Raw genomic sequence first — 56529 nt, 5'->3', positions numbered from 1 at the left:
TGTCCTCATCAATTTGTGAACCTGTATTTAATACTTCTAATGCGTAACCGTTCGGTTTTTCATAAAGCTTTATATATACATGCTGATGATCGATTGTATAGTGAATTGCATTTGAAATAATATTAAAAATAGCAGTTTGAATAAATTTAGGATCAGCTAAAATTTGTACGTCTTGTTTAATATTAGATTGAACATTTAATTGCTTTACAGATATAAAATAATCTACTTTCTTCATAACGTCCTCAATGATGTTAGATAGTGAAATAACTTCTAAATTCGGTTTGAATTGAGGATTTTGCATTTTGGATAATTCTGACATCTTTTCCGTTAATACGTTAATATCCTGCATCATCTCGTAGGAACGTTTTAAGTACTTATCTCTATCTTTGTAAGCACCGATTCCGTGAATCATGCCATCTAGTTGGCCCATAACGGCTGCGATAGGTGTTTTTAATTCATGGGATACCATAGACATAAATTCTTTGCGAGATTGTTCTAATTGTTGTTCTTTCTTGAGCTCATTTCGTAAATCTGTATTTGTTTCATGTAGATTTTTCACAATGGTTGGGACTTGTGAAGCGGCTACTTGCAAATTAAAATCTGTTTGATCTGTATTTTTGTTAGGTGATTGTTGATCTGAAAAGTCCAGATTTATAATATCTTTTAAAGTATCACTCATATATTGAAAAGGTTTGGCAATTAGTTTGGCATAAACTAAAGAACCGAGCAGAGATAATGCAAGCATTGTTGCACCAATATTTGGAGCTAATTGTTGCATTATCTCTGCTAAACTAGGATTATCATGTGTTTCGTTTGTTTTCTTTGTTGTATTTTGTGTATGTAAGGAATCAGTGTTAGCGGCTATTTGTTCCGCTTTAGTATGTGATTCAGTTTTGTTACTTTCCTCCGAAAGATTTGCTACATTTTCTTTTGCTTTTGTAGTTTGGCTAGGTTGCAAAAGATGATTAATAGCCGTAGAGAGTGTTTTGAAATCTATAATAGATGACTGGAAATTTGAAATGCTACCCTCTGAAACAGCTTTATTCTGTTCTCTTTTATTTTGTTCGTTTTTCGTAACTGAATCCGCATGTTCCACAGTTTGAGTTTCAGGGTTTTTCGCATAACGCCCTTTATCATAGTTTAAAGCTAGAAAATAAATGATTTGATAAAGACAAATTGATAAAAGAACACAAAACAATAGGGTTTTGATGAAAATATTTTTGGTGATGTTATCCTTACTATGCTTCGATTTTGTAGCCAATGCCTTTCACCGTTTTAATATAAGTAATCCCTAATTTTTTCCTTAAATTTTTAATATGTGTATCTATAACTCTTACATCACCATAATGTTCATAGCCCCATACCTTATTTAACAAATCACTTCTTGATAATACTTTTCCTCGATTTTGTAACAACGTATATATAATCTCAAACTCTTTAGTTGTTAGTTCAATTTGATTACCATGAACATAAGCCGCATATGCTGTAGAATTTAACATCAATTCATGGAATTGTAGTATAGTTGCAGTTTCGGCTTCCTTCGTTGTTGTCCTTCTTAATACAGCTTCTACGCGTTTAATAAATACCGTGTAATGGAACGGTTTTGTAATATAGTCATCAATGCCCAACTCAAACCCTTTAATTTCACTCTCCTCATTATGTAAGCCTGTTAACATAATGATTGGTACATCAGACTGTCCTCGCATAATTTTACAAATACTATAACCATCTATATCCGGTAACATTACATCAAGGAGGACAAGGTCGTATGAATTTTTTTGGAAAAGAAGAATTCCCTCCGTTCCAGCACCAACCACATCAACGGTAAAATTTTGGGCAGTTAAAAATTCACGAATAAGTTCTTGTATATCTGGGTTGTCTTCAATCACCAGTATATGCGTCATAGTAACACCTCCTAAATAACGCTTTTTACTGCAATATTCGAATTCATCATTTTTCGGGTGACTCAAGTTGTATATACATATAATAAGCCCCCGCTATAAAATAATCATAAAAGTAGCAAGGGGAGTTGTTTATTGGAACTGAATATTTCAGTATCACAGTAGTTCTATTATAGTATGCAGTGTGAAATTTATAAAATATTATAACTGTATAATTTTAATATCTATGTTTATTAATGTTTTTATGCTATTTAGTGCAGTCTACTCTCATTATATATGCAAGTAGAGTTGTTTAGCTACTGTAAATGAATAAATAAAATAAGCCAAGATATAAAATTCTTGGCTACATGTAAATCTTGTTCATAGGTTATTTTACAGTGACAGTGGCACGTTCTTGAATACGTTCAAATAACCAATGTATATCATTGTTATACATGCGAATACAGCCAAGTGTTGTAGCTTTGCCAATCGCTTGATTGTTGTTAGTCCCATGAATCGCATACGTTGTTCCGTATGTTCCTGCCATATTTAATCCGAGCCAACGGTCACCAAGTGGATTACGTGGATCGCCGCCTTTAATATGTCCTGTATAATAAGGACGGTTTTTAATTTTATTTACCACTTGAAAAGTACCTTTAGGTGTAGGTGTTGCTGTTTTGCCAGTAGCGACAGTGAAGCTTTTTATAAACTTTCCATTTTGATAGAAATCCATTTTATTTAATTTCGTGTCAACGATAAGCTGTTCGTTAGTTGAAGCTGCTTCCGCAGACATATATGGAACAGTTAAAAAACCTAACGATAACATTATAGTTACTAGTAATTTTTTCATTGATATTCTCCTTTTACTATTTTAGTAGTATTACATGCAATGAATTTGTAATCCTCGTAATGCTTGATGTACGTTTTCATTTAGTGATTCAAAAAAAGCAGTGATTTTTGTATTATGTTTGTTGTTTTTATCAATGAGCAATCTTTCATTTAGTAAAAGCTCACCGTGTAGTCCGAAGCTCTGTACTTGAATACTCATTTCATCTTCTGTTTCAGAAATCATAGGTAAGAAATAGTGAAACGCTTTCGTTGGAATGATATAACTTTTTCCAATCATGCTTTCTTGATTAGAATTAGTCCATTTTTTCGTGACAATTTTAATATTCTTTTTAGAAACGACAAAAGATAGCGTTGTGGATTTTGTTAAACTTACGTCAAATTCATTTGTTTCACATATGTGTAAATTAAAAATCGTTTCATTTGGATGAGATTCAATATTGGTATTAATAAAATCGTGCATTTTATAAGCTTCCATTCTTATTCTCCCTTTTTTCATTTTCAGAAAGCGATTTATATTTATTCAATTTAATGTTTAGGTTATATAGTAGTAAAAGTTTTCAACAAATTCCGATATAATCTTACAATACGTATATGAAGCTAATATGAAGTTAGTATGAGTTTGTTATGGTTTTTTATAGAGAACAAAATGAGGCGATTTCCGAGTGCTAAAAACTGGATAAAATTTGTATATTAACGTCTCTCGCCATTGTAATAGGTAGGTGCCATCCCGTTTTAAAACAGTAATTTATATAATTAAATAAAGAACAGAAAACTTTAGCATGAGCCTTACAAAAATGTAATAAAAATGTAAGCTATTGTGATAGTTATTTCGACAATTTTTTTATACAATAATAGTAACAAGTTGTACGTGGATGAAAGGGGAGATGACATGGAATGGGTTCATGAATTATTTCAGCAATACGGGTATTATGTAGTACTTGTAGGTTTGCTGTTAGAATATATTGCACTTCCGTTTCCGGGAGAGCCCACATTAGCATATGCGGGATTTTTAGCACAGAAGGGTGACCTAAGTTTACCTATTTTAATTATCCTATCCTTTATTGGGACAAGTGTAGGAATGACAATCCAATACTTTTTAGGAAATAAGCTTGGTATGCCTTTTGTTCAAAAATACGGGAAGTACGTATTTTTAACACAAAAAAAAATTGATTTAACGAGAATGTGGTTCGATAAGTATGGCTATTTTCTAATCTTTATCGGTTTCTTCATTCCTGGTGTACGTCATTTTACAGGATACTTTGCAGGTATCATTAACTTACCGTTTCGCCGCTTTGCGATTACAATTTATTCAGGTGCTTTATTCTGGGTATCATTCTTCTTAATTGGTGGCTACTGGTTAGGTGGTAACTTACATGATATTTTCGGATTACTGGGAGATCATATCGGTAAAATCATTTTCGGAGCTATTGTCATTGTAGCAATTACGTTAGGCATTCGTTTCCGCAAACAACTAAAACGAGTATTTTTACAAAACGCAAGTTAATATGAAATCCATTCTATGTCAAAATTTAGGAAGGCAGTGCTTTTGAGCACTGCCTTTTTTATTGTATTTTCCAGTTTGCTTTTATTTTTCCCTCGATACCGTAACCGGTCACTACTATATAATATGTTCCCGTTTTACTAGGTGAAAGTTCGTACGTATCGTTGCTTAGTATGGACATAGGTTCATATTTATTAAATTCACTAGAAAAGCCAGTGCTATAACCTTGGTAGGTGTTATTTTTAGTAATAAGGAAGTTTACGTTAACCCCAATTGTGTAGTTCTTGAAGATTATTATATACGTTATGTCTAGCATAATATATATTCATTTTTGACATATATATACGTCAAAATGACAATGATAATTGACAAAGTGAAGGATATTATTTACAATTTTAATTAAATAAATGAAAAAGAGGTAAAACATGAAGCTTCAAAATCGAGTGAGGGAACTTAGAGCAAAGCATCGTGTATCACAAGGGGATTTAGGTAAAGCGATCGGCTCATCACGGCAAACCATTAGCTTAATTGAGCGTGGGGATTATGCACCGTCTATTGTGTTATCGCTAAAAATTGCACAAATTTTTGGAGTGCCAGTGGAGGAGATATTTATGTTGGTGGAGGGGGAAGATGGAGATGAAGAGTAGGAATAAGGGAAATGGGAAAATGACGGCTATATTGAAGTTGTTAGTAGGAGCAATTTTTGGTGGGTTTATAGGGTATGTAGTAGGGGATATTGCAACAGAGGGTACTAGCAAAATACCTCCTGTTATTAGCATTGCTATGATGAGTGTATTTGGCGTAGCGATTATATATTATATTTGGAAGCGTACAAGAGCGCTCGCACAAACGAAAGATGATGAAGAAAATGTTAAGGGACGAAGATTAGGGATAGCGCTTATTTATTTTCGAGTAATGGAAATTATTATTCCATCATGGTTTGTTTGCTCAGTTATCGCTTTTTATAGAACGTATACGAGTGAGGGGAACTTGCTCTTTGTTAGTGTAAGTATTGTGGTATCTACAGTGTGCTTTATTGCTATAACTTGGTTAGGATCTGTAATGAGGAAAAGGTATAACGCTCTATATCCAGAACAGAGTGTTACGTATTCTCAGTCAATGGAAATGTGGGCAAAGAATGCAGATGAAGGGCAAAAGCAAATTGTTCATGAAGCGGGATATAAGGCATATCAATATACAAATATGACACTTGCTTGTGCGTGGTTGGCGGCGATTGCGTATGCAATTTTAGATGGAAAAGACTTCTTTATGGTCATTATGATTTCGTTCGTTTGGGTATTACATGTTGGAACATATATGTACGAAATGCATAAAAAAATGATTTATTAAGGGGAGAAAAACGGTGTACGTTTTAAGAAGACCTGCTTTTTTAATGTTCGTTGCCTTCGTTTGCTCCACTTTATATGGGCTTATTCGAATAGAAAAAGTACAGCAAGTTATAGAAATATGGGCCTTTTTCGGGATTGCATTGCTAGTGTTAGCTATTCATGAATTAGGGCATGTAATATGTGGTTTGATAGTCGGTTTGAAATTTAAGTTTATGACAGTAGGGCCTATTACTGTTCAAAAAGAAAAGGGAAAAATACGAATTCGAGAAAATAAAATATGGATGTATGTTGGTGGCGTCGCAATGTTAGTACCGCCTTCCACATACACAACGAACCTTTCGAAAAAATGGGCATGGATGACTTTAAGCGGACCATTAACGAGTTTCGTATTTGGCATTGTATCAGGTTACATATATATGGTGAGTTATTACCACATGCTTTTATACTTTTCTGTTTTACACCTTGCAATCTTTGTCGTCACAGCAATTCCAATAAAGGGAACGCTACTAAGCGATGGCATGCAATTTCTCATTTTAATTAAAGATGATGAAAAGGCTAGAGAGCATTTATACACGATTCAAGTATCGAGTGAGTTATTTAGTTACAAAAGACCGGAAGATTGGGATGAGAGATTAATAGAACTTAGTGAGGGGAAATTAAAAGAGGATAAAAGTATAAGCGAGATAATGAGTGGACTTATGCTTGTCTTTTATGCCCGAGCTGATCAAGAGGGAATGGAAAAAGCGATAGTGCATTTAGAGAAAATTGTGCAGTTACCTGTGACAACAGAGAATAAATATTTTGTTGGTAGTTTTCATAGTTGGTATCTTTTATATAAAGTACTGTATCAGGAGGGAAATCTTTCCTTGCAAGAAGCGAAGGAACATGCAAAGGCAATTACAAAAATGGACTTAAATGGGTATTACCGCACACAAGGAATTGTTAAATATTTAGAGGGTGATTTAGAAGCTTCACGCACTTATATGAGGAAAGCTGATAAAGAATTGAAGAGCGCTGAGAAGAGTGAGATAGGATATTTACAATTAGAGAGAGAATGGTTTGAGCAGTTGAAGGAGAGGGTATCTTACGATGGGTGAGGTATCCTCTTTTCTGTATGTAATCTTTTGCCGTTCCATAAAAAGTTCGGGGCGAGTAAAATGAGATAAGAAGAGCAAAGCTTGGAGGAATTATATATGGAAATTTTAGCGATTATTTTGTTAGTCTTGCTCATTTATGTGATTTTTAAAGTGACGTATGTAGCATTGAAAATACTTGCGATCCTGTTAGTTATCTTTTTAATCGTGGAGTTCGGTAGTAAGTTGCTTGGGGGATAGGGTATGTTGCACGTTTTGATTGTCGAAGGATGTCGTTAAATCGATATCCTGTGTCGAAACGTCGATATAATGAAAAAATCGCCGATATAATTGGAGAAACGGTCGATATAATCGAGGAATCGCTGATATATTTCGATAAATACCAAGCGGGGTATGCAAGCGTGGAGAATAGCAAACAAAAAAGCTGGAAGAGTATCTTCCAGCTTAAGAATTGCTTTCAATTTGTTGACCATTTTCTTCTTCGTGGTCTTGTAGTAGGTTGAATACGTCTGCTAGGCAGAATGCGATAAACCAAGTCCATAGACCGTGGAAGAAAGCTGAGCTTAATTGAAGTGGTAATGTATAGTTTGTCATTGAGTAGGAAATACATCCACCAACGATTCCGATCATTGTTAATAACATTGTTTTTTGAGCATTTTCTTCTGGATTGAAGAGGAAGAAAATGTATCCGCCTAAAATTGAAGCGCTTACAAGGGTTTCGATTCCATTAAAAATGATATTCTCCCCAAGTTGAGTGTTTGTCCAGAAACAGATTGCACCGCCGACGATGGCAAATAGGACAGCTAGTGTGTATCGTATATATTGATTCATATATTCATCTCCTTATGTAATAAGATGATTTGGAAGTCAAAAAGGTAGGTATAGTATATTGAAGTGAATTTTAGTTGTACGTATCTTTTTATAAAAAGATCAGTGAAGAATAACTAAGATGAACGGCTTTTGGAAAACCGTTACGTGTATGGTGTCTGAAATATACCCGACTGCTCGTTTCTTTTTGCTTATAAAAATAAGAGAAACTTCCAAGTCTATATACTCTTTTTTGTAAGTCTGCTTTCATTATAACACATTTAGGGGCACAATTATAGAATTATCTGATTTTGTAATAAGTGTAAAAATTAAAAAGCGCAAGGAATTGTAGTTCCTTGCGCTTTTTTATATACGTTTGAAACGGCCGACAATTTCAACTGTTTCAGTAATGTTCATAAATGCTTTATTATCCACTTGGCGGATAATACGTTTCATTTCGCCCAACTCGTAGCGAGTTACGACAGTGTAAATCATTTTTTTCTTATGGTTTGTATAGCCGCCGACAGCATCTACCATTGTCACCCCACGTATGCCGTGATGTAATAGTGAGCTTTTTATTTCCTCACCTTTTTCTGTAATTGTCATTATCGTTAATTTAATATGTTTTGTATGCACGGCATCAATTACTTTGCTGACTACAAACCGACTAATTAACGTATAAAGTGTAATATCCCATCCGAAAATAAATCCTGCTGCAACAAGTAAGATTAAGTTGAATCCAAAGATGATTGCTCCAATTGAAACATCGCGATGTTTCGCTACAATCAATCCAACAACATCAAAACCACCTGTTGAAGAAGCAAATCGGAATATGATTCCTGAGGCAGCACCGCAGATGACACCACCGAATACAGAAGAAAGTAAAATATCGTCTGAGACTTGGTGTACTGGGATAATGTTCATCGCTAAAGATGATACAGCTACAAAGTATGCCGTTAAAAAGGTTGTCTTCTTTCCTAAGTAAAAGTGACTTAAAATAAGAAGCGGAATGTTTAGTAAAAAGATAAGTGCTCCGATATTGTAGTGCATTAAATAACCGATAATCATCCCTACACCAGCGAACCCACCGCTAATCATATTATGCGGGATAAAAAACATATTCATAGAAATTGCATACAAAATAGAAGCTATAAAAATAACAACTAACTGTATCATAAATTCTAAGTGAAATGTTTTAGCTGCTGGGAAGGATAAAAAGGCGGTGTCGGGAACGTAATCGGCGTCTCCTAGTTGACCCATAGTATGTTTCATCTCCATATTCATTTTTGATTACAAGAAGAGAATAAAGCTTTTTTCAAAAACTGGCAATAGTTTTATTATAATACAAAAATTTTATAAATTTCTAACAAATTAAACCTATTCAAAGATACGTGTGAATATACTAAAGAAAGCGAATACATTAGTTTTCTAGCATAATTTTTTGAGAAAATATGCAAAAAAACTTTTGAGAACAAAAGGAAATAGAGAATGTTTGTGGAATGTGCTAAAATGACTTTATTAAGGATGTGAAGCGATGGAATTTTTATTGCAGGATGCAATTCTATATATATCGTTTGTAACGACGGCGCTTTGTTTATTAGAAGTTTTCTTTCTTGCTAACGTTTCTCGCTTTGTGCGTCAGCAAGCATCGAACGGTAGACAGAGAGCGTTTAAACTAGTTGATACGTGTGAAGAGGGTACAAGAAATGTACCGCTATTTTCTATTTTTTATAAATATGGAATGATTCGTTCTGTCCGCAGACAAGAATCGAGTGGAGAGAGTGACGAGGTAGGTCCGTATACACCAATGTTTCGCTAATTAATTACGAAACATTGGAGGAATGAACATGTTAAAATCATACCGAGCTAGGCTCATTAGTTTATCATTATTACTTGTTTTTGTTTTATCTGGCTGCAGTAATGCAGGTACAATTGATTCACATAGTACGGGAATTTGGAACCATTATTTCGTATATCCAATCTCATTTATGATTCAATTTGTTGCTCATCATATACCTGGAGCTAGCTTCGGGATTGCAATCATTATCATTACGCTTGTTGTTCGTTCAGCGATGATTCCATTAGCTGTTTCGCAATATCGTAGCCAAGCGAAAATGAAAAAAATGCAACCTGAATTACAGAAGCTGAAACAGAAATACGGTGATGTGGGTAAAGATCTTGAAAAACAAAAGCAGTATCAAAAAGAAATGTCAGAACTAATGAAATCAGGCGGTTGGAATCCGTTAGCTGGGTGCTGGCCAATCTTTATACAAATGCCGATTTTCTCTGCTTTGTATTATGCGATTAGCCGAACTGAAGAGATTCGTACATCTTCATTTTTATGGGTGAACCTAGGACATGCAGATCCATATCATATATTACCGATTATCGCAGCGTTAACAACATTTATTCAAATGAAGGTGTTCCAATCAAATATAACGCCTGGAGAGCAAGTACAAATGCTGAAAATACAGCAAATTATGATGCCAGCAATGATTTTGTTTATGGGTATTGCGGCACCATCAGGACTTGTGCTGTACTGGATTACAGGTAATTTATTTACAATGACACAAACAATTGTATTAAGAAAAGTAATGGAACGTGAAGAAGTACAATTACAAAATGCTTAGAAAAACGCCGCTCGTGATGAGCGGTGTTTTTTTGTCCCGATTGGTTTGGGCTAATAATTAGTGGAGGATGGACAAATCCCCCCACTAGTTAAAGTTTCACTTTATTTAAATCGTTAAGGAAATTTTAAGAAACCAACATTACTATAGGCGTTGTATACGAAAGTGTACATGCTTTAGAAATATGAAGGAGGAAATTTCCTATGAAGAAAAAAACAGTTGGGTATGTAGCAATTGCAGGTGCTTTATCATTTGGAATTATAGGAGGAGCTTGCATACCAGCGTTTGCGGCAACTAATACTCCAGCAGCTGAGCAAGTTACAAAAGGAACTGCAAAGAAGAATTTAGATGAGGCGACAAAACAAAAAGTAAAAACGATTATGGACGATACAAAGAAACAGTTAGAGGAACTAGGTGTGAACTTACCAGAGAAGGGTAATCGCAAGGAAATGTTTGCGGGATTAGATGATCAGGCGAAAGAAAAAGCGAAGTCGATTTTAGAGCAAGGGAAGTCTGGAACATTAACTCGTGAGCAAGTGAAAGAGAAATTGAAAGAGTTAGGCGTGAACTTACCAGAGAAAGGTAAGCACAAGGAAATATTTGCAGGATTAGATGATCAGGCGAAAGAAAAAGTGAAGTCAATTTTAGAGCAAGAAAAGTCTGGAGCATTAACACGTGAGCAAGTGAAAGAGAAGTTGAAAGAGTTAGGCGTAAACTTACCAGAGAAAGGTAAGCACAAAGAAATGCTTGCAGATTTAGATGAAGCGACAAAAGAAAAAGTGAAGTCGATTTTAGAGCAAGGGAAGTCTGGAGCATTAACACGTGAGCAAGTGAAAGAGAAGTTGAAAGAGTTAGGCGTAAACCTCCCAGAGAAAGAGAAGCATGAAGACATCTTTACGGGATTAGATGAAGCGACAAAAGAAAAAGCGAAAGCAATTTTAGAGAATGAAAAGAAAAAATTAGAGGAATTGAATGTTGATTTGCCACATCATAAATTTTTTATGAAAAATGAAGATAAATAATTGAACTATGTCGTATCTTTCGTGTGGGCAACCGAAAGGTACATATGTGAGGAGGCTGTCTTTGGAACAGCTTCCTCTTATTGTGTAGGTTACTATTGTTGTCGTTTTTTGTTGGGAAGTCTATATAATTTCATTTACCCTCTCACGTTGTTCACGGGAGAGCAAATTAGAGAAATATGGTAACTTCTGTTATAATATAAGGAGAGAACTATTTCTTATGTTATATAAAAAAAATATATTGATTTTTTCTAACAATTCAATATAATGAACAATAACTACAAAATTCGACATCAAGAAGTGATGATGAGGATATGATCAATTTTTTACGATTCTCAGAGAGGGAGGCCTTTGGCTGTGAGCTTCCTAATACGGGAAAATCGATTACCACCTCTGAACTGCAGCAGTGAACGGATATCTAGTAATTGCTTGCCGGCAAAAACCGTTATTTAGACTTGAGAAATTGGTGAAGTGTGTCACTTTACTAATTGAAACAAGGGTGGAACCACGAATAAAACACTCGTCCCTTTTTTAGGGAGGAGTGTTTTTTTATTTCATTTTTGCATCACACTAGAATTGGAAGGAGGATACGCAGCATGCATCATGATGAGAAAAACAAAATTGGTTTAACAGTGGCACTATCTATCGTAGTAGGAACTATTATTGGGTCGGGTGTGTTTATGAAACCAGGGAGCGTATTAGATTACTCAGGGAGTTCTAATATGGCTATTTTTGCTTGGGTAATTGGCGGTCTGTTGACGTTAGCAAGTGGTTTAACAGTAGCCGAAATTGGAGCGCAAATTCCGAAAAATGGTGGGTTGTATACGTATTTAGAGGAGATTTACGGAAGTTTTTGGGGGTATTTATCTGGCTGGATGCAAACAATTGTTTATGGACCAGCTATTATTGGAACGTTAGGTTTGTATTTTAGTTCTTTAATGATCAATTTTTTCTATTTAGATAAAGTCTGGAATTTACCAATCGCAATTGGAACAGTTGTGTTCCTAGGCGTTATAAATAGTTTGGGAACAAAATATGGGGGCATCGTCCAAACGGTTACGACAGTTGGGAAGATGATTCCAATTATATTAATTGTTGTGCTAGGGTTTTGGAAAGGGAATAGTGATATCTTCAACGTAGTTGTACCGATATCAGAAAATCAAAGTATCGGGATGGCAATTTTAGCAACTTTATTTGCCTATGATGGTTGGATTTTACTTGCTTCTATTGGCGGAGAAATGAAGAACCCAACAAAGTTATTACCAAAGGCAATGACAATTGGGATTTTAATTGTAACAGCTGCTTACGTATTAATTAACTTAGCGTTACTAAATGTATTACCAGCAGCGAAAATTGTGGACCTTGGAGAAAACGCAACGGCGACAGCTGCGGGCATGTTACTTGGAGAATATGGCGGGAAAATTATTAGTATTGGTATTATCATTTCTATTTTCGGCTGTTTAAATGGAAAGATTTTAACGTTCCCACGTATTCCGATGTCGATGGCAGAGCGTGGACACCTTCCGTTTTCTAAGTTTATCGCAAAGGCACACGAGAAGTTTAAAACACCAGCGAATGCGATTACTGTTGAAATCATATTAGGAATTATTTTAATGCTTATTAGTGATCCGAATAAGCTATCTGAGATTTCCGTATTCATTATTTATATTTTCTATGTAATGACATTTATAGGTGTCTTCATTTTAAGAAAGCGTAACAAGGATAAAGAGCGTGCATATAGTGTACCGTTATTCCCGATTGTACCAATCGTTGCGATTTTAGGATCGTTATTTGTACTTGGAAGTGCGATTATTAACGATCCGGTAAGTTGCTTCTTATCAATTGGAATTGTATTTACTGGACTTCCGGTGTATTGGTACTTAAATAAGAAGAAAGAAACTGGAGTTTAATGATTGAAGGGCAGGCGTATAATACGCCTGCTTTTTTGCTGTAAAAAAATTGTACTTGCGTCCACTTTCTCTTTTGGTTACTATAATAGTAGTAACCAAAAGAGAAAGTGTGGGGAAAGACTTGAATTTTCGTGTGTATATTTTAGCTATTGCGGCTTTTGTAGTCGGAACGGTTGAGCTAATTATAGGAGGAACGCTTGATTTAGTTGCCAATGATTTAGGTGTGTCGATTAGTGCAGCTGGTCAGCTTATTACAATATTTTCAGTAGTATTCGCTCTATCAGGGCCAGTTTTATTAGCATTAACAGGCAAGTTTGAAAGAAAGAAATTGTATGTTGTGGCATTATCAATTTTCTTAATTGGAAATATCATTTCGGCATTTAGTGTGAATTACGGGATGTTAATGTTCTCGAGAGTAATTTGTGCAGCGAGTGGATCGCTTATTATTGCACTATCGGTAACACTTGCTTCTAGTGTAGTAGAGCCGCATTTTCGTGCGCGTGCAATTGGAATCATTTTCATGGGTATTAGTGGATCACTCGTACTTGGAGTACCGCTCGGTCTTGTGCTCGGAAATGCATATGGATGGCGTGCACCATTTGTATTAATTTCAATATTAACTGTTATGGCGATTGCTTGTATTTCATTATTCTTAACGAAAGTACCACCGACATCGGTATTATCAATAAGAGAACAAATCGCTACGTTAAAGGATAAAAAAATTGTAAGTGCACAGTTAACATCATTTTTATTTTTAACAGGTCATTTAACGCTATACGCATATTTAACGCCGTTTTTAAAAGATGTGATGCATGTTGAAGCAAATTGGATTAGTGTGTTTTACTTCATTTTCGGAATTGCAGCGGTACTTGGAGGTGGCCTTGGCGGCTGGCTTGCTGATAAATGGGGATCGAAGAAAAGTATTATTTCCATCATTATCGTATTTGCATGTGCTATCTTCCTATTGCCACTAATGACATTCTCATTTCCGCTCTTTATCATTATGATGGGCTTATGGAGTATGCTGAGCTGGGCGATTTCACCAGCGCAACAAAATTATTTAATTGAAATTGCACCGGAATCAGCTGGTATTCAGCAAGGATTAAATAACTCTGCACTTCACTTAGGAATTGCACTTGGTTCAACAGTGGGCGGAGTTGTTATTGAAAAATCATCTGTTATATATAACGCTTGGGTAGGCGGCGTTTTCATTATATTGGCACTGCTTTGTGCGATTTTCTCTATTACGAGAGGACGCTCGAATCAGCTTACGAAAGAAGAATMTATCGTTTGATAGGTTCTTTTTTTTGTGTAAAAAATTGCAGGGGTTAGTAGAGAAATGAAGAAGGAAGTATATAGCGAGGTGATAGTATATGGATTATTCAATTATTGGTTTTATATTCACAGTACTTCCGTTATTTGTGATTGTTTTTGTATTTAGATGGGTTCGTTTCCTCTATCAAAATTCAGAGAAACAAGTAGAGCAAAATGAGAAAATCATTGAGCTTTTGATGGGGATAAAAGAACAAAATGAAAAGGAGTCTAGGTGAAAAACTAGGCTCCTTTTTTATGATTCATTTAATACCTCAATTTCATCAACAAACTCTTAATTTCCTCATCTTCCATAAAGAGATCATGGTGCTTCTCTGTAATCTTCGCAAGTGCAACGTCATGATAGAAGAACTCCGTAAAGAACTTCACGAAAGGCTGTGACATTGTCTTCATCGCTTGCCATGATTCTTGCTCTACACCAGCAAATAAAATTTCGCGGTCGTCAACGATAAGTAGTAAATAACGCTCTAATGCGTTAGGTTCTTCAGTTGGGATTAGAAAATGCATGTTTTCTAACTCTGTTTTTACTTTTCCAACTATGAGGGACTCGATTTTGACGCCTTGTTTTGCTTTTTGTTCTAGTAAAGGAAGATATTCTAAAAGGGTATCGTTCCATGCTGAGATACGTATGGATTCTTTGGCATCTTCTATAAGTTGCCTACTTTGTACTTTAATAGAAGACTGCATTTTTAAACTCCAAACGCGGTCATCTGTAAATGACTTTTTAGAAATATTATTTTCAAGTTCTTGAATATTAGATTGGAATTCTGTCGTTAACTTTTCAATTGCTAGCTTGAGTGGTAATGCTGTATACAATTTTTTCTTTTCAGAAACAGAATCCATTACCATCCCTTTATCAATGAGTCGTGCTAACACTTCGTATATTTTTGCTTTTGGAACACCTGAATGTTTAACGATAGTTGTTGCATCTAATGGGTCATTGCTTGATACGACAACTTCATAAGCTTGGCTTTCATATTGTGAGAAACCGAATTTTTGTAGCATAGTTCCCTCCGAACGAATGAGATTATAGTTTAAGGATAATGAACTATTTGTGTTTACACAAGTGTTACGATACTAACTAAGTTGATTGAAATGAGAATAAATTTCAATTTTTTAAACTATATAGATTGAGCTTTTAGATTTATCTATTATACTTAATATAGTGATTAATGCAATTAAATTCATCGAGAAGGGGATGCTTGAGGGAAGATGTTGAGAAGTTTACGTTTAAAAATTGCGGTAGTATTTTCGGTGCTTATTTCTATGATGTTTGTAATATTAGGTACAGCTGTGTATCAATTGCAAAAAGAGAAAGAAACGCACTCCTTAGACCAGTATTCTGAAAATACGATGGATCTTGTGACAGAGCAGTTAACTGCATTTATGCAGCGAATTGAAGAAGATATGGGTCATTATGGAAGTCATGATGATATTCAAAACATGCTACAAGATGGGGTTACTCCAGAAGAGGAGAGTTTTATTTTAAAGGAATTTTCAAGGTTTAAAAAGAATCATCCTGATATTTTAGATGTCTACATAGGGACGAAAGATAAAAAAACGTTGAGTGCAAATCTTGCTGATGGGGGAAAAGTACCTGAAGGATATGATCCAACAAGTCGTCCGTGGTATAAAACATCCGAAGCAGATACAAAATCGATTATTTGGGGACAACCACAATATGAAATCGCGACAGGTAAGTTAAGTATTGGAGTTTCAAAAGCCATTGTCAGGCAAGATGGTTCTGTGTTAGGTGTTGTAGCAATGGATGTATCACTAGGGACGATTCAAAAGCTACTCCATAATATTCAATATAATAATGGCGGAGAAATGTTTATTATAAATGATAAAAATATTGCCATTGTGTACCCAGAGAAGGTAGGAAAAGATGTTTCGAAAGAACCACTTGTTAAAAGTTTAAATAAAGATGAAACGAAATTTGCAGCGGCGACATTAGGCGGAAAAGATGTAGTAGCCTATAGTCAATTGTTTGATAAGATGAAATGGAAAATCGGGATTGTATATCCGAAAGAGTCCATTGATAACTTACTAATAGAAACAAGAAATACGGTTATTTTAACGGCGTGTATAAGTTTATTAATTGGAATAGTTGCATCATATATATTCTCAAGAAGATTAGCAAGACCATTACAACTATTAACAAATCACGTTCAAAAAGTAGCGGAAGGTGATTTAACACTACAAATGAAGGTGACAAGTAAAGATGAGGTTGGTACGCTTACGACTCACTTTAATGATATGGTTGAGCAAATGAATGAAATGGTAAGTAAAATTAAAAATAGTGTATCGACAGTACAGCAATCGACTCACAATCTGCATTATTTAACGAATGAAACTGTAGCAGCTAGTAGAGAAGTTTCAGGTGCAATGGATGATGTGAGCGGAGGCGCGTCTACTCTTGCTAATAGTGTAGAGGAGGTTTCAGCGCAACTTGAAAATATGGCGCAGTCGATGGAAGAAATGAATAGTTCCGTTGGTGAAATAAAGGGAGTGACTGGCAAGGCGGAAGAAGCATCTAAGCAGGGACTCAATACGATGCGGAATTTAGTTCGTACAAGAGAACAATCATCTTCTATCGTTGTTCATACGGAAGAAGCATCAGGTAAGTTAGAGCAAAGGGTTGGATCGATTCAAAATGTGGTAGAACTTATAAAAGGTCTTTCGGATCAAACGAATTTACTGGCTTTAAATGCTTCAATTGAAGCAGCACGTGCAGGTGAGCAAGGTAAGGGCTTTGCTGTTGTTGCGGAAGAGGTTCGAAAATTAGCTGAACAATCAAAAGAGGCAACGAGTGAGATTGCAATAATGATTAGCGATGTGCAGTTAGAAGTAAAACGAGTTGTAGAAGTTGTAAGTAAATTGAAAGACATTGCGGATGTACAAAAAAAAGTTACGACAGAGGCAGAGGCTGAATTCCGCACAATTATGTCAGTTGTAAGCACAATTAGTACATCAGTTGGAAAAATTGTAGAAGAGGTAAATAACATAGGTCACGAGCAAGAAGACATTACAGAAGTTATGCAAACAATTGCTAGCACAAGTCAAGAGAGCGCGGCTGTTTCTGAAGAGGTAAATGCAGCAACTGAGTCACAAGTGAATCATTTAGAAAAAGTAGCTCATACGATGGAAAGTTTGACAGATAATATGCAGGACTTAGAGAGAGTGGTTGAGCAGTTTAAAGTAGAAGAGTAACGTATTAGTAAAATGATGAGGATTTCGGTAAAATAGATAATGGATATATAAGAAGCAGTTATAGGAGGAAGATTATTATGGCAATTGTTGATGTATCGATTATTCCAGTAGGAACAGGTAATCCAAGTGTTAGTGAATATGTAGCAGAAGTACAAAAGGTGCTAGAGAAAAATGCTGATCGCGTGAAGTATCAATTAACACCGATGAATACAGTAATTGAAGGAGATCTTCCTGTCATTTTAGAAGTCATTCAACAAATGCATGAAGTTCCATATACGAAAGGTGCACAGCGCGTTGCGACAACAATTCGTATCGATGATCGTCGTGATAAAGTAAGCACGATGGAGAAGAAATTAAACTCTGTTCGATCAAAATTATAAGAAGAAGCAGCGATTTTCGCTGCTTTTTTCATATAGGAGGAAAATAAGATGAGTGAAAAGTTTAATGAGCAGTTTGATGGCTTGCTAGAGAAATACACGGAACTATTACTTGGAGAGAGCAACGAAGAGCGTAAAGAGCAGGTACAGAAATGGGCACTTTATTCTTATATGGCTAAGACGATGCCAGCTTTAGTGAAACATTGGAATGAGACGTATCCAGATGCAAAAGAAGAGATGGTACAGTTAATTACGAATATTAAAAAGCTGAATGATGAGAAGCGAAATGAGAAGTAAGAAGGCTTGAGATAATGTTACCTCAAGTTTTTGCTATTAATATCCTCATATAATTTACAAGAAATATAAATGGTTTTGTGAGCATGTCGAATATTTTCGGCATGCTCATTTTTTCCCTAGTAAACCCGTTTTTTCTGAATGTCGAAAAATATTTTCTTCATATTTACAAACGAGAATATAGGGTTTTAAATGTTTTGATAGTATTTTATAAATTATCTAAATAATTATTTGTATCAAATAATTTTAAACAGTGATATAATTTCGAAGAGGGGTAAAAAACAGATAAATCATAGTCATAGGGGTGAATTACATGGAACAATTAATGCGAAATTCGTTTCTTTTCTTATCTAAAAATAAAGCGCTAACAAAACTGGCTAAAAAGTACGGTTTACGCTTTGGTGCAGGTCGCTTCGTCGCAGGGGAAACGATTGAATTAGCGACAGCTGCAATTAAAGCATTAAATAAGCAAGGTCTTTGTGTAACAATCGATTATTTAGGTGAATTCGTTGATAACGAAGCGGAAGCAAATGAAATGGCTAGCGAATCGATTGAAGCGATTCGTGCAATTGGAAGAGAAGGTCTTAATTCGCAGCTTTCTTTAAAGATGACTTCTATGGGATTAGATATCTCTGACGAAATCGTAATGAACAATATGCGCCGTATTTTAGAAGCTGGAAAAGAAAATGGTGTGTTTATTACAATTGATATGGAAGACTATACGCGCTGCGGGAAAACAATTGATATCTTTAAACAATTAAAATCTGAATACGATAATATTGGTACTGTTATTCAAGCTTACTTATATCGTACAGAAAAGGATATGGAAGATTTAAACGCTTATAATCCTAATTTACGTCTTGTAAAAGGGGCCTATAAAGAACCTGAAGAAGTAGCGTTCCCGGAAAAGAAAGATGTAGATGACAATTATAAAAAAATTATTAAAATGCACTTATTAAATGGAAATTACACTGCAATTGCTTCACATGACGAAGCGATTATTGAATATACAAAAAAACTTGCCGAAGAACACAACATTCCAAGGGATCAATTTGAATTCCAGATGTTATTTGGTATTCGTACAGAGCGTCAACTTGAGCTAGTAAAAGAAGGCTACAAAATGCGCGTTTACGTACCTTATGGAAACGACTGGTATGGCTATTTCATGCGCCGTCTAGCAGAACGTCCAGCAAACGTTGCGTTCGTATTAAAAGGTATGATCAAAAAATAACCAAGGAGAAAATACTCCTTGGTTATTTTAATTGCTGAAATGCGTAGTTCGCCATTTTCTTCGTATCAGGGTATAGCTGTGTACGAGTAGAAGATAACACGACGTTAATGACGCGTTTACCGTCTTTTTCATCAACTGTTACGACTGTGTATTTTCCGAGTGCTGATAAACCGCTTTTACTTCCAATGGCATATGAATCGTCATATAGTTCTTCTCGTCCATAGTTTGCAATTTTTGGAGAGCGCTCTGAAGTATGTAGAGTAGTACGTGTTGAGTTCATATAATCTAAAACAATTGGATACTTTAATGCTTCTTTCGTAATAATAGCAATGTCATAAGGTGATACTTTATTTCCAAGTGCATCAGCACCACTTGCGTTTTTGAAAGTCGCATGCTTTGTACCAAGTTCCTTCGCTCTAGCATTCATCATTTTCACAAACTCTTCTTTTGATCCCGCAATATGTTCAGCGATTGACTCAGCGATTGGGTCTGCACTAATAATAAGCATAAGTTTTAATGCCTCATCACGTTTTAACTTTTCACCCGCGCGAAGCTTAATCTTTTTACTTTGACTTTCCGTTTTAATCGCATTCGCTGTAACCGTAATTTCTTCATCTTCTTTTACATTCTCTAGTAAGAGTAAGGTAGTCATCATTTTCCCTATACTAGCGGGATAAGAGCGTTCATCTTCCCGTTTTCCATACAAAGTTTCACCTGTGTCTGCATCGATTGTAATCCCGTATTGCCCAGTAATGTTAGGCTGATCTGCTCTTACAACTTGTTGCCGTTGTGCATAAGAAAAGAAAATCATCCCTGTAAATAGTGTGGCAATCATTACAATCATAATTATTGTTCGTTTCATCATCGTTCCCTCTTTTGTTTTCCATATGTACAAATAAATTGGGCAGAAAAAGCAGCCATTAATCATTATGCCACGTTCTCTGCCCAAAAATATAGCGTTATTTTTCGCCCATATTATGCTTCTTATATTGTTGGTTATTGCTTTGACGCCCTTTTTCAACACCGTGATTATGCGGACCTGCATTTCCAGTTACACTTGCTGCGCTAATTCCAGCTTTTGAAGGGTTCTTCTTAAGTTTTGCCATATATATTCCTCCAGTTTCGTCAGATTATAAAAAAGGAAAAGTGCATTTTAATAAAGAAAATACACATGTATAGCATAGCCAAATGAAAGAAATATATTTATTTCAGAAAATTTTATCAATAAATATATTGCGAAAATTCAAACTGTATCATATATTTATTAGTAGAGGCTCACTCATTGATTGCGACTTATGTCGAAAAATTGAATGAGCATTCATTCAAGAATAGGGGGAGAAATGGATGTTCCAAATTAAAAAGGCTGCTGTTCTAGGTTCAGGCGTAATGGGTTCAGGGATTGCGGCACACTTAGCTAATATTGGTATTCCGACATTATTGCTTGATATTGTACCACCGGCGCTTACGAAGGAAGAAGAAGCGAAGGGACTTACATTAGAACATAAAAGTGTGAGAAATCGTTTTAGTAACACGGCTTTGCAAAAACTAGTAAAGCAAAAACCAGCTCCTCTGACAGTGAAAGGTAATCTAGCGCTGATTGAAGCAGGTAACTTTGAAGATGATCTTGAGCGTCTTGCTGACGTAGATTGGATTATTGAAGTAGTAGTTGAAAACTTAGATATAAAGAAGAAACTATTTGAAAAAGTAGATGCTGTTCGTAAATCAGGCTCAATTGTGAGCTCAAATACATCAGGCATTTCCGTTGAAAAAATGGCAGAAGGTCGTTCAGACGACTTCCAGAAACACTTCTTAGGAACACACTTTTTTAACCCACCACGATATTTAAAACTTCTAGAGGTAATACCGACGAAAGAAACTGATCCACAAGTATTAAGCTTCATGAAACTATTTGGCGAAGACGTTCTTGGAAAAGGCGTTGTTATCGCAAAAGACACACCAAACTTTATTGGAAACCGCATCGGTACGTATGGCTTGCTTGTAACGCTTCAAGAAATGATTAAGCGTGGCTATAGCATTGGAGAAGTTGACTCTGTAACAGGTCCATTAATTGGTCGTCCGAAGAGCGCAACGTTCCGCACATTAGATGTTGTTGGTTTAGATACATTTGTACACGTTGCAAATAACGTATATGAAAATGTACAAGAAGAAGAGCGCGATGTATTTAAAGTACCTGCTTTCATGCATGACATGCTTGATAAAAAATGGCTTGGAAGTAAAACGGGTCAAGGCTTCTTCTTAAAACAAGGAAAAGAAATTTTAGAATTAAATCCAGAAACGATGGAATATGGAGCGCGCAAAAAATTAAAAGCTGCATCCATCGAGTTAAGTAAGCAAGAAAAAGGATTAGCGAATAAATTGAAAGCGCTTGTATACGCGAAAGATCGCGCAGGAGAGCTGTTATGGAACATTATCACACCAACTCTTTTATACTCTGCAAAACTTCATAAAGAAATTGCTGACGATATCGTTGCAATTGACCAAGCGATGAAATGGGGCTTCGGCTGGGAGCAAGGTCCATTTGAAATTTGGGATGCAATTGGCGTTGAAAAGTCCGTTCAAAAGATGGAAGAAAACGGCGCAGTTGTTCCTGCTTGGGTGAAAGAAATGGTAGAGAAAGGTTTTGCTACTTTCTATAAACATGATAATGGTGATAGCTACTATTACGACAATGGTGAATATAAGCTAATCGAACGTAACAAAAAAGCAATTTCGCTTAAGCAATTAAAAGCGAAAAACGGTGTGTTAAAGAAAAATAGCGGAGCGAGCTTAATTGATTTAGGCGATGGTATCCTTTGCTTAGAATTCCATTCGAAGAGCAATGCAATCGGTATGGATATTACACAAATGATTAACTACGCTGTTGATGAAGTAGAGAAAAATTATAAAGGTCTTGTTATCGGAAACCAATCGAAGAACTTCTGCGTTGGTGCGAACCTTGCAATGATCTTAATGGAAGCACAAGATGACAACTACTTTGAAATTGAGTGGGTTGTGAAAAACTTCCAAGATGCAATGACGAAAATTAAGTATTCTTCTAAGCCAGTTGTAGCAGCGCCATATGGYATGACGCTTGGCGGCGGTACAGAAGTTTGTTTACCAGCAGCGAGCATTCAAGCTTCTAGCGAAACATATATGGGCTTAGTAGAAGTAGGTGTTGGCTTAATCCCTGGCGGAGGCGGTAACAAAGAGCTATACATTAAACACTTAAACAAAATGGCAAACGGTGTAGAATTCGACTTACAAAAAGTTGCGAATAAAGTATTCGAATCCGTAGCGATGGCGAAAGTTTCTACATCAGCGCAAGAAGCTGTCTCTAACAATTTCTTAGGCGATAAAGACGGTATTAGTGTGAATGGTGATCACTTACTATATGATGCGAAACAAAAGGCACTTTCTTTATATGAAACGGGTTATAAAGCGCCGATTCGTAAAAAGATACCAGTTGTTGGTGAAACAGGCTATGCAACGCTTGTACTTGGTGCAGAAGCAATGCATTTATCAGGTTACATTTCTGAACATGATCTTCACATTGCGAAGAAACTTGCATATGTCATTGCGGGCGGAAAAGTGCCGTACGGAACAGAAGTTGATGAGCAGTATTTATTAGATGTAGAACGTGAAGCATTTATTAGCTTAGTAAGTGAGATGAAATCACAAGCAAGAATGCAGCACATGCTTGTAAAAGGAAAGCCATTACGTAACTAATAACGAGGGGAGATATCGTTCATGAGAGAAGCTGTCATTGTTGCGGGAGCAAGAACACCAATTGGAAAAGCAAAGAGGGGTTCATTAAAAACAGTTCGTCCTGACGATCTAGGGGCGTTAGTAGTAAAGGAAACGTTAAAGCGTGCGAATTATGAAGGGCCAATCGACGACTTAATTTTCGGTTGTGCGATGCCAGAAGCAGAACAAGGTTTAAATATGGCTCGTAATATCGGCGGGCTAGCAGGACTTTCTTACGATGTTCCAGCTATTACAATTAACCGTTACTGTTCTTCAGGTTTACAAAGTATCGCTTACGGAGCAGAGCGCATTATGCTTGGGCACTCTGAAGCTGTATTATCAGGCGGAGCGGAATCAATGAGTTTAGTTCCAATGATGGGGCACGTTGTTCGTCCGAATAGTCGCCTTGTAGAAGCTGCTCCAGAATATTATATGGGTATGGGACATACAGCAGAGCAAGTTGCTGTGAAATATGGAATTTCTCGTGAAGAGCAAGATGCATTCGCGGTAAGAAGTCATCAACGTGCTGCAAAAGCATTAGCTGCAGGGAACTTTGCTGATGAAACAGTATCTGTAGATGTAATGTTACGCACTGTTGGAGCAAACAACAAACTGCAAGAAGAAACACGTATTTTCGCACAAGATGAAGGTGTAAGAGCGGAGACGACGCTAGACATTTTAGGTAAATTACGTCCAGCATTTAACGTTCGTGGTTCTGTAACGGCTGGTAACTCTTCACAAATGAGTGATGGAGCAGCATCTGTACTATTAATGGATCGTGAAAAAGCAGTGAGCGATGGCATGAAGCCACTTGCGAAATTCCGTTCATTTGCAGTAGCGGGTGTACCACCAGAAATAATGGGTATCGGTCCAATTGCTGCAATTCCGAAAGCGTTAAAATTAGCTGGTTTAGAGCTATCTGATATCGGTCTATTCGAACTAAATGAAGCATTCGCTTCTCAATCTATCCAAGTTATTCGTGAACTTGGTTTAGATGAAGAAAAAGTGAACGTAAACGGCGGTGCAATCGCACTTGGACATCCACTTGGCTGTACAGGAGCAAAACTAACACTATCCCTTATTCACGAAATGAAACGCCGCAACCAACAATTCGGTATCGTAACAATGTGTATCGGCGGCGGAATGGGAGCAGCGGGAGTATTTGAATTATTATAAAAAAAGTGTAAGCGGCTCGCTCAGAATGTGAGGGGGATGGAGCTTCAGATGTAGAGGCGCTTTTTGCCTCGCAGGAAGAAGCGAAGCCACCGAACATTCTAGCCGCTGGAACTAGATTATAAAAAAAGTGTAAGCGGCTCGCTCAGAATGTGAGGACGCTAAAGCAAAGAATGGAAGCAACAAAGGGGTATCCCGCATTAACGGGCAGTAAAACTCCCACCGATTAAAGTTTCACTTTATAAAAAATAAAAGTGAGAGCCAGCTTCTTTTAAAATGAGAGAAGCGGATTATGAAAATATAAAGGAGGAAATTTTCATGGAAAAAACAGTAGGAAGTGCGGTTAAAGGCGGTAGCTTTTTAGTAGATGAGATTACGATTGATCAAGTGTTTACGCCAGAAGATTTTTCATCTGAGCATAAAATGATTGCAAAAACGACTGAGGACTTTATCGTAAATGAAGTTCTTCCGGAGCTTGAATATTTAGAGCAACACGAGTTTGATCGTTCTGTGCGTCTTTTAAAAGAAGCTGGTGAACTTGGTTTATTAGGTGCTGACGTACCAGAAGAGTACGGCGGAATTGGTCTTGATAAAGTAAGCTCAGCGTTAATCGCAGAGAAATTCTCGCGCGCTGGTGGTTTTGCAATCACTCACGGTGCTCATGTTGGTATCGGATCTTTACCAATCGTATTATTCGGTAACGAAGAGCAAAAGAAAAAATATTTACCATTACTTGCAACTGGTGAAAAATTAGCTGCATATGCATTAACTGAGCCAGGTTCAGGATCTGACGCATTAGGTGCGAAAACAATTGCACGTTTAAATGCAGAAGGTACACATTACGTATTAAACGGTGAAAAACAATGGATTACAAACTCTGCATTTGCTGATGTATTTGTTGTATATGCTAAAGTAGACGGCGAGCACTTCTCGGCATTTATCGTAGAGAAAGAGTATGCTGGCGTATCTACAGGCCCTGAAGAGAAGAAAATGGGTATTAAATGTTCTTCAACTCGTACGTTAATTTTAGAAGATGCATTAGTACCGAAAGAAAACCTACTTGGTGAAATCGGTAAAGGTCATATTATTGCGTTCAACATTTTAAATATCGGTCGTTATAAATTAGGTGTTGGTACAGTTGGATCTGCGAAACGTGCAGTAGAAATTTCAGCACAATATGCAAATCAACGTCAACAGTTCAAACAACCAATCGCTCGCTTCCCATTAATTCAAGAGAAACTTGCGAATATGGCAGCGAAAACATATGCAGCTGAAAGCTCTGTATATCGTACAGTAGGTTTATTCGAAAGTCGCATGAGCACATTATCTGAAGAAGAAGTAAAAGACGGTAAAGCAGTAGCAGCTTCTATCGCTGAATATGCAATCGAGTGCTCTTTAAATAAAGTGTTCGGTTCTGAAGTGTTAGATTATACGGTAGATGAAGGTGTTCAAATTCACGGTGGTTACGGATTTATGGCAGAGTACGAGATTGAAAGAATGTACCGCGATTCTCGTATTAACCGTATTTTCGAAGGCACGAACGAAATTAACCGCCTAATCGTACCAGGTACGTTCTTACGTAAAGCGATGAAAGGTGAATTACCACTTCTTCAAAAAGCACAAAAATTACAAGAAGAGTTAATGATGATGATGCCAGAAGAAGTAGGCGATGAGCCATTAGCACTTCAAAAATATTTAGTAAAGAACGCGAAGAAAATCGGCTTAATGGTAGCTGGATTAGCTGCTCAAAAATATGGTAAAGCATTAGATAAAGAGCAAGAAATTCTTGTGAATATCGCTGACATCGTAAGCAACCTTTACGCAATGGAATCTGCTCTTCTTCGTACAGAAAAAGCAATTAAAACAACTGGTCTTGAAAAGAATAAACAAAAAGTGTTATACACTGAAGTATTCTGCCAAGAAGCATTCAACGAAATCGAAGCAGATGCGAAAGAAACACTTATCGCAGTTGAAAACGGCGACATGCTGCGAATGATGTTATCATCATTACGCAAATTAACTCGCCACACGCCACTTAACGTAATTCCGAAGAAACGTGAAATTGCTGCGAAAATTTTAGAAGATGAGCGTTACACAGTTTAATATATGATGGGGAACCAGTGGCCGTTTGGCTGCTGGTTTTTTTATCGATGGATTCTTGAAAAGGGCTGTTTTACATATGTATTTGTAAACGGCTTTTTTTAATGGAGGTAAAGGAGATGAAGTTAATAAGAGTAGGAACAGTTCACCAAATCGCATTTTTACCGCGTCTATTTCCGATTAACTGTTACTTTGTTGAAGAAGAAACAGGATTAACTTTAATTGATGCTGCTTTACCATTTTGTGCAAAGAAGATTTTAGAAGCGGCTCGAAAAACAGGAAAACCGATTACGAATATCGTTATTACACATGCGCATGATGACCATATAGGGGCGCTCGATGCTATAAAACAAGAATTTCCGAATGTTCCGGTCTATATTTCTAAAAGAGATGCAAGTTTACTTGAAGGGGATTTGTCACTGCAAATAGGGGAACCAGACACGCAGGTAAAAGTAAGTGTGTCAAAAAGGATAAAGACGATTCCAGATATTCTTCTTCAAGAGGGAGATCAAATAGGTTCCCTTGTAGCGATTGCAGCTCCAGGTCATACACCGGGATCAATGGCGTTTTTAGACACGAGAAATGATGCACTCATTGTTGGAGATGCATTTCAAACGAGAGGCGGGATAGCGGTAGCAGGGCAATTAAATTGGCTTTTTCCATTTCCTATGTTTGGTACGTGGGATGCAGAAGTTTCATTAACGAGTGCGCAGAAATTGCTGGAGTATAAGCCGTCTATATTAGCGACAGGGCATGGGAAGATGATTAAAGATCCGTTAGTGCAAATGCAACGGGCGATTGAAGAAGCGGAAAGGAATTTAACAAGAAAGAGCCTCAAATAATTTTGAGGCTCTTTTTGCTAGATGATATTATTTTGCTGGTTTTAAAAATGTGTATATGGCTAAGGAAAAACAAAGGAAAATAAATGCGATAGGATCTTGATATGGATTAGGTTCAGAGCCCTTCTGGATTTCTGTAAGGAAGTCATGTGTTTTCATGTTTATTTCTCCTTTCATTAATAATTTATTATTTGGTGTAAAAGAAGACGAGAGATGATGAATAAGAAAAATGGTGGAATTGCAAAGAATGAGAAGTATTTTAAAGGGATTTTCATGTTAATTATTTTATAGTATATGTCTATATTTTAATGTGAAAATAAAAGTTAAAAATATGTAATTTTGCATATTCGAACACGCGTGTAAAAAAATGAAAACTAGGCTTTGTATACTGCGACTTTTTTTATGCATACAATCCAAAAAAAACCAAATACTAATGACGAATGAAAAAAGAAAGGCGGGTATGTTCTATGCAAAATTTAACAGAGCTTGAAGTAGAAAATTTACGTCATTTAATTGGTGGTCATGCGACGATTATTAACAAATTGGACCAGTATGCACAGGCTTGTACAGATCCAGAGTTGAAACAAATGCTACAAAAGGATGCGCAAGATGCACGAAATACGAAACAACAGTTAATGACTTTTTTAGGATAGGAGGAAGAGAGAAATGAATGAAAAAGATATGGTAAATGATTATTTAGCAGGGTTAAATTCAAGTTTAACAAGTTATGCAAATTATATTTCTCAGTCTGATAATGAACAGTTACATCAAACGTTAATTCAAATTCGTAATCAAGATGAATCTCGTCAACGTAATATGTATGAATACGCAAAGCAAAAAAGTTATTATAAGCCGGCAGCGCCTGCTAATCCAATGATTGTACAGCAACTAAAAAGTCAATTAAGTGCGGAATAATGTGATGGATAAAGTGAAACTTTAATCAGTGTGGGGTTCATCYCCCACTGATTATTAGCCCACACCAATCGGGCGTTTACGGGCAGCCCGACTCCCACCTAACTTCTTTGCTCCAGCCGAATTTTGAGGCGGGAGTTTTATTGCCCGCAAATAGCGGGATGAAACGAGCGAATGGATTCGCTCGTTTTTGTTTTGTATATGTCAATAAATACATAATAAATATTTTTCCAGTTGTAACAAATATGATGAAAATTGAATATGACAATTCACAAAAAGGACAAAAGTTTGTTCAATAATTCACAAAGTATCCATGGTTTCTATCGTAGGAATCTCTATAATTAAGAGTGTAAAGAACAAAAAAATAGATTATATGATCAATTAGGAGAGATTGCTATGAGAAGAAACACAAGAAAAATTGCAATTATCGGTACTGGATTAGTTGGATCAAGCTGTGCGTATTCCATTGTAAACCAAGGGATTTGCGAAGAGCTATTGTTAATTGATATAAATCATGAACGTGCAGTTGGAGAAGCGATGGACTTATCACATTGCATTAACTTTACAAATACAAGAACAAAAGTATATGCAGGAAGTTATGAAGACTGCAAAGATATGGACATTGTCATTATTACAGCAGGACCAGCGCCGAAGCCTGGACAAAGTCGTTTAGACACTTTAGGAGCAAGCGCTAAGATTATGGAAGGTATTGTTGGCGGCGTAATGGAAAGTGGATTTGATGGCATTTTCTTACTCGCATCGAACCCAGTTGACATTATTACATATCAAGTGTGGAAGCTATCTGGATTACCTAGAAATCGTGTGATTGGTACAGGTACATCACTAGATTCTTCTCGCTTAAGAACAATTTTATCTGAAATGTTACATGTAGATCCTCGCAGTATTCATGGGTATTCATTAGGAGAACATGGTGATTCTCAAATGGTTGCTTGGTCTCACGTAACTGTTGGTGGAAAACCGATTTTGCAAATTTTAGAGGAACAAAAAGAACGATTTGGTGAAATAGATTTAGATGAAATTGTGGAGAAGACTGCAAAAGCTGGATGGGAAATTTATAAGCGCAAAGGAACTACTTATTACGGAATCGGAAATTCTCTAGCTTATATTGCTCGCTCAATTTTCAATGATGATCACCGTGTTATCGCTGTTTCAGCTATTTTAGATGGTGAATATGGCGAATACGATATTTGTACAGGAGTGCCAGCAATTATTACTAGAGACGGTATAAGAGAAGTGGTAGAACTGAACTTATTAGAAGATGAAGAAAGCCGCTTTGCAAAATCAAACGATGTTTTACGCGATTATATGAAAACAATTGGTTACTAAATTATAGGAGAAGGTGAAACAAATGAAAGAATATATAATGTCTCGTGTGTTTAAAGCTTCTGCCGGAATCGCACAGGGTATTTTCGTATCCCTTGGAATTGGTTTACTGATCGAAAATATAGGAAGAATTGTTGATATCCCATTACTTATTACAATCGGAGTTGTTGCAAAATCACTTATGGCACCAGCAATTGGAGCCGGGATTGCTTTTATGCTCGGTGCAAACGGACTCGTAATTTTCTCAGCGATGGTAGCTGGAGCAATTGGAGCCGGTTCAATTTCAATTACTGAAGCTGGTCTCATCATTAAAACAGGTGAACCAATCGGTGCATTATTAACAGCGACTTTAGCAGTTTATATTGGTAAACGATTAAGTGGAAAAACTGCTTTAGATATGATGCTCGTTCCATTTGCAGCAATATTAGGTTCTGGTTTAGTCGGTATTTGGTTAGCTCAAAATATTAGCCCAGTTTTAAATACAGTTGGAGCATTCATTAAAGATAGTTCAGCTGGTAGCCCGTTCATCGCTTCTATCGTGATTGCTGTAGTTTGGGGACTATTACTTATCTCTCCAGCTTCATCAGCTGCTTTAGCGATAGCACTTAGCTTAGATGGTGTTGCAGGCGGTGCAGCACTTGCAGGATGTGTTGCTCAGTTTATCGGATTCTCTGTTATTTCAGCGAAAGAAAATAATTTAGGTGGCATATTAGCTCAGGCACTTTGTACTCCAAAAGTACAGTTGCCGAACATTACTAAAAATCCAATGATTCTCGTCCCAACTGTCGTCGCCAGCGCTATAGTAGGCCCAGTATCAGCATTAATTTTCCACCTGGAAGCAGGGAAAGAAATTGCAGGCCTTGGATTAAGCTCTCTTATCGCACCAATTAATTTAATTTCCAGCCAAGGATGGGAAGTTGTCCCAGCGATGATAATCACTTATGTCATCATTCCAGTAGCTGTTTCTTATATACTTTACATCGCTCTTAAAAAAGCAGGTCGTATTCACTCTGGTGATATGACTGTACCGCAATCTTAATTTGAAAATCTCCTTAATATAGAGAAAAGCAGACTGAAGAAGCCACAGTCTGCTTTTTTACATTTTATGATTTCGTTTTACTGGAACGCGTACTGTTTCTTTTGCTAATAATAGCTGAACACCGAAGTATAGTACGCTTGCGAGCGTCATTCCAGAAATGGCGTCTACAAAGGCATGCTGCTTCGTAAATAGCGTTGATAAAATAATAAGCGTACCGAAGAAAGTAAGGATGTAATATTCCAAAGCATGCTGTTCTCTACGCTTAAAGGCAGCTAACATAATTACAAATGTCGTAAGGACATGAATGCTTGGGAAACAGTTTACTGGTTGATCAATACTATAAATATAGCGGACTAGTTCGGAAAATACATCTGTTCCAACGACGGTTGGGCGTGGTACGGTTGTCTGCCAAAAAAAGTAAATCGAAAAACAAGCAAGTTTTCCAAGAATTACACTACTTAAAGTGACATAATATTGCTTTCGATCAGCAAAACAGTAATAAATAAGTGCACCGTATAAGTATGGAAACCAAAGTAAGTAAGGAATAATAAATGCTTTCACAAATGGAATCCAATCATCTACTACAGTTGTGACATCTACTGCGTGAACAGTAGATTTATTTAATACATCGTAAAGGGGACTTACGAGTACGAGTAGAAGTATATAACTTAACGGAAGAAGAGATGAAAGTTTAAATTTCTTCATGATAATCTCCTATGTTTTAGTAATGTAAATAAATTCAATTGATTATAATATAGAAAATCCAATTGGGCTATCGATTTCACTTACATTTTCTTGAATTCACCTTACATTTTTGTCACTTGACTTAAAAGAGGGGGAGGGTGCTATATGAAGCGTTCACTTTATTTCTTATTTTTTATATTGTTATGCCTAGTGGGTACTGGATGTGCCAAGGATAATGAAGGAGATACATTAGAATATAACGGGAGAGCGCTCGTCATTGGAGTTGTTGGTGAAAAGCCGAAAGATACATTTAGAAATATAAAGTTTGAAAACGTGAAGTTAGAAGAGATGCAGGAGAAATCCGAAAAAGTTGATGGTTTTCTCGTCATGAAAGAATATTTTCAAGAAGCATCAAAGGAACAGTATACAGACTTATTTTTATCGTTAAAGAAGCCGGTGTTTTTTATCGGTTTACAAGATAGACCGTATTTGATTTTTACTGAAAAAGATTTAGATTTTGACAATGCTCCAAGGGATAGGGCAATGATGTATACGCAAGGTTTTGTGAATATGGGAAGACCCGAAGGACAATATTGGGGTATAGGGTTATATAATGATACGGTTTCCAATCAAAATATTCATAATATGTATATAGTAGTATTTCAAACCATTTCGGACTATTTAAGTCGATGATGAAGGAGCCTGTAAAAGGGCTTCTTATTTTTTAAATAAACGTTTGTTTAAGATATATGTTCGGTATAGAAAATCATGTTTTCCAACGGTGATATAGAAAAACATGAGATTAATCAAACGTTTGTTTAAGAGGTATGTTCGGTATGGGAAAAGTCATATTTTTCAACGGTGGATGTAGAAAAATATGAAATTAATCAAACGTTTGTTTAAGGTATATGTTCGGTATGAAAGAATCTACGTATTCCAAAGGCTGAGGTAGAAAAATATGAAATTAATCAAACGTTTGTTTAAGATATATGTTCGGCGTGGGATGAGAAAAAAGTTTTAAAAAAATTATATATTTATTTTTTCTTAATAAATGGCGGAAAAATAAGAAAAATTAGCAGGATTATTAAAAATTATCACGAAATAAGTAAAAGTTTAGCGAATAATCGTTTGAAATAATAAAATGTTTTCTATATKATAAAGGTAAAGGTTAGTAAAAAAGTAGGTGAATTTATGACAGTAACATTTTATTCATATCCAAAGTGTGGCACATGTCAAAAAGCAAAGAAATGGTTTGAGGCAAACGATGTAGCATATGAGATGATTCATATTGTTGAAAATCCACCGTCAAAAGAAGATTTACGTAATTTACATGAGAAAAGTGAATTACCATTAAAAAAATTCTTTAATACAAGTGGAATGCGTTACCGCGAACTTGGTTTAAAAGATAAGTTAAAGGATGCAAGCGAAGACGAAATGTACGAGCTTTTAGCATCTGATGGCATGTTAATTAAACGTCCAATTGTAACAGATGGAACGAGTGTAACACTTGGTTTTAACGAAGAGCAGTTTGAAAGTGCGTGGAAAAAATACCAATAAGGTATTTTTACATAATTAATACATTCACTGGAGGTACAGTCATGAGCATTCCAAATAATTTACGTTACTCTGAAGAACACGAATGGGTAAAAACAGAAGGTAATGCGGTTGTTATCGGTATTACTCATTTTGCACAAGGTGAGTTAGGCGATATCGTATTCGTTGAACTTCCTGAAGTAGGTGCAACAATCCAAGCTGACGAGCCATTCGGAAGCGTAGAATCTGTTAAAACAGTTTCTGAATTATACGCACCTGTAAGTGGTAAAGTTGTAGCAGTAAACGAAGAATTAAGTGACCAACCAGAACTAGTTAACGAATCTCCATACGAGGGTGCATGGATGGTTAAAGTTGAACTTTCTGATGCAAGCCAAGTTGAGAAGTTATTAACTGCAGAAAAATATGCAGAAATGACAAACCAAGACTAATTATAGTCGAAGAAAAAGGACAGCCTTTGTGCTGTCCTTTTTTATGTTGTGTACATAATGAATTTAAAAACATATATATTAATTATTATATAGGAGAACGTTTTTGAAAAAACTTTTTTCRTTGTCTAGCTCCAGCGGCTAGAACAGTCGGTCATTTYACGCCTTCACTTGAGGCAAAAAGCGCCTCCAGTTCAGGAGTTCCAATGCCCTCCTGTTCTGAACGAGCCGCTTGCGCTTTTCTTTTGCAAAAATAAACAGGAAACAACATGAAAATAACGAATATACTATATACTAAGTTAAAGGTTGTATAGTATATGGTGATCGGGTGATGACATATGATTTATGTGGAAAAAGTCATTATTGTAGAAGGTAAATCGGATAGAAGAAAGATTGAATCTATTATTCGTGAACCAGTGGAAATTGTTTGTACAAATGGTACAATTGGTTTGTCGAAAATGGATGAGCTCATTGATCAACTTTTTGATAAGGACGTATATGTGCTAGTGGATGCTGATGATGCAGGAGAAAAGTTAAGGAAACAATTCCGAAAAGAATTTCCGCAAGCAGAGCATATTTATATTGATCGCTCGTATCGCGAGGTGGCGACTGCACCTTCTTCACATTTAGCAAATGTATTATGGGGAGCTGACATTGACGTTTATACAGAATATTTACGGTAAGGAATGATAGAAGTGATTGATTGGACAGGTGCCGAAGCTACAGACCTAATAGGAAATGAAGAAAAAACAGTGTTATATGTGTATACACCAATGTGTGGAACATGCCAGTTAGCAAAGAAGATGTTAACGGTCGTCGAGATGACGATTGAAGATTTGAAAATTGGGATGTTAGATTTAAATTATGCCCCGCATTTAGCGAAAGAGTATGGGATAGAAAGTGTACCGTGTTTACTTGTTTTTGAAAATGGGACACTGATGAAGAAAATATATGCATTTCATTCGGTTGAATATTTATATACGGAATTAAAGTAGGCGGCAAAGTTTTTGCCGCCTCGACATATTTCTTGGGAAATATGTCGACATGCGTGATAGATACAGTATTTGTCGAGCGAAAGTAACAGGATTGCTCTTTAATAAGAGGGAATGGTATGTAATAGAAAGTGATATGAGGGATGTGGTTTAGGATGAAATTATATTCTTTGCTTCAATCATTTGTAAATTACGCTAATGGTCAATATCATTTAGAACCGCTTTTAAGGCAAGGAGAAAGAACTGTTAATTTTCGTTTTGGAGATGAATGCTGTTCGTTACAAATTTCAAGAGATTATATAGAACTTTTGAAAGAGGCGAGAGGAACGGAACAAATCGTTTGTTTAGAGGAAGAGGATGTACAAAAATTAGTGACTGGAAATATGAGGTTGCAAACGTTAATGAGTGATGGACGGGTACAATATTCTGGAACGTATCGAACGATGTTATTAGTTGAATCGATGTTTCATATATGTAAACCGATGTCAGTCGGGGCTTAAAATTCTGAAGTTTCTTTTTTTGCGAAAATTTCTGTTGACACGGCGTGTGGATATTGATACAATTCAATTCATAAAATATAGACAATTTCATAAATTTTAAATCAGACGAAAATTTAATCTGATTTCTCTTATTAAGAGAGGTGGAGGGACTGTGCCCTGTGAAGCCCGGCAACCGTCAACTTATGTTGAAATGGTGCCAATTCCTGCAAAGCAAATGCTTTGAGAGATGAGAGAGAGGGATAATGTTGTTATATACGCATATAAACCTTTCTGCTTCTCTAGAAGCGGAAAGGTTTTTTGTCGTTTGAATGCGGAGGACATTCAAATAATAAGAGGAGCTATAACGATGGACTACACGCATCAAAAATAAAAAAATGCGGAGTCTATCCAAAGTTTTTATGAAATCTAGCTCCAGCGGCTAGAATGTTCGATGGCTTCGCTTCTTCCTATGAGGCAAAAAGCGCCTCTACGTCAGAAGCTCCATCCACTTTACATTCTAAACGAGCCGCTTACGCTTTTTAAACAAAAAAGGGGTGATACACCATGATTCTATTAGAGAATGTAAAGAAAATATATAAGGCAAAAAGCGGTGATGTCACTGCTGTAGATAACGCCAACTTACAAATAGAGAAAGGCGAAATATTTGGTGTTATCGGATATAGTGGTGCTGGGAAAAGTTCGTTAATCAGATTATTTAATCAGTTAGAGAAACCAACTTCTGGCCAAATTACAATTGCGAATCGTGTGATTTCAGCGATTACTGGAAATGAACTTCGTAAGGCAAGACAAGAAATCGGAATGATTTTTCAGCATTTCAACTTACTTTGGTCACGAACTGTGCGTGAAAATATCGCATTCCCACTTGAAATTGCAGGTGTCGATAAGGCAGAGAGAAGAAAACGTGTCGATGAGTTAATTCATCTTGTTGGATTAGAGGGAAGAGGAGACGCGTACCCATCTCAGCTAAGTGGTGGACAAAAGCAGCGCGTCGGGATTGCAAGAGCGTTAGCTAACAATCCACAAGTACTTTTATGTGATGAAGCAACGTCAGCTCTTGATCCGGAAACGACAGATCAAATTTTAGATTTATTATTAGATATTAATAAGCGTCTCGGCTTAACAATTGTATTGATTACGCATGAGATGCACGTTATTCGCAAAATTTGTAATCGAGTTGCTGTAATGGAGAAAGGGAAAATCGTAGAAACGGGTCCAGTACTTGACGTATTCCGTAATCCACAGCAAGATATTACGAAACGATTTGTACAGCAGTTAACTGATTCTGAAGATACAAATGAAACGATTGAAAGCTTAATTGAAAAATATCCAGATGGAAAAGTAATTCGTTTGCAGTTTGTCGGTGAAGCAGTAGAAAGACCGGTACTTCAAAGGTTAATGCAGCGCGGTGATATAGAAGTTAGCATTTTGCAAGGAAATATCGCACAAACGAATAACGGCTCTTACGGAAGTTTAGTCGTTCATTTAAATGGTGAAGAAACAGCGATCCAGCAAGCAATAGAAGGGATTCATCAAGATCAAGTAGAGCTGGAGGTGATTGCACATGGATAAGTTAATTGCAAATGTTGATTGGAATCAAATGTTAGAAGCAACTGGTGAAACGTTATATATGACGGCAATCGCAGCGCTTGCCACATTTGTTTTAGGACTTATTTTAGGACTATTACTCTTTATGACAGCGAAAGATAATTTATGGGAAAATAAAGCGATTAATACGGTGATTGGAGCGTTCGTAAACATTTTTCGTTCTATACCGTTCATCATTTTAATTATTTTATTAATTCCATTCACAAAGATTCTTCTTGGAACAATTCTCGGAGCGAGTGCAGCGCTGCCAGCTTTAATTATTGGAGCGGCACCATTTTACGCGAGAATGGTTGAAATCGCACTTCGTGAAATTGATAAAGGTGTAATTGAGGCTTCAAAAGCAATGGGAGCAAAAACAAGCACAATCATTTTGAAAGTATTAATTCCAGAATCGTTACCAGCGTTAGTATCGGGTATTACGGTAACGACAATTGCTTTAGTAGGCTATACGGCAATGGCAGGTGTTGTTGGTGCTGGTGGCCTTGGAACACTTGCTTATTTAGAAGGGTTCCAGCGAGGAAATAACGATGTAACAATCGTTGCGACAATTTGTGTATTACTAGTTGTATTTTTCATTCAGTGGATTGGTGATAGTTTAACGACTCGAATAGATAAAAGATAATGAAAAACGGGAGGGTATTTCAAATGAAAAAATTATTACTTACAGCACTTATTACAACTTCAATTTTTGGTCTAGCTGCTTGTGGTGGGAAAGATAAAGATGAAAAGAAACTAGTTGTTGGTGCTTCTAACGTACCTCATGCGGTTATTTTAGAAAAGGCAAAGCCATTACTTGAGAAAAAAGGAATTGAGTTAGAAATTAAAAAATTCCAGGACTACGTGTTACCGAATAAAGCGTTAGCGGATAAAGAATTAGATGCAAACTACTTCCAGCACATTCCGTATTTAGAAAAAGAAATTAAAGATAAAAAATATGATTTTGAAATAGCGGGGAAAATTCATTTAGAACCAATTGGCGTGTACTCTCAAAAATATAAAAGCTTAAAAGAACTTCCAGACGGGGCGACAATTCTTATGAGTAATTCTGTTGCTGATCATGGACGTGGTTTAGCAATTTTACAAAAAGAAGGAGTTTTAAAAATTAAAGACGGAGTAGATCCAGTTAAAGCGACTCCTAAAGATATTGCAGATAATCCGAAAAACTTAAAGTTCAAAACGGATATCGAGCCTGGTTTATTACCACAAGTGTATAACAATAAAGAAGGCGATGCGGTTCTAATTAATTCTAACTATGCAATTGATGCGAAATTAAACCCAGAAAAAGACGCGATTGCAATTGAAGGAAATGATTCTCCATACGCAAACGTAGTAGCTGTTCGTAAAGGTGATAAAGATAAAAAAGAGATTAAAGCTCTTATAGAAGTGCTGCATTCTAAAGAAATTGAAGATTTTATTAATAAAGAATATAAAGGGGCAGTTGTTCCTGTAAAAGAATAATCGTTTGAAGAAGGGCTGGTGTATGCCGGCTCTTTTTTCTAACTACATAACTATAGGGGAGAAGGGGACATCATATGAAAAAGATTATACTGTCAGTTGTTACAGCGCTGTCTGTATTTACATTAGCTGCTTGCGGGGGGAAAGAGGAAAATAAGCTTGTTGTCGGAGCTTCTAACGTGCCGCACGCTGTTATTTTAGAGAAGGCACAGCCGATATTAGAGAAAAAGGGTATTAAATTAGAGATTAAAAAATTCCAGGATTATGTGTTACCGAATAAAGCGTTAGCGGATAAAGAAATTGATGCGAACTACTTCCAACACATTCCGTATTTAGATAAAGAAATTCAAGAAAAAGGATATAAAATTGTAAACGCAGGAAAAATTCATTTAGAGCCAATGGGCATTTATTCTAAGAAATATAAAAGCTTAAAAGATCTTCCAGATGGAGGAACGGTTATTATGAGTAATAACGTTGCAGAGCGCGGACGTATGTTAGCACTATTGCAAAAAGGCGGCGTTATTAAATTAAAAGACGGTGTTGATATCGTTAAAGCAACAGTGAAAGATGTTGTAGAAAACCCGAAAAATTTAAAGTTTAAAACAGATGTAGAACCTGGGCTTTCACCGAAGCTGTACGAAAACAATGAAGGTGATGCTTTATTTATTAATTCAAACTACGCAATTGATGCGAAATTAAATCCAACAAAGGATGCAATCGCAATTGAAGGATCAGACTCTCCTTACGCAAATATTATCGCAGTTCGTAAAGGTGACGAGAAGAAAAAAGAAATTAAAGAGCTAGTAGAAGTGCTACATTCAAAAGAAATTCAAGATTTTATTAACAAAGAATATAAAGGTGCTGTACTTCCTGTGAACGAATAGGTGCTGGAAAGGGCTGGGAATAACCCAGTCCTTTTTTCTTTATATATATAAGAAGAAAGGTGTATCATAAGAGGATGTAAAGGAAATACTTATATACATTTGTGAAAAAATTGTTACATTTTCTTAGTGTTTGCGATATCATTTTATTTGCTATAAGATTAGAATGAGAATAAAATGAGAATATGAACGTTTTAGTAATTTTTAAAATGTATATAGAGGATTAATGGAGGTATTGAGATGGCTGGTTCTACATTAACGGTTAAAGACTTACACGTATCAATCGACGGTAAAGAAATTTTAAAAGGTGTAAACCTTGAAGTAAAAGGTGGAGAAATCCACGCAATTATGGGACCTAACGGAACAGGTAAATCAACTTTATCTTCTGCGATTATGGGTCACCCAAAGTATGAAGTAACAGAAGGTAGCATCATCATCGACGGTGAAGATGTATTAGAAATGGAAGTAGACGAGCGCGCACAAGCAGGTCTATTCTTAGCAATGCAATATCCAAGTGAAATTAGCGGAGTAACAAACGCTGACTTCTTACGTTCTGCAATTAATGCACGTCGTGAAGAAGGCGAAGAAATTTCTCTTATGAAATTTATCCGTACATTAGATAAAAACATGGAATTCCTAGAAATGGATCCAGAAATGGCACAACGTTACTTAAACGAAGGTTTCTCTGGCGGTGAGAAAAAACGTAATGAGATTCTTCAATTAATGATGATCGAGCCAAAAATTGCAATCTTAGATGAAATCGACTCAGGTCTTGATATCGATGCATTAAAAGTTGTATCTAAAGGTATTAACCAAATGCGCGGCGAAGATTTCGGTTGCCTAATGATTACGCATTACCAACGTTTATTAAACTACATCACTCCAGACTTCGTTCACGTTATGATGAACGGTCGTATCGTTAAATCTGGTGGCCCTGAGCTTGCACAACGTCTAGAAGCTGAAGGTTATGACTGGATTAAAAAAGAATTAGGTATTGAAGACGAAACAGCAGAGCAAGAAGCGTAAGAGAGGAGCATAAACATGACAATCGGTACATTACCTTTCGATCAAGAAACAATCCGTCAGCGCGCAAGCGAAGTAAACGAAGCTGCTTGGTTGACTGAGTTCCGCTTACAAGCTCTTGCACAAGCAACTGAACTTCCAATGCCAACGCCTGATAAAACGAAAATTGAAAAATGGGACTTTATCGGAAAAGGCGACGCTGCTAAGCAAGAGCCTGTAAGTTCTTTAACAGAGCTTCCAGAAGCAGTGAAAAACTTAATCGATGAAAATAACAGCGTATTAGTGCAACGTACTGGTACAACTGCGTTCGTTTCTTTAGCAGACGAAGCGAAAGAAAAAGGTGTTATTTTTACAGACATCGTAACAGCTGCAACAGAGCATGCTGAACTAGTACAAAAGTATTTAATGAAAGACGGCGTGAAAGTAGACGAGCATCGTCTAACTGCACTTCATGCTGCATTAATCAACGGCGGTGCATTCGTATATGTTCCGAAAAACGTTGTTCTTGAAACTCCACTTCAAGCTGTATTCTTAGTAGACGGCGAAGAAGCTAACGTATATAACCACGTATTATTCGTAGCTGATGCGAACAGTACTGCAACATATGTAGAAAACTACGTTGCAAATGAAAATGCTAAAGGTATTGCAAATATCGTAGCAGAAGTAATCGTGGAACAAGGCGCACAAGTGAAATTCGGTGCGGTTGATCTATTAGCAAAAGACGTAACAACTTACGTTAACCGCCGCGGAATTGTTGGACGCGACGGCCGCATTGATTGGGCTCTAGGCCTTATGAATGACGGAAATACAATCTCAGAGAACGTTACGAACTTAATGGGCGACGGATCATATGCTGATACAAAAACAGTAACAATTGGTCGTGGTAACCAAACACAAAACTTTACAACTAAAGTTGTTCACTTCGGTAAACACTCTGAAGGTTGGATTTTAAAACACGGTGTACAAAAAGATAGTGCAACATCTATCTTTAACGGAATTGGTAAGATTGAACACGGTGCATCTAAATCAAATGCACAACAATCTTCTCGCGTTCTTATGTTAGATGAGAACGCTCGCGGTGATGCAAACCCAATTCTTTTAATCGATGAAGATGATGTAATGGCAGGTCACGCAGCTTCAGTAGGCCGCGTAGATCCATACCAATTATACTACTTGATGAGCCGTGGTATTCCAAAACGCGAAGCAGAACGTTTAGTCATCCATGGATTCTTAGCACCTGTAGTAAATGAGCTTCCAATTGAAGGAGTAAAGGCACAGCTTGTTGAGGTAATTGAAAGGAAAGTTCGCTAATGAATATTCATGAAATACGCAAACAGTTTCCAATTCTTGATCAAAAAGTGAACGGCAAACAACTTGTATATTTCGATAGTGCAGCAACTTCTCAAAAACCAATTCAAGTCATTGAAACGTTAGAACGTTACTATAAAGAATATAATTCTAACGTGCATCGCGGTGTTCATACGCTCGGTACGAAAGCTACCGACGCGTATGAAGGTGCACGTGAGAAAGTTCGCAAGTTTATTAATGCGAAATCAATGGAAGAGATTATTTTCACGCGCGGAACGACAACTGCATTAAATACAGTAGCAGCTAGTTATGGTCTTGATAATGTAAAAGAAGGCGATGAAATCGTCATCTCTTACATGGAGCACCATAGTAACATCATTCCGTGGCAACAAGTTGCGAAGAAAACTGGTGCAACTTTAAAATACCTTCCGCTTCAACTAGACGGTACAATTTCTTTAGAAGATGTTCGTCAAACAGTTACACCGAATACAAAAATCGTTTCTATCATGCACGTTTCTAACGTACTTGGAACGATTAACCCTGTAAAAGAAATCGGAGCAATCGCACATGAAAACGGTGCAATCATGATCGTTGATGGAGCACAAAGTGCACCTCATATGAAAGTGGATGTACAAGATTTAAACTGTGATTTCTACGCATTATCTGCTCATAAGATGTGCGGACCAACAGGTGTCGGCGTATTATATGGTAAGAAAGAATTGCTAAACAATATGGAACCAATTGAATTTGGTGGTGAAATGATTGATTTCGTAGACTTACAAGAGTCTACTTGGAAAGAGCTTCCGTGGAAGTTCGAAGCAGGTACACCGATTATCGGTAATGCAATCGGACTTGGTGCGGCAATTGATTTCCTAGAAGAAATCGGTCTTCATAATATTGAAAAGCATGAACATGAATTAGCGCAATACGCTTTAGAGAGACTATCAGAAGTAGATGGCGTTACAATTTATGGTCCAAAGCATCGCGCTGGTCTAGTTACATTTAATATTGAAGACGTACATCCTCACGATGTAGCAACTGTATTAGATGTAGAAGGCATTGCGGTTCGCGCAGGACATCACTGTGCACAACCGCTTATGAAGTGGTTAAAAGCTTCTTCTACAGCACGTGCGAGCTTCTATTTATATAATACAAAAGAAGAAATTGATACATTTGTTGAATCACTAATCAAGACAAAGGAGTATTTCACAAATGTCATTTAATAATTTAGATACGTTATATCGTCAAGTTATTATGGATCATTATAAAAATCCTCGTAACCATGGCGTGTTAGAAGATAGTGTTACCGTTAACTTGAACAATCCAACTTGCGGCGATCGTATTCAACTTACGATGAAAGTAGAAGAGGGTATTGTACAAGAAGCGAAGTTTGAAGGCGAAGGATGTTCAATTTCAATGTCTTCAGCTTCAATGATGACACAAGCAGTAAAAGGAAAGAAAATTGAAGAGGCTCTTAAGCTTTCTAAAATTTTCTCTGACATGATGCTAGGAAAAGAGTATGATGACAGCATTGATTTAGGAGATATTGAAGCATTACAAGGCGTATGCAAGTTCCCGGCACGTATTAAATGTGCAACATTAGCGTGGAAAGCGTTAGAAAAGGGCTTAAACGAAGATAAGTAATGTTAAAGGTTCCTAAAAACGAGGTTATATAAGGAGGGACACACCAACATGGCGAAGCAACTGCCAGATATCGGCGATTATAAATATGGTTTCAAGGATAAAGACGTTTCGATTTTCCGTGCTGGACGCGGTTTAACAAAAGAGATCGTTGAAGAGATTTCACGTATGAAAGAAGAACCACAGTGGATGTTAGACTTCCGTTTAAAATCACTGGATAAGTTCTATGAAATGCCAATGCCACAATGGGGCGGCGACTTAAACGACTTAGATTTCGATGAAATTACGTACTACGTAAAACCATCTGAGAAATCTGAGAAGTCTTGGGATGAAGTACCTGAGGAAATTAAAGCGACATTTGATAAATTAGGTATTCCTGAAGCTGAGCAAAAATATTTAGCTGGTGTATCTGCACAGTACGAATCTGAAGTTGTATACCACAACATGAAAGAAGACCTAGAAGATCTAGGAGTTGTCTTCAAAGATACAGATAGCGCATTAAAAGAGAACGAAGATATTTTCCGTGAGCATTTCGGAAAAGTAATCCCACCAACAGACAACAAATTCTCTGCATTAAACTCTGCAGTTTGGTCTGGTGGATCATTCATCTACGTTCCAAAAGGTATTAAAGTTGATACACCACTTCAAGCGTATTTCCGTATTAACTCTGAAAATATGGGACAATTCGAGCGTACGCTTATCATCGTAGACGAAGGCGCACACGTACACTACGTAGAAGGTTGTACAGCACCTGTTTACACGACTAACTCACTTCATAGTGCGGTAGTAGAAATCATCATTAAAAAAGATGCATATTGCCGTTATACAACAATCCAAAACTGGGCGAATAACGTATACAACCTAGTTACAAAACGTGCGGTTTGTGAAGAAAACGCAACGATGGAATGGATTGACGGTAACATCGGATCTAAATTAACGATGAAATACCCAGCAGTTATCTTAAAAGGCGAAGGCGCTCGTGGTTTAACATTATCTATCGCGATTGCTGGTAAAGGCCAACACCAAGATGCTGGTGCGAAAATGATTCACTTAGCACCAAACACGTCTTCAACAATCGTTTCTAAATCGATTGCGAAGCATGGTGGTAAAGTAACTTACCGTGGTATCGTACAATTCGGACCAAAAGCGAAAAACTCTCGCTCTAACATCGAGTGTGACACGTTAATCATGGATAACCAATCTACATCTGATACAATTCCTTACAACGAAATCAAAAACGATTACGTTTCACTTGAGCACGAAGCGAAAGTATCTAAAGTATCAGAAGAACAATTATTCTATCTAATGAGCCGCGGTATTTCTGAGCAAGAAGCTACAGAAATGATCGTAATGGGCTTCATCGAGCCATTCACTCGCGAACTTCCAATGGAATACGCAGTTGAAATGAACCGTCTAATCAAGTTTGAGATGGAAGGTTCTATTGGTTAATATGTAGAATGAAGGAAGCGCCCTGCATGCAGGGCGCTTTTTTGTGTTGGGTAAGCTGGTCTGGTTGGGAAGGGATACCCAGGTGGGTGTTCGGTAAAATATATCAGCGATTTTTCAAATATATCGACCACAACTTGGAATATATCAGCGATTATTCCAATATATCGACGTTTCGACAAGGAATATCGACTTATCAACAAATTACGACATAGCAGAGAGGGCTGTATACCCCGTATCTATACATAAAGCGACCGATTAGAAGTAAGTGAGGCTAAGATACTGACAAACCCAGCAAAGAATCCACACACTAGAAAAAGTAAAATAAAGTTTTCCATAATAAAAGGACAATCTTTTGCTTTTTCTTATAATGCGAGTACAATGTAGAATAGCAAGAAAAGACGAAAAGTATTTACAGGATTATTGCGTACGTGTAGCGTAAATGGCAGTAAGGAACTGAGAGGAGGTTTTTTCTCTGAATATAAATAAAGAAACGATCATCCACCTTTATCATACAAACGATATACATAGTCATTTTGAAAATTGGCCGCAAATTTCTCGGTTTGTACTAGGGGAGAAAAAGAGAAGACAGGAAGCGGGAGAGACTGTTTTAACTGTGGATATTGGCGATCATGTGGATCGTTTTCATAGTATTTCGGAAGCGACAAATGGACTTGGGAATACGAAGCTTTTAAATGAGGCGTTATATGATTATGTAACGATCGGAAATAATGAAGGAATTACATTGGCGAAAGAGCATTTGAATCGTCTATATGATGATGCTGGGTTTGAGGTGCTCGTAGCGAATTTATTTGAAAAAGAAGGTGTACGTCCGGCGTGGGCGCGGCCTTATAAATTACATACAACGACAGATGGGATTACGATTGCTTTTATTGGATTAACGGTAGCTTATCCAGAGTTTTATGAAATGCTCGATTGGCATATCGAAGATCCAATCATCCATTTAGAATCTATTTTAGAAGAAGTTAAGGATACAGCTCATATTACGGTTGTACTTTCTCATCTTGGAAAAAGTATGGACGAGTATATGGCTGAGCATTATGATATAGATGTTATTTTAGGGGCACATACGCATCATTTATTTGAGCGTGGCGTTCTTGTGGATAATACTTTGCTTTGCTGTTGTGAAAAGTGGGGACATTACGTTGGACATGTTCAGCTTACTGTGGATAAAGAGACGAAGAGACTGGTGAAAAAAGACGGTAGAGCGATTAAGACAGAACGGTTAGGTGCTTATAGCGAGCCGTTATCCACAATTGAAATGCTAAAGGAAGAAAGTAAACAGATAATGGCTGAGCCTGTCGTTCATTTAAAAGAGTCATTGCCGGTTGATTGGTTTAAGGAGACGACGTTTTCTCATATGTTGGCAAGTGCGCTTAAAGAGTGGTGTAATGCGGATGTTGGGATGGTGAATGCTGGTGTACTTCTTGATGGATTAAATGAAGGTGTTGTGACGCGCGGAGATATTCATCGAATTTGTCCACATCCAATTAATCCATGTCTGTTAAAAGTACCAGGGAAAACGTTAAGAGAAGTTATTTTGAAAGCGCGCCGCCCGAATATGGAGAATCTTGAGGTGAAAGGATTCGGATTTCGCGGAAAAGTAATGGGGAAAATGATTTACGATGGGCTGGAAGTGATTCCAGATACGATTCCAGGGAATAAAATTTTACTAGAAGATGTATTGATTAACGGCGAATCGCTGGAATTAGACCGTATATATACGGTAGGAACGATTGATATGTTTACATTCGGATACTTATACCCAGAGCTATCCACACTTTCTGACAAACAATATTATATGCCGGAATTACTTAGAGATGTACTAACAGACATGTTGATAACTTATACATCTTCAGTCAAACTATAGGCTAGTTAACTTGTAACACTCATTTTTCTCTTGTCATAAAGATAAGAAAGAGAGGAGTGTGAACTATGGTTAATGTAGAGCCAATTATAATTGATAACTATACGTTCATTGCTGTTAGCGTAAAACTTCCGAAGACAAATTTGCTAGCTGTAATGAGCGATAAAGGATATATTATGTGCGGTGCTCTAGATGTAGGTCTTTTAAATGAGAAGTTAGGCGATCGAGGAATTATTGCTGGCCGTGCGGTTGGTGTAAGAACGATTGAACAACTTCTTGAAGCACCGCTGGAATCAGTAACGATTGAAGCCGAAGCTTTAGGCATTCCGGTAGGCACAATCGGAAAAGATGCACTATTAAAAATGAGATAAGCATATATCGTCCCTCCTTCTTGCATAGAAATAATATAAGAAGGAGGGTTTTCTTATGAGCATATTTCGTTCGAAAAATTCGCGGTTTCGAAGGGGACCGATTTCCTTTCGGTATATACTGCTTATTTCGTTTATTATTTTTATCGTAATGGTAGTTCAAGGTTTATGGATTGTGGATAAAAGTATTCAGCCAACGTTAATTAAGTATGGGGAAACAGAGACGCATAAAATGGCAACAGCAGTTATGACGAAAGCGGTAAAAGACCGAATTAATGAAGGGTTTGATGTAGATTCATTAATGAAAGTACAAACGGATAAGAACGGGAAAGTATCTACAATTGATTTAAATACGAAACAAGTAAATGAAATATTAACATCGACTACTGCATACATAGAGAAATATTTACAACAAGTAGAAAAAGGGGATACGAAAGCACTTGGTATTTTTGAAGAGAATGGGGTATCTATGTCAGTTCCTTTTGGGCGCATAACTGATAATGCGCTTCTTGGTAATATAGGACCAGATATTCCGATTAATTTTACGCCAATTGGTCATGTGAATACAGATATTAAACAGCTAGTTGAGCCGCAAGGAATTAATAATACGGCGATCAAAATTATTATGGAAGTGGAAGTGACGTTACAAGTTATGATGCCGTTACGCACGAAAGAAATTAAGGTGAAGCAAAACATTCCGATTGCGACGCGCATCGTTCAAGGTGAAGTACCTACTTATTACGGAAGTGGCGGAGTTGTTGTACCAGATAAAAAATAACCGTAGCAATTCGCTACGGTTATCGTTTTGTATTTGCTCGTTCTTTTCGTTCCCAAAGGCTTAAATGCATGTATGGATCGAAAGCCCATTCGGTATAGCCATTGTCTTTATACATGCCGAAATGTAAGTGAGGCGGGAACTTTCCAGCTGTACCAGGAGGACCATAACCAGTACTACCGACAAATCCGATTACTTTTCCTGGTTCGACAATTTGTCCGAGCTGTATTTCTTTAGAGAACCCGCCTAAATGAGCGTAATAGTGGTAATTATTACGAAGGTCACGAATACCAATGCGCCATCCACCAAGACGATTCCATCCTTTTGTTTCAATAATGCCATAGCAAGTAGACCTTACTGGTACGCCATATCCAGCAAAAATATCGGTTCCTTCATGAACTCTCCTGCCGCCAAAACTTCTACCAGCACCAAAAGTACTACGATAGCTATGGTCACTGCGAATCGGGAGGGGGAAAGCATTTCCTTCTAAATTAATGCGTCCATAATGTTTATAAATTCGGGCGTATTCTGTAATCAATTCAACTGTTTTTGCACGTCTATAATATTCCCAAAGCATAATGTTAATACGTTCTTCTGACGTTCCTTGTTTCTTTAAAATAGTTGCTGCTGTATACAGAAGATCACGATCGTTATTTGCATTTGCAAATCCATCTTTGTCACCATCTAAACCCATTCCGCCAAATAGAGAAATTGTATGGGGGAGAGTATCATTACTATTAGCGGGTCCAGCCCATATTTCAGGTTTGAAATAAAGGGAAATGATGGCATCTGGTTTTTTCGGAATATCCTTTCTTACGCTCCGTATGTTTCTTTCGTATTGATCCATTGCAGCTAAGTAATACCACGGAATACTTGAAGATTGCTCAGTTTCTTTATATAGTGCCATGCGCTTTTCATATATGCTTTGCTGATTATCTTCACCGTAAGCGATGTTTTGGTGGAGAAGAAAGCAAATCGAAAGCAAAAGAGAAATTTTTCGAAGCATGAAATAGACTCCTTTCACAACATCACTCTTTTTAGTGTGGGATATACGGAGTATTTCATTATAGGGAACGATTGGAAAAAATCTTAGAATCTTCATTTGAGCAAATCGCTTTCATACGTTAGAATAGATATGTTACATTGAAAGAAGCGAACACGGTAAACTATTTCATATTGTGCGGAGTTGATAACCATGACAAAACAAACAGAGTATAAGCGCAAGCCCGAATGGTTGAAAATTAAGTTAAACACGAATGAAAACTATACAGGCTTAAAGAAAATGATGCGTTCTAAAAATCTTCATACAGTTTGTGAAGAGGCGAAATGTCCGAATATTCATGAATGCTGGGCTGTAAGGAAAACAGCAACATTTATGATCTTAGGTGCGGTTTGTACACGTGCTTGTCGTTTTTGTGCGGTTAAAACAGGCTTGCCAACTGAGCTTGATTTACAAGAGCCAGAACGCGTAGCGGATTCTGTAGTACAAATGGGCTTAAAGCACGTTGTTATAACAGCGGTTGCACGTGATGATTTAAAAGACGGCGGAGCAGCTGTTTTTGCTGAAACAGTACGTGCTGTACGTCGTAAAAACCCATTCACATCTATCGAAGTATTACCATCTGATATGGCTGGGGTAGAAGAAAACTTAAAAATGTTAATGGATGCAAAACCAGATATTTTGAACCATAACATTGAAACAGTACGTCKATTATCTAACCGAGTTCGCGCTAGAGCAAAGTATGACCGTTCATTAGAGTTTTTACGTCGAGCAAAAGAAATGCAGCCTGATATTCCAACTAAATCGAGCATTATGGTGGGCTTAGGTGAAACAAGAGAAGATTTAATTGAAGCAATGGATGACTTACGTGCAAACAATGTGGATATTTTAACTCTTGGACAATACCTACAACCATCTAAGAAGCATTTACCAGTTCTTAAATATTACCCACCAGCAGAATTTGCAGAGCTTAAAGAAATTGCACTTAGCAAAGGATTTAGCCACTGTGAAGCTGGCCCACTTGTACGTTCTTCTTATCATGCGGACGAGCAAGTACGTTCTGCGAAAGAAAAAGTAGCAGAAGCGAAATAATGAAAAAGGAGAGCTAATATTAGCTCTCCTTTTTCTTATACTCTAAAACAGTATTTTGACACGTTGATAAAATTCTTTTTAATTCTTCTGTGGATAATTCAATTGTAAATTCAGGTACACCAGGTGTGATTAAAACTTTCTTGTAAGTATAAATCGAACTGTCCACAATAATCGTTACATCTTGTGAATAACCGAAAGGAGCTACACATCCTGGTATGCAACCAGTCTCTTCTCTTAGCTCATCAGGAGAACAGAGAGATAAGCTTTCTCCTGTTATTTCTTTCATCTCTCCTCGGTTGAGGCGAGTTCCCTCTAACGTAAAGAATACGTAATACGCCCCGGCTTTTGATTTTAAAAATAGGCTTTTACTTGGAGTGCCTTGTAAGCCGAGCCTTTCACGAACGATGCGATCAGTCTCATAGTCAAGTACTGGTTCGTGTTCAAATTTTTCATAAGAAGCATTTGTTTTATGTAGTAAAGAAAGTACGTCTTCGTACATATTGAATGATACCCCTCTCTATTGTTAGTACAGTCTCTTCTCGCGGTGTCAACTGAATGTATTGGAAAGGGATATTACTTGGATGGCGCTTCCCATAATCGTTTTATGATAGATTGTTCATCAAGTGTAATTTCATAAATATCAGGATTCGTTAAAGTTTTCCATTCGTCAAAGCCAATAGTATGATCAAAGTGCTTTAAAATTAATGTGAGTAAGTTGCCGTGTGTAACGAGTAATGTTGTGTCATGCTCTAGTGTTAAAACTTCCTGAATAAGTGAGGTGGCGCGATCCATCGCTTGTTTTGTTGACTCTCCGCCCGAAAAGGCAATATCTATATTGGTAAAAGTGTATTCTAGTTTTTGAAGCCAATCATCCATTGAAACAGTGCTTAATATGCGTTCTGCTAACCGTTCATCTTCTTGAATAGATAAATTAGCTTGGAGGGCATATGGCCGAATAGAATCGATAGCTCGGACAAATGGGCTTGAAATAATATGATCTATTTGTAGATGATTTTCCATGAGGAATGTAGCAACGGTGTTTGATTGGTCTCTTCCTATGTTTGTTAATTCGGCATTACGCTCTTGTCCAGTTGCTGAACAATGCCTGATTACAATAATTTTCTTCATATTTCATCCCCATCTTTCAAGTTGACGATATATACTTCGACAAATGTGGAAAAAATTCCTTTTTCTTGGAAAGGGCATAGTGATCTAAGTCTGTGGAAAAGTAATGTGGATAAATCAAAATTTGAGGTGCAATTATGAAAAAAATGATATGTATCGTATTCAGTGTTTGTTTTCTCATACAATTGTCCACAGCATATGCACAATCCAATCAAGAATTAGAATATCCGAGCAATCAAAATAAATCGTTTGTGAATGAAGATCTATTTTATGAACAGTTAGATAAGAAGGTTTATAAGGAATACAAAAATGCAACATATAGCGTTCGTAAAAAAATCTTATTTAAAGAAGTACAAGATGCAGAATTTACCTTCCGACAAAAAACAGCTGTCGGCTGTCGAAGTAGAGTGGTGCTTCAAGATTCGTTTATTCATCCTGATCGCCAAGTTTATTTTTTTGGATCCTTTTCTCAAGATGAAGTAGAGGAGTTGCATAAATATATAGTTATAGATGCAGAAACAAAGAAGGAACTTCGAGGTGGCCGAAGTTATCACTGTTACGAAAATCCACATAAAAAATAAACCACCAATTTTGGTGGTTTATTTTTTACTCTGCTGTACTCACTAATTTCTCTTTCATTTTACGAATAAGAATGAAACCACCAATCGCGAAGAGAAGAGTAATTCCTTCTGCGACAAAGATGTTAATCATTTTTGTTTGGTAAAGTGCTGCGAAAAAGTCTACAAGTGCGTGGAATAGTATAGCGTATACGAGGAAAATGTATTTCTTTTGTTTTACCGCGTATACGACAAGCAGTGTGAAGGCAATTTGCAGTACTAATGCCATAATTCTTTCTAGGCTACCAAGTAAGTAAAAATAGGCAGGTTGCTCTATTAACAAGTCCTTGATATGGCTCAACTGTGGGTATTGTTCAACCATTTGAGCGAAGCTACCATTGTTAATAGATGTTGCAAAGGTAAGAGTTTGAAGCCCAGCGAATCCGCCGACTAAAATCGATTCAATACCGCCGTGTCCAATTCCGTACGCAAGACCGTCCTTATAATCTCGATATTTTTTCAGTAAGTAGTAAAAGGCAACGAAACGACCTAGTTCTTCAAAAATACCAGCAGTCAACCCACCATATATTGCGAAAATAAAGGGGTTTTCTAAAATTGGACCTATTGTTGGATTACCACGCATGAATAATTGGAATGGTGTTTCAAGAATTTGGGTAAACCCGATAAAGATAAGGACACCAACGCCAACTATTTTCAAATTAATATTATATTTCTTACGGAAATAAACGAGTACAATAATTGGGACCAGAACCGAAACAACGAGTTGAATTATGATACTGGAAATTACAGTATTTGAAACCATACTTTCACCGCTTTCTAATGTATGTACATATATATTATGCATGAAATGTAGGAGAATGTGGAGAGATGAATCTTTCAAATACAAAATGAAATTTTTATTGACTCTAACGTTGCGTCATACTTTATCGTATGTATTAAGGGGGAGATACGCATGACAATGAGGGTAAAAGAAGTAGCTGATTTAGTTGGAATTAGTGTGCGCACACTGCATCATTACGATGAAATTGGGTTGTTAACCCCAGATGAGACGACAGAGTCTGGATATCGTCTGTATTCCAATGAAAATTTAGAAACGTTGCAGCAAATTTTATTTTTTAAAGAGCTTGGCTTCCCTTTAAAGAAGATTAAGGAGATTATCATGAGTCCTTCATTCGACCGTGAAGAGGCATTACAGCTTCATAAGAAAATGCTTCTTGAAAAGCGGGCTAGATTGGATAAAGTGATAGCGACGATTAATAAAACAATTCAGCATACAAAAGGAGAGATTGAGATGACGAATAAAGAGAAATTTGAAGGATTTGATTTTAGTCATAATCCGTATGAAGAAGAAGCACGTGAACGATGGGGAGATGAGGCTGTAGATAAAGCGAATAAAACAGCGAAGGGTATGTCTACAGAGAAACAGGAGGAGTTTAATACTATTTACAGAAAGCTAGCAACACTTCGAAATGGAGCACCGGATTCTAAAGAGGCGCAAGAAGCAATCGGGGTATGGTACGATTACTTGCAAAACTTCGGTGAATATTCATTAGAGGCCTTTAAGGGACTCGGTCAAATGTATGTTGCTGATGAGCGCTTTACGAAAAATATTGATAAGTTTGGCGGGGGATTAGCGCAGTTTATGTGTGATGCGATGGAGGTTTATGCGAATCGTAAGAAATAGTAAAAAGGTGGATGTTTTCTCCACCTTTTTATTTTTTTATCATATTATTTAAAGTTTGATCCCCCGTATTATTCAAATGAGGATTTTTGCTCATTTCACGTTTTAACATATCAAGACTTTGTTCATATTCTTTATCGTTTAAGCTACCAGATTGGAGACCTTGAATTTGAGAAATCAACTTTTGGTTTGTTGATACATATGCTTTATAATAGCGAGGGACGATGGACAAAGCTGTTTTATATACTTGATCTGTTACGAGTTTCGGATCCGTTGTGTTTGCACGGTATACAACGAACACTTCGTCGTCGGTAACGAGTGTAGCGGCATTGGTGACGTCAGGAAGTTTGACTGTCATGCTCGTAATCATTTCGGCGACTTTCTCACGGTTAATAGCGCCTACTTGCTTGTTAGATACTTCATGCTTCTGTTTAGAAGAATAACCGACTCTCGTGAGTCTTGTATTTGTGTTTTCCGTATGATACATGTCGTTTTTGTTGGAAACAAGAACACGACTTCCTTCTTCACGCTCCATTTCGGCTTTATTAGTTGATTGGCAGCCTGCAAATAAGGAAAGAGTGAGAAGAGAGAGGATAATTTGCTTTTTCACGATGTATCACCTCCTTCTCCATAGCATGCACTAATTTTCAATTTTTTGTATTTGAAATTGTTGGTTGTTATGCTTTGTGATACGATAAAAAGAAGAATGCTTAGAGAGGAAGTTCATAATGGAGCAAAAGCAAGAGATTCATACTACGGTGAGCGTTAATAATGTTCAGTACGAAGTAATTAAAAACTTTCGTGACGGTTTTAGTGAAGAAGCACTTAAAGAGCGCTATGCAGAAATTTTAAATAAATATGATTATATCGTTGGAGACTGGGGTTATGAACAACTTAGATTGCGTGGATTCTTTGATGATAGTAATCAACGTTCGACATATGATACGAAAATTAGTACTTTATCGGAGTATTTATACGAGTACTGTAACTTCGGTTGTGCACACTTTGTATTACGAAAAGTGAAGAAATAAAAAAATCTTCTTACGATTGTAAGAGGATTTTTTCATAGCAGTTATACCAATTATGAGGAGGCTGTTTACTTTTGAAATAAACAGCACCTCGGCAAATATAATTGTTTTTTTCATATAGGCCTAATGAAACGGGATTACCTGTAAAACAATCTAGGCGTATTCCTTTGTAGCTCATCTGCCTTGCTTCGCTTTCCCAAAAGGATAATAGTACTTTACTATATCCTTTGCCTTGCGCGAGCGGATGGATGACAAAAGAGTGGACGATAAGAAAGTGTCCTTCTGTTTCTGACCAGTCAATTAATTTGTATTCTGGAGAAGGTGCTTCGTTTAAGACGACGGCACCGACAAGTACTTGATCTTGGAATAGACAATACAATTCGGCCTGTTCTAGATGATAGGAAATGTGTTCTCGCGTCGGATAAGAATCATCCCATTGGTAAATTTGGTTCTGTAAGAGTAATTCTTTGCATGCTGTATACATTACATCTAAGTCATTCAATAAATCAATCGTACCTTTTTTCACCTTTAACATGCGAGTCCTCCTTACAAACAAATTGAAATGTAATCACCTTCAGAAAGAGTTTTGTTTGGTTTCATTTGTTGTCCGTTCAATTGGATATGCCCATTTTTAATTTTATCCACAATGATAGTGCGGCTCCAATCTGAAATATATGTGGATAACACTTTATCAATCCTGTGGGAACCAAAAACGATGTCTAATACGATCGTTATTTCGGCTATACCACTTTCTTTGTATTGTGTAATGGAAATGGTAGTACTTGTTTCAGCCTGTTCTGGCTCAGTAATATCGACCGTTTCAACATGATCAGTAAATGATTTATAAATATGAAGTTTTTGATTCCACGTATGATCTTTCGGACATTTATAAATTGCAAATCGATATATGTTCTTTCCGTTTGTGTTATGCCTGCGAATGCTCGTGTCGGTAAAAAGGGTAGTACGCCTGCAATTTTTACAATACTTTTCGATTGTTGCTAGTTCGTTTTCATATAAACTCCAAGAAAGTTTTACTTTCTGCATTTTCCTTCACCTCTTATATATTGGTAAAGAAACGTAATACAGCTATTTGGATGTCTTGTAGTATGAAGACATGAGAAGTAGACAAAAATAAAAGGAGATTCCCCCAAGAGGAACCTCCGTAAACATCATACTACAGATGCGTTACGTTCCTTCGTAATGGGAATGGGCAGACTACTCCCTTGAAAAAGCACGGTGCTTTTTTGAGAGTAATGCTATCCAATTGCTGGTCCATTACAAAGTAAATGTTGGCATACGTAGATAACGTCCTTTCTATCCAAATAGATTTGTTCATAAGTATAACATGGAAGATTGAAAATTCAAAACTCTTATAATGAAAAAACACCAGCTATTTTAGCTGGTGCACCAGATAAATTATATAAGTTCAAATAAAAATGAGCGTAATTCTTCTGCATTTTCTTCAGACATCGAAAATGCATGCTCTAAGTAGCCTGGTTCGTTTAAATCGTCAGGACCGATGATAGCAAATTTGTTGCTCTGCATATCAAGGACTATCGTTTTACCGTAATGACGATCGGAGTATAGAAGCGCTAAATCATGACGCTCATTTTCCCCCAGAAAGCTAACGAAACGAGTTTTTGTAGCGACAGTATCGTCGTACAGAAAGAAACGTTCTTCCATACACATGGCTCCTTTATTAAATATCTAAGTTTAAGTGTGGTTTATGGTCTAAATGGTGGTGTGTTTTAATAAATCGTACCGTTCTTGTTTTGTAACGCATAACGATAGAATATGTTTCAGCTAAATCGCCACCTAGGAATTTCACGCCGTCTAATAACTCACCAGCAGATACACCTGTTGCTGAGAAGATTGCGTCATCACCAGATACTAAGTCATCTAACATAAGAAGTTGACGAGGATCTTCTAATCCCATTTCACGACAACGAGCTTCTTCTTCTTCGTTCATTGGAACTAAGCGAGCTTGCATTTCACCTTCAAGGCATTTTAATGCTGCTGCAGAAATAACGCCTTCTGGAGCTCCGCCTACACCTACGAATAAGTCGATACCTGTTCCAGGTAAAGCTGTAGCGATTGATGCACCAACATCTCCATCACCAAATAATTTTACGCGTGCACCTTTTGCACGAACACGGTCAATAATATCTTGATGACGTTCACGTTCTTGGATGATAACCGTTAGGTCACGAATTTTTTTATTGTTTGCTTCTGCTACAATATCAATTGTTTTTTCAATTGGATCATCTAAGCTAATTTTACCAGCTGCTTTTGGACCAACCGCGATTTTTTCCATGTACATATCCGGAGCATGAAGAAGGTTTCCTTTATCTGCGATTGCGATAACTGCCATTGCATTTGCAAGGCCTTTCGCAACGATGTTTGTACCTTCTAACGGGTCAACGGCGATATCTACTTCTGGACCGTTACCTGTTCCTAGTTCTTCACCAATATACAACATCGGTGCTTCATCAAGTTCTCCTTCACCGATTACAACTGTACCTGCCATGTTTACTGAATCGAACATATCACGCATAGCTGTAGTTGCTGCATCATCTGCTTCGTTTTTCTTTCCGCGGCCCATCCACTGTGCGGATGCTAAGGCTGCTGCTTCTGTTACACGGACAATTTCTAGTGCGAGTTCACGTTCCAAGGTTGCATTCCTCCAATTTCAAAAATCATACAAATATAACTATAACAAATAACGAGGAAAAGGTGAATTCGAAAAATTGTCGATTTTTTCAGAAGAAAGCGTTACAATTAAAATGTAAATGCTTTAATTTCCAGGAAAGCGTTACAATTAAAATGTAAATGCTTTAATTTCCAGG

Annotated in this window: 66 protein-coding genes, 1 riboswitch and 1 other annotated feature (1 of these 68 only partly in view); of the genes, 46 read left to right on the top strand and 20 right to left on the bottom strand. The window is 36.9% G+C overall.

Annotation, left to right across the window (positions count from 1 at the left end; all coding sequences use genetic code 11):
* The 4 genes from AC1DTM_RS02035 to AC1DTM_RS02020 form a co-directional block, all read right to left on the bottom strand.
* Positions 1–1261, bottom strand: the 5' portion of a protein-coding gene (locus AC1DTM_RS02035; RefSeq protein ID WP_016106557.1) for a sensor histidine kinase. It extends 182 nt beyond the left edge of the window; the window shows 1261 of its 1443 coding nt (coding positions 1–1261); it begins with the start codon at positions 1259–1261; the stop codon falls past the left edge of the window.
* Positions 1239–1904 carry a response regulator transcription factor gene (locus AC1DTM_RS02030; RefSeq protein WP_002159964.1) on the bottom strand — a complete coding sequence of 222 codons (666 nt, stop codon included), beginning with the start codon at positions 1902–1904 and terminating at the stop codon, positions 1239–1241. The genes AC1DTM_RS02035 and AC1DTM_RS02030 overlap by 23 nt, the downstream gene beginning before the upstream one ends.
* A 364-nt stretch (positions 1905–2268) precedes the next feature.
* Positions 2269–2730 (bottom strand): L,D-transpeptidase, encoded by a 462-nt coding sequence (locus AC1DTM_RS02025; RefSeq protein WP_002112718.1) that lies wholly within the window; start codon positions 2728–2730, stop codon positions 2269–2271.
* A gap of 30 nt (positions 2731–2760) precedes the next feature.
* A complete protein-coding gene (locus AC1DTM_RS02020) occupies positions 2761–3204 on the bottom strand; it encodes a DUF3978 family protein (protein WP_016106556.1) in 444 nt (147 codons plus the stop codon).
* 414 nt (positions 3205–3618) lie between these two features.
* Between AC1DTM_RS02020 and AC1DTM_RS02015 the strand changes: the two genes are divergently transcribed.
* The 5 genes from AC1DTM_RS02015 to AC1DTM_RS01995 all read left to right on the top strand — a co-directional run bounded on the left by AC1DTM_RS02015 (position 3619) and on the right by AC1DTM_RS01995 (position 6913).
* Positions 3619–4233, top strand: a complete 615-nt coding sequence (locus tag AC1DTM_RS02015; protein WP_016106555.1) for a DedA family protein — start codon at positions 3619–3621, stop codon at positions 4231–4233.
* Between the two features lie 422 nt (positions 4234–4655).
* The gene (locus AC1DTM_RS02010) at positions 4656–4877 is read left to right on the top strand and encodes a helix-turn-helix transcriptional regulator (RefSeq protein WP_002089441.1); all 222 of its coding nucleotides are present in this window, start codon (positions 4656–4658) and stop codon (positions 4875–4877) included.
* Complete coding sequence (locus tag AC1DTM_RS02005; protein ID WP_372343017.1) at positions 4867–5580, top strand: DUF3169 family protein; 714 nt, start codon at positions 4867–4869, stop codon at positions 5578–5580. The genes AC1DTM_RS02010 and AC1DTM_RS02005 overlap by 11 nt, the downstream gene beginning before the upstream one ends.
* Positions 5581–5593: 13 nt before the next feature.
* A complete protein-coding gene (locus AC1DTM_RS02000; RefSeq protein WP_246907476.1) occupies positions 5594–6676 on the top strand; it encodes a M50 family metallopeptidase in 1083 nt (360 codons plus the stop codon).
* Between the two features lie 96 nt (positions 6677–6772).
* A complete protein-coding gene (locus tag AC1DTM_RS01995) occupies positions 6773–6913 on the top strand; it encodes a DUF3985 family protein (protein ID WP_002159971.1) in 141 nt (46 codons plus the stop codon).
* A gap of 204 nt (positions 6914–7117) precedes the next feature.
* Here AC1DTM_RS01995 and AC1DTM_RS01990 read toward each other — a convergent pair whose 3' ends face one another.
* Positions 7118–7504 (bottom strand): DUF3938 domain-containing protein, encoded by a 387-nt coding sequence (locus tag AC1DTM_RS01990; RefSeq protein WP_002159972.1) that lies wholly within the window; start codon positions 7502–7504, stop codon positions 7118–7120.
* Positions 7505–7846: 342 nt separating this feature from the next.
* Positions 7847–8740, bottom strand: coding sequence for a YitT family protein (locus AC1DTM_RS01985; protein ID WP_002145016.1), 894 nt, complete (start codon positions 8738–8740; stop codon positions 7847–7849).
* Between the two features lie 274 nt (positions 8741–9014).
* Here AC1DTM_RS01985 and AC1DTM_RS01980 point away from each other — a divergent pair, with 274 nt between their 5' ends.
* The 6 genes from AC1DTM_RS01980 (at position 9015) to AC1DTM_RS01955 (ending at position 14586) form a co-directional block, all read left to right on the top strand.
* Positions 9015–9299: a hypothetical protein gene (locus AC1DTM_RS01980; protein WP_002112708.1), complete on the top strand. Its 285-nt coding sequence runs from the start codon at positions 9015–9017 to the stop codon at positions 9297–9299.
* A gap of 28 nt (positions 9300–9327) precedes the next feature.
* On the top strand, positions 9328–10110 hold the full coding sequence (locus AC1DTM_RS01975) for a membrane protein insertase YidC (RefSeq protein WP_002112707.1): 783 nt from the start codon (positions 9328–9330) through the stop codon (positions 10108–10110).
* 200 nt (positions 10111–10310) lie between these two features.
* On the top strand, positions 10311–11129 hold the full coding sequence (locus tag AC1DTM_RS01970; RefSeq protein ID WP_246907478.1) for a hypothetical protein: 819 nt from the start codon (positions 10311–10313) through the stop codon (positions 11127–11129).
* Positions 11130–11420: 291 nt separating this feature from the next.
* Positions 11421–11657: a binding site (T-box leader), on the top strand.
* 65 nt (positions 11658–11722) lie between these two features.
* Positions 11723–13036 carry an APC family permease gene (locus AC1DTM_RS01965; protein WP_002159975.1) on the top strand — a complete coding sequence of 438 codons (1314 nt, stop codon included), beginning with the start codon at positions 11723–11725 and terminating at the stop codon, positions 13034–13036.
* Positions 13037–13085: 49 nt separating this feature from the next.
* Positions 13086–14330 carry an MFS transporter gene (locus AC1DTM_RS01960; RefSeq protein ID WP_477000019.1) on the top strand — a complete coding sequence of 415 codons (1245 nt, stop codon included), beginning with the start codon at positions 13086–13088 and terminating at the stop codon, positions 14328–14330.
* 79 nt (positions 14331–14409) lie between these two features.
* Entirely contained in the window at positions 14410–14586 is a 177-nt protein-coding gene (locus AC1DTM_RS01955; RefSeq protein WP_246907484.1) for a hypothetical protein, read from the top strand.
* 28 nt (positions 14587–14614) lie between these two features.
* Here the strand turns inward: AC1DTM_RS01955 and AC1DTM_RS01950 are convergent, their stop codons facing one another.
* Positions 14615–15373 carry a TrmB family transcriptional regulator gene (locus AC1DTM_RS01950; RefSeq protein ID WP_078173435.1) on the bottom strand — a complete coding sequence of 253 codons (759 nt, stop codon included), beginning with the start codon at positions 15371–15373 and terminating at the stop codon, positions 14615–14617.
* Between the two features lie 207 nt (positions 15374–15580).
* Here AC1DTM_RS01950 and AC1DTM_RS01945 point away from each other — a divergent pair, with 207 nt between their 5' ends.
* The 4 genes from AC1DTM_RS01945 (at position 15581) to AC1DTM_RS01930 (ending at position 19483) form a co-directional block, all read left to right on the top strand.
* Positions 15581–17581 (top strand): methyl-accepting chemotaxis protein, encoded by a 2001-nt coding sequence (locus AC1DTM_RS01945; protein ID WP_477000018.1) that lies wholly within the window; start codon positions 15581–15583, stop codon positions 17579–17581.
* Positions 17582–17658: 77 nt separating this feature from the next.
* Positions 17659–17961: an MTH1187 family thiamine-binding protein gene (locus AC1DTM_RS01940; protein WP_001018862.1), complete on the top strand. Its 303-nt coding sequence runs from the start codon at positions 17659–17661 to the stop codon at positions 17959–17961.
* Between the two features lie 48 nt (positions 17962–18009).
* Positions 18010–18255: a YusU family protein gene (locus AC1DTM_RS01935; protein WP_001290599.1), complete on the top strand. Its 246-nt coding sequence runs from the start codon at positions 18010–18012 to the stop codon at positions 18253–18255.
* 310 nt (positions 18256–18565) lie between these two features.
* Positions 18566–19483 carry a proline dehydrogenase family protein gene (locus tag AC1DTM_RS01930; protein WP_002112697.1) on the top strand — a complete coding sequence of 306 codons (918 nt, stop codon included), beginning with the start codon at positions 18566–18568 and terminating at the stop codon, positions 19481–19483.
* Between the two features lie 22 nt (positions 19484–19505).
* Here the strand turns inward: AC1DTM_RS01930 and AC1DTM_RS01925 are convergent, their stop codons facing one another.
* Together AC1DTM_RS01925 and AC1DTM_RS01920 are read right to left on the bottom strand one after the other, a co-directional pair.
* Entirely contained in the window at positions 19506–20345 is an 840-nt protein-coding gene (locus AC1DTM_RS01925) for a D-alanyl-D-alanine carboxypeptidase family protein (protein WP_033714898.1), read from the bottom strand.
* 97 nt (positions 20346–20442) lie between these two features.
* Positions 20443–20589 (bottom strand): YuzL family protein, encoded by a 147-nt coding sequence (locus AC1DTM_RS01920; RefSeq protein ID WP_002034611.1) that lies wholly within the window; start codon positions 20587–20589, stop codon positions 20443–20445.
* Positions 20590–20827: 238 nt separating this feature from the next.
* Here AC1DTM_RS01920 and AC1DTM_RS01915 point away from each other — a divergent pair, with 238 nt between their 5' ends.
* The 4 genes from AC1DTM_RS01915 (at position 20828) to AC1DTM_RS01900 (ending at position 27342) form a co-directional block, all read left to right on the top strand.
* The gene (locus tag AC1DTM_RS01915) at positions 20828–23209 is read left to right on the top strand and encodes a 3-hydroxyacyl-CoA dehydrogenase/enoyl-CoA hydratase family protein (protein ID WP_016106546.1); all 2382 of its coding nucleotides are present in this window, start codon (positions 20828–20830) and stop codon (positions 23207–23209) included.
* A gap of 21 nt (positions 23210–23230) precedes the next feature.
* Positions 23231–24403 (top strand): acetyl-CoA C-acetyltransferase, encoded by a 1173-nt coding sequence (locus tag AC1DTM_RS01910; protein WP_016106545.1) that lies wholly within the window; start codon positions 23231–23233, stop codon positions 24401–24403.
* A 315-nt stretch (positions 24404–24718) separates the two neighbouring features.
* The gene (locus AC1DTM_RS01905; protein WP_016106544.1) at positions 24719–26503 is read left to right on the top strand and encodes an acyl-CoA dehydrogenase family protein; all 1785 of its coding nucleotides are present in this window, start codon (positions 24719–24721) and stop codon (positions 26501–26503) included.
* Positions 26504–26619: 116 nt separating this feature from the next.
* Positions 26620–27342 carry an MBL fold metallo-hydrolase gene (locus tag AC1DTM_RS01900; protein WP_088099650.1) on the top strand — a complete coding sequence of 241 codons (723 nt, stop codon included), beginning with the start codon at positions 26620–26622 and terminating at the stop codon, positions 27340–27342.
* Positions 27343–27369: 27 nt separating this feature from the next.
* On the opposite strand, the gene AC1DTM_RS01895 is transcribed toward AC1DTM_RS01900, so the two are convergent.
* Positions 27370–27498 carry a hypothetical protein gene (locus tag AC1DTM_RS01895; RefSeq protein WP_002112689.1) on the bottom strand — a complete coding sequence of 43 codons (129 nt, stop codon included), beginning with the start codon at positions 27496–27498 and terminating at the stop codon, positions 27370–27372.
* A 308-nt stretch (positions 27499–27806) separates the two neighbouring features.
* Here AC1DTM_RS01895 and AC1DTM_RS01890 point away from each other — a divergent pair, with 308 nt between their 5' ends.
* The 5 genes from AC1DTM_RS01890 (at position 27807) to AC1DTM_RS01870 (ending at position 30634) form a co-directional block, all read left to right on the top strand.
* Complete coding sequence (locus AC1DTM_RS01890) at positions 27807–27992, top strand: hypothetical protein (RefSeq protein ID WP_002112687.1); 186 nt, start codon at positions 27807–27809, stop codon at positions 27990–27992.
* A 13-nt stretch (positions 27993–28005) separates the two neighbouring features.
* On the top strand, positions 28006–28254 hold the full coding sequence (locus AC1DTM_RS01885; RefSeq protein WP_002034620.1) for a spore coat protein: 249 nt from the start codon (positions 28006–28008) through the stop codon (positions 28252–28254).
* Positions 28255–28394: 140 nt separating this feature from the next.
* Positions 28395–28550, top strand: a complete 156-nt coding sequence (locus AC1DTM_RS01880) for a hypothetical protein (RefSeq protein ID WP_207634201.1) — start codon at positions 28395–28397, stop codon at positions 28548–28550.
* 97 nt (positions 28551–28647) lie between these two features.
* Entirely contained in the window at positions 28648–29598 is a 951-nt protein-coding gene (locus AC1DTM_RS01875) for an L-lactate dehydrogenase (RefSeq protein ID WP_423747639.1), read from the top strand.
* Between the two features lie 22 nt (positions 29599–29620).
* The gene (locus AC1DTM_RS01870) at positions 29621–30634 is read left to right on the top strand and encodes a PTS sugar transporter subunit IIC (protein WP_002198943.1); all 1014 of its coding nucleotides are present in this window, start codon (positions 29621–29623) and stop codon (positions 30632–30634) included.
* A gap of 57 nt (positions 30635–30691) precedes the next feature.
* Here AC1DTM_RS01870 and AC1DTM_RS01865 read toward each other — a convergent pair whose 3' ends face one another.
* Complete coding sequence (locus tag AC1DTM_RS01865; protein WP_002112680.1) at positions 30692–31339, bottom strand: phosphatase PAP2 family protein; 648 nt, start codon at positions 31337–31339, stop codon at positions 30692–30694.
* 144 nt (positions 31340–31483) lie between these two features.
* Here AC1DTM_RS01865 and AC1DTM_RS01860 point away from each other — a divergent pair, with 144 nt between their 5' ends.
* The 18 genes from AC1DTM_RS01860 (at position 31484) to yunB (ending at position 47182) form a co-directional block, all read left to right on the top strand.
* Entirely contained in the window at positions 31484–32011 is a 528-nt protein-coding gene (locus AC1DTM_RS01860; RefSeq protein WP_002159989.1) for a hypothetical protein, read from the top strand.
* Positions 32012–32509: 498 nt separating this feature from the next.
* A complete protein-coding gene (locus AC1DTM_RS01855) occupies positions 32510–32875 on the top strand; it encodes an arsenate reductase family protein (protein WP_002159990.1) in 366 nt (121 codons plus the stop codon).
* Between the two features lie 41 nt (positions 32876–32916).
* Complete coding sequence (gene gcvH, locus AC1DTM_RS01850; protein WP_000026895.1) at positions 32917–33300, top strand: glycine cleavage system protein GcvH; 384 nt, start codon at positions 32917–32919, stop codon at positions 33298–33300.
* A gap of 335 nt (positions 33301–33635) precedes the next feature.
* Positions 33636–33980, top strand: a complete 345-nt coding sequence (locus tag AC1DTM_RS01845; RefSeq protein WP_002159991.1) for a toprim domain-containing protein — start codon at positions 33636–33638, stop codon at positions 33978–33980.
* Positions 33981–33983: 3 nt separating this feature from the next.
* A complete protein-coding gene (locus tag AC1DTM_RS01840) occupies positions 33984–34292 on the top strand; it encodes a thioredoxin family protein (RefSeq protein WP_087945836.1) in 309 nt (102 codons plus the stop codon).
* 152 nt (positions 34293–34444) lie between these two features.
* Entirely contained in the window at positions 34445–34789 is a 345-nt protein-coding gene (locus AC1DTM_RS01835) for a hypothetical protein (protein WP_002068015.1), read from the top strand.
* A 125-nt stretch (positions 34790–34914) separates the two neighbouring features.
* A riboswitch (SAM riboswitch) is annotated at positions 34915–35022 on the top strand.
* A 310-nt stretch (positions 35023–35332) separates the two neighbouring features.
* A complete protein-coding gene (locus AC1DTM_RS01830) occupies positions 35333–36358 on the top strand; it encodes a methionine ABC transporter ATP-binding protein (RefSeq protein WP_061673671.1) in 1026 nt (341 codons plus the stop codon).
* Entirely contained in the window at positions 36351–37016 is a 666-nt protein-coding gene (locus AC1DTM_RS01825; RefSeq protein ID WP_071748142.1) for a methionine ABC transporter permease, read from the top strand. Before AC1DTM_RS01830 ends, AC1DTM_RS01825 begins: the two co-directional genes overlap by 8 nt.
* Positions 37017–37039: 23 nt before the next feature.
* Positions 37040–37852 (top strand): methionine ABC transporter substrate-binding lipoprotein MetQ, encoded by an 813-nt coding sequence (gene metQ / locus AC1DTM_RS01820; protein ID WP_088079621.1) that lies wholly within the window; start codon positions 37040–37042, stop codon positions 37850–37852.
* Between the two features lie 74 nt (positions 37853–37926).
* Complete coding sequence (gene metQ / locus AC1DTM_RS01815) at positions 37927–38733, top strand: methionine ABC transporter substrate-binding lipoprotein MetQ (RefSeq protein ID WP_078179387.1); 807 nt, start codon at positions 37927–37929, stop codon at positions 38731–38733.
* Positions 38734–38970: 237 nt separating this feature from the next.
* Positions 38971–39756, top strand: coding sequence for a Fe-S cluster assembly ATPase SufC (gene sufC / locus AC1DTM_RS01810; protein ID WP_002112662.1), 786 nt, complete (start codon positions 38971–38973; stop codon positions 39754–39756).
* A gap of 15 nt (positions 39757–39771) precedes the next feature.
* On the top strand, positions 39772–41064 hold the full coding sequence (sufD, locus tag AC1DTM_RS01805; RefSeq protein ID WP_002034577.1) for a Fe-S cluster assembly protein SufD: 1293 nt from the start codon (positions 39772–39774) through the stop codon (positions 41062–41064).
* On the top strand, positions 41064–42284 hold the full coding sequence (sufS, locus tag AC1DTM_RS01800) for a cysteine desulfurase SufS (RefSeq protein WP_002015930.1): 1221 nt from the start codon (positions 41064–41066) through the stop codon (positions 42282–42284). The genes sufD and sufS overlap by 1 nt, the downstream gene beginning before the upstream one ends.
* Entirely contained in the window at positions 42274–42705 is a 432-nt protein-coding gene (gene sufU, locus AC1DTM_RS01795; RefSeq protein ID WP_002089369.1) for a Fe-S cluster assembly sulfur transfer protein SufU, read from the top strand. The genes sufS and sufU overlap by 11 nt, the downstream gene beginning before the upstream one ends.
* A 48-nt stretch (positions 42706–42753) precedes the next feature.
* Positions 42754–44151 (top strand): Fe-S cluster assembly protein SufB, encoded by a 1398-nt coding sequence (gene sufB, locus AC1DTM_RS01790; protein ID WP_002015928.1) that lies wholly within the window; start codon positions 42754–42756, stop codon positions 44149–44151.
* Between the two features lie 472 nt (positions 44152–44623).
* A complete protein-coding gene (locus AC1DTM_RS01785) occupies positions 44624–46039 on the top strand; it encodes a 5'-nucleotidase C-terminal domain-containing protein (RefSeq protein WP_206775165.1) in 1416 nt (471 codons plus the stop codon).
* Between the two features lie 65 nt (positions 46040–46104).
* On the top strand, positions 46105–46407 hold the full coding sequence (locus AC1DTM_RS01780; RefSeq protein WP_002112658.1) for a YunC family protein: 303 nt from the start codon (positions 46105–46107) through the stop codon (positions 46405–46407).
* A 55-nt stretch (positions 46408–46462) separates the two neighbouring features.
* Entirely contained in the window at positions 46463–47182 is a 720-nt protein-coding gene (yunB, locus tag AC1DTM_RS01775) for a sporulation protein YunB (protein WP_477000017.1), read from the top strand.
* A 19-nt stretch (positions 47183–47201) separates the two neighbouring features.
* Here the strand turns inward: yunB and AC1DTM_RS01770 are convergent, their stop codons facing one another.
* Positions 47202–48185: a M23 family metallopeptidase gene (locus AC1DTM_RS01770; RefSeq protein WP_215598022.1), complete on the bottom strand. Its 984-nt coding sequence runs from the start codon at positions 48183–48185 to the stop codon at positions 47202–47204.
* A 189-nt stretch (positions 48186–48374) separates the two neighbouring features.
* Here AC1DTM_RS01770 and lipA point away from each other — a divergent pair, with 189 nt between their 5' ends.
* Positions 48375–49271, top strand: coding sequence for a lipoyl synthase (gene lipA / locus AC1DTM_RS01765; protein ID WP_477000016.1), 897 nt, complete (start codon positions 48375–48377; stop codon positions 49269–49271).
* Between the two features lie 19 nt (positions 49272–49290).
* On the opposite strand, the gene AC1DTM_RS01760 is transcribed toward lipA, so the two are convergent.
* Positions 49291–49770, bottom strand: a complete 480-nt coding sequence (locus AC1DTM_RS01760; RefSeq protein WP_078173451.1) for a YbaK/EbsC family protein — start codon at positions 49768–49770, stop codon at positions 49291–49293.
* Between the two features lie 74 nt (positions 49771–49844).
* Complete coding sequence (locus tag AC1DTM_RS01755; RefSeq protein WP_016106532.1) at positions 49845–50399, bottom strand: histidine phosphatase family protein; 555 nt, start codon at positions 50397–50399, stop codon at positions 49845–49847.
* A gap of 134 nt (positions 50400–50533) precedes the next feature.
* Between AC1DTM_RS01755 and AC1DTM_RS01750 the strand changes: the two genes are divergently transcribed.
* Positions 50534–50977 carry a hypothetical protein gene (locus AC1DTM_RS01750; RefSeq protein WP_215569397.1) on the top strand — a complete coding sequence of 148 codons (444 nt, stop codon included), beginning with the start codon at positions 50534–50536 and terminating at the stop codon, positions 50975–50977.
* A 25-nt stretch (positions 50978–51002) separates the two neighbouring features.
* Here AC1DTM_RS01750 and AC1DTM_RS01745 read toward each other — a convergent pair whose 3' ends face one another.
* Complete coding sequence (locus AC1DTM_RS01745; RefSeq protein ID WP_477000015.1) at positions 51003–51818, bottom strand: YhfC family intramembrane metalloprotease; 816 nt, start codon at positions 51816–51818, stop codon at positions 51003–51005.
* 108 nt (positions 51819–51926) lie between these two features.
* On the opposite strand from AC1DTM_RS01745, the gene AC1DTM_RS01740 reads away from it, so the two are divergent.
* Positions 51927–52658, top strand: coding sequence for a MerR family transcriptional regulator (locus AC1DTM_RS01740; RefSeq protein WP_215569395.1), 732 nt, complete (start codon positions 51927–51929; stop codon positions 52656–52658).
* Between the two features lie 28 nt (positions 52659–52686).
* Here the strand turns inward: AC1DTM_RS01740 and AC1DTM_RS01735 are convergent, their stop codons facing one another.
* Positions 52687–53265 (bottom strand): YhcN/YlaJ family sporulation lipoprotein, encoded by a 579-nt coding sequence (locus AC1DTM_RS01735; protein WP_002112644.1) that lies wholly within the window; start codon positions 53263–53265, stop codon positions 52687–52689.
* Between the two features lie 118 nt (positions 53266–53383).
* Between AC1DTM_RS01735 and AC1DTM_RS01730 the strand changes: the two genes are divergently transcribed.
* Positions 53384–53686, top strand: a complete 303-nt coding sequence (locus AC1DTM_RS01730; RefSeq protein WP_002015914.1) for a YutD family protein — start codon at positions 53384–53386, stop codon at positions 53684–53686.
* Between the two features lie 10 nt (positions 53687–53696).
* Here the strand turns inward: AC1DTM_RS01730 and AC1DTM_RS01725 are convergent, their stop codons facing one another.
* The 4 genes from AC1DTM_RS01725 to glpX form a co-directional block, all read right to left on the bottom strand.
* Positions 53697–54218: a GNAT family N-acetyltransferase gene (locus AC1DTM_RS01725; RefSeq protein ID WP_078179379.1), complete on the bottom strand. Its 522-nt coding sequence runs from the start codon at positions 54216–54218 to the stop codon at positions 53697–53699.
* A gap of 11 nt (positions 54219–54229) precedes the next feature.
* Positions 54230–54727 carry a cytoplasmic protein gene (locus AC1DTM_RS01720; protein WP_477000014.1) on the bottom strand — a complete coding sequence of 166 codons (498 nt, stop codon included), beginning with the start codon at positions 54725–54727 and terminating at the stop codon, positions 54230–54232.
* A gap of 372 nt (positions 54728–55099) precedes the next feature.
* Positions 55100–55366, bottom strand: a complete 267-nt coding sequence (locus AC1DTM_RS01715) for a DUF3055 domain-containing protein (RefSeq protein ID WP_002112635.1) — start codon at positions 55364–55366, stop codon at positions 55100–55102.
* Positions 55367–55382: 16 nt separating this feature from the next.
* Positions 55383–56354: a class II fructose-bisphosphatase gene (glpX, locus tag AC1DTM_RS01710; RefSeq protein ID WP_002015911.1), complete on the bottom strand. Its 972-nt coding sequence runs from the start codon at positions 56352–56354 to the stop codon at positions 55383–55385.
* Positions 56355–56529: the final 175 nt, after the last annotated feature.

The organism is Bacillus sp. P4_D3, from assembly GCF_056401855.1.
The sequence above is the reverse complement of the archived record's forward strand: the minus strand, read 5'-3'. Positions and strand labels throughout refer to the sequence as shown.

What these genes read in the sequence shown, in the direction of transcription:
- AC1DTM_RS02030 (WP_002159964.1), bottom strand. Translation starts at nt 1,904, where the DNA reads ATGACGCATATACTGGTGATTGAAGACAACCCAGATATACAAGAACTT.
- AC1DTM_RS02025 (WP_002112718.1), bottom strand. Translation starts at nt 2,730, where the DNA reads ATGAAAAAATTACTAGTAACTATAATGTTATCGTTAGGTTTTTTAACT.
- AC1DTM_RS02020 (WP_016106556.1), bottom strand. Translation starts at nt 3,204, where the DNA reads ATGGAAGCTTATAAAATGCACGATTTTATTAATACCAATATTGAATCT.
- AC1DTM_RS02015 (WP_016106555.1), top strand. Translation starts at nt 3,619, where the DNA reads ATGGAATGGGTTCATGAATTATTTCAGCAATACGGGTATTATGTAGTA.
- AC1DTM_RS02010 (WP_002089441.1), top strand. Translation starts at nt 4,656, where the DNA reads ATGAAGCTTCAAAATCGAGTGAGGGAACTTAGAGCAAAGCATCGTGTA.
- AC1DTM_RS02005 (WP_372343017.1), top strand. Translation starts at nt 4,867, where the DNA reads ATGAAGAGTAGGAATAAGGGAAATGGGAAAATGACGGCTATATTGAAG.
- AC1DTM_RS01995 (WP_002159971.1), top strand. Translation starts at nt 6,773, where the DNA reads ATGGAAATTTTAGCGATTATTTTGTTAGTCTTGCTCATTTATGTGATT.
- AC1DTM_RS01990 (WP_002159972.1), bottom strand. Translation starts at nt 7,504, where the DNA reads ATGAATCAATATATACGATACACACTAGCTGTCCTATTTGCCATCGTC.
- AC1DTM_RS01985 (WP_002145016.1), bottom strand. Translation starts at nt 8,740, where the DNA reads ATGGGTCAACTAGGAGACGCCGATTACGTTCCCGACACCGCCTTTTTA.
- AC1DTM_RS01980 (WP_002112708.1), top strand. Translation starts at nt 9,015, where the DNA reads ATGGAATTTTTATTGCAGGATGCAATTCTATATATATCGTTTGTAACG.
- AC1DTM_RS01975 (WP_002112707.1), top strand. Translation starts at nt 9,328, where the DNA reads ATGTTAAAATCATACCGAGCTAGGCTCATTAGTTTATCATTATTACTT.
- AC1DTM_RS01970 (WP_246907478.1), top strand. Translation starts at nt 10,311, where the DNA reads ATGAAGAAAAAAACAGTTGGGTATGTAGCAATTGCAGGTGCTTTATCA.
- AC1DTM_RS01965 (WP_002159975.1), top strand. Translation starts at nt 11,723, where the DNA reads ATGCATCATGATGAGAAAAACAAAATTGGTTTAACAGTGGCACTATCT.
- AC1DTM_RS01955 (WP_246907484.1), top strand. Translation starts at nt 14,410, where the DNA reads ATGGATTATTCAATTATTGGTTTTATATTCACAGTACTTCCGTTATTT.
- AC1DTM_RS01950 (WP_078173435.1), bottom strand. Translation starts at nt 15,373, where the DNA reads ATGCTACAAAAATTCGGTTTCTCACAATATGAAAGCCAAGCTTATGAA.
- AC1DTM_RS01945 (WP_477000018.1), top strand. Translation starts at nt 15,581, where the DNA reads ATGTTGAGAAGTTTACGTTTAAAAATTGCGGTAGTATTTTCGGTGCTT.
- AC1DTM_RS01940 (WP_001018862.1), top strand. Translation starts at nt 17,659, where the DNA reads ATGGCAATTGTTGATGTATCGATTATTCCAGTAGGAACAGGTAATCCA.
- AC1DTM_RS01935 (WP_001290599.1), top strand. Translation starts at nt 18,010, where the DNA reads ATGAGTGAAAAGTTTAATGAGCAGTTTGATGGCTTGCTAGAGAAATAC.
- AC1DTM_RS01930 (WP_002112697.1), top strand. Translation starts at nt 18,566, where the DNA reads ATGGAACAATTAATGCGAAATTCGTTTCTTTTCTTATCTAAAAATAAA.
- AC1DTM_RS01925 (WP_033714898.1), bottom strand. Translation starts at nt 20,345, where the DNA reads ATGAAACGAACAATAATTATGATTGTAATGATTGCCACACTATTTACA.
- AC1DTM_RS01920 (WP_002034611.1), bottom strand. Translation starts at nt 20,589, where the DNA reads ATGGCAAAACTTAAGAAGAACCCTTCAAAAGCTGGAATTAGCGCAGCA.
- AC1DTM_RS01910 (WP_016106545.1), top strand. Translation starts at nt 23,231, where the DNA reads ATGAGAGAAGCTGTCATTGTTGCGGGAGCAAGAACACCAATTGGAAAA.
- AC1DTM_RS01905 (WP_016106544.1), top strand. Translation starts at nt 24,719, where the DNA reads ATGGAAAAAACAGTAGGAAGTGCGGTTAAAGGCGGTAGCTTTTTAGTA.
- AC1DTM_RS01900 (WP_088099650.1), top strand. Translation starts at nt 26,620, where the DNA reads ATGAAGTTAATAAGAGTAGGAACAGTTCACCAAATCGCATTTTTACCG.
- AC1DTM_RS01895 (WP_002112689.1), bottom strand. Translation starts at nt 27,498, where the DNA reads ATGAAAACACATGACTTCCTTACAGAAATCCAGAAGGGCTCTGAACCT.
- AC1DTM_RS01890 (WP_002112687.1), top strand. Translation starts at nt 27,807, where the DNA reads ATGCAAAATTTAACAGAGCTTGAAGTAGAAAATTTACGTCATTTAATT.
- AC1DTM_RS01885 (WP_002034620.1), top strand. Translation starts at nt 28,006, where the DNA reads ATGAATGAAAAAGATATGGTAAATGATTATTTAGCAGGGTTAAATTCA.
- AC1DTM_RS01875 (WP_423747639.1), top strand. Translation starts at nt 28,648, where the DNA reads ATGAGAAGAAACACAAGAAAAATTGCAATTATCGGTACTGGATTAGTT.
- AC1DTM_RS01870 (WP_002198943.1), top strand. Translation starts at nt 29,621, where the DNA reads ATGAAAGAATATATAATGTCTCGTGTGTTTAAAGCTTCTGCCGGAATC.
- AC1DTM_RS01865 (WP_002112680.1), bottom strand. Translation starts at nt 31,339, where the DNA reads ATGAAGAAATTTAAACTTTCATCTCTTCTTCCGTTAAGTTATATACTT.
- AC1DTM_RS01860 (WP_002159989.1), top strand. Translation starts at nt 31,484, where the DNA reads ATGAAGCGTTCACTTTATTTCTTATTTTTTATATTGTTATGCCTAGTG.
- AC1DTM_RS01855 (WP_002159990.1), top strand. Translation starts at nt 32,510, where the DNA reads ATGACAGTAACATTTTATTCATATCCAAAGTGTGGCACATGTCAAAAA.
- gcvH (WP_000026895.1), top strand. Translation starts at nt 32,917, where the DNA reads ATGAGCATTCCAAATAATTTACGTTACTCTGAAGAACACGAATGGGTA.
- AC1DTM_RS01845 (WP_002159991.1), top strand. Translation starts at nt 33,636, where the DNA reads ATGATTTATGTGGAAAAAGTCATTATTGTAGAAGGTAAATCGGATAGA.
- AC1DTM_RS01840 (WP_087945836.1), top strand. Translation starts at nt 33,984, where the DNA reads ATGATAGAAGTGATTGATTGGACAGGTGCCGAAGCTACAGACCTAATA.
- AC1DTM_RS01835 (WP_002068015.1), top strand. Translation starts at nt 34,445, where the DNA reads ATGAAATTATATTCTTTGCTTCAATCATTTGTAAATTACGCTAATGGT.
- AC1DTM_RS01830 (WP_061673671.1), top strand. Translation starts at nt 35,333, where the DNA reads ATGATTCTATTAGAGAATGTAAAGAAAATATATAAGGCAAAAAGCGGT.
- AC1DTM_RS01825 (WP_071748142.1), top strand. Translation starts at nt 36,351, where the DNA reads ATGGATAAGTTAATTGCAAATGTTGATTGGAATCAAATGTTAGAAGCA.
- metQ (WP_088079621.1), top strand. Translation starts at nt 37,040, where the DNA reads ATGAAAAAATTATTACTTACAGCACTTATTACAACTTCAATTTTTGGT.
- metQ (WP_078179387.1), top strand. Translation starts at nt 37,927, where the DNA reads ATGAAAAAGATTATACTGTCAGTTGTTACAGCGCTGTCTGTATTTACA.
- sufC (WP_002112662.1), top strand. Translation starts at nt 38,971, where the DNA reads ATGGCTGGTTCTACATTAACGGTTAAAGACTTACACGTATCAATCGAC.
- sufD (WP_002034577.1), top strand. Translation starts at nt 39,772, where the DNA reads ATGACAATCGGTACATTACCTTTCGATCAAGAAACAATCCGTCAGCGC.
- sufS (WP_002015930.1), top strand. Translation starts at nt 41,064, where the DNA reads ATGAATATTCATGAAATACGCAAACAGTTTCCAATTCTTGATCAAAAA.
- sufU (WP_002089369.1), top strand. Translation starts at nt 42,274, where the DNA reads ATGTCATTTAATAATTTAGATACGTTATATCGTCAAGTTATTATGGAT.
- sufB (WP_002015928.1), top strand. Translation starts at nt 42,754, where the DNA reads ATGGCGAAGCAACTGCCAGATATCGGCGATTATAAATATGGTTTCAAG.
- AC1DTM_RS01780 (WP_002112658.1), top strand. Translation starts at nt 46,105, where the DNA reads ATGGTTAATGTAGAGCCAATTATAATTGATAACTATACGTTCATTGCT.
- yunB (WP_477000017.1), top strand. Translation starts at nt 46,463, where the DNA reads ATGAGCATATTTCGTTCGAAAAATTCGCGGTTTCGAAGGGGACCGATT.
- AC1DTM_RS01770 (WP_215598022.1), bottom strand. Translation starts at nt 48,185, where the DNA reads ATGCTTCGAAAAATTTCTCTTTTGCTTTCGATTTGCTTTCTTCTCCAC.
- AC1DTM_RS01760 (WP_078173451.1), bottom strand. Translation starts at nt 49,770, where the DNA reads ATGTACGAAGACGTACTTTCTTTACTACATAAAACAAATGCTTCTTAT.
- AC1DTM_RS01755 (WP_016106532.1), bottom strand. Translation starts at nt 50,399, where the DNA reads ATGAAGAAAATTATTGTAATCAGGCATTGTTCAGCAACTGGACAAGAG.
- AC1DTM_RS01750 (WP_215569397.1), top strand. Translation starts at nt 50,534, where the DNA reads ATGAAAAAAATGATATGTATCGTATTCAGTGTTTGTTTTCTCATACAA.
- AC1DTM_RS01745 (WP_477000015.1), bottom strand. Translation starts at nt 51,818, where the DNA reads ATGCATAATATATATGTACATACATTAGAAAGCGGTGAAAGTATGGTT.
- AC1DTM_RS01740 (WP_215569395.1), top strand. Translation starts at nt 51,927, where the DNA reads ATGACAATGAGGGTAAAAGAAGTAGCTGATTTAGTTGGAATTAGTGTG.
- AC1DTM_RS01730 (WP_002015914.1), top strand. Translation starts at nt 53,384, where the DNA reads ATGGAGCAAAAGCAAGAGATTCATACTACGGTGAGCGTTAATAATGTT.
- AC1DTM_RS01725 (WP_078179379.1), bottom strand. Translation starts at nt 54,218, where the DNA reads ATGTTAAAGGTGAAAAAAGGTACGATTGATTTATTGAATGACTTAGAT.
- AC1DTM_RS01720 (WP_477000014.1), bottom strand. Translation starts at nt 54,727, where the DNA reads ATGCAGAAAGTAAAACTTTCTTGGAGTTTATATGAAAACGAACTAGCA.
- AC1DTM_RS01715 (WP_002112635.1), bottom strand. Translation starts at nt 55,366, where the DNA reads ATGGAAGAACGTTTCTTTCTGTACGACGATACTGTCGCTACAAAAACT.